A 56,559-nucleotide genomic window follows, 5' to 3' on the forward strand; every position below is an offset into this window, starting at 1 on the left:
GAGCGCGATGAGGTTCCGTTGCATGAGGTGGCTGTCGTCCATAACCGAGTACGGACAAGACTAGCCACGCGACCTGCGCACGCGACATTAAAATTGGGCGGTTTCTGGCCTAGTTTCGGGGCGCAACTGTTCCCAGAGGTCGGCCACCTCTTCCAACGTCTCGATGCTCATAGGTGCGCCGTAGAGGAATGTCTCATCCGCACCGGACTGCGTAGACGAGTCGGCGCTCAGATCGCCAGATCCTCGAATACGCAGGTCTGCCTCGGCAAGAGCGAATCCATCGCTGGTTTCCACGAACACGTTGAGCCGCTCCAGCGCCTTGTCCGACAGCTCGGTTGGTGCCCACAGGTGGCAGAAGCCCTCACCCCCGTTTCGGGCAACGCGCCCACGCAGCTGGTGCAGCGTGGTCAGTCCGTAGCGATCCGGCATCACAATGACGATGTAATAGAGATTGGCCAGCGAAATGCCAACCTCCACCACCGTCGTGGCGAGCAGGATCTCGGCATCCCCGTCGGCAATTGCCTGCAGCGCAGAAGCCTTCCCTTCGTCCTCGTCGTTGCCTGTGATCGCGCGGACGCGCCCGGGAAAGAGCTTTTCCCAGCGTGGGAGTGCCAACTCTACCGAGTGCCGCTCGTCGATTGCTCCACCCGGCGTGGACGGCTTGTTGGACTTGGCCATCGTGCCCTTGCTACCCACCTTGCGATCATCCGCTTCCTTCTTCGGATAGATCACCAGCACGGGGCGCTTGTTGATCACGGCCTCGCGGATCTGCCGGAACATCGGGCCGACCGAATCGTTGCCGACCCAGAGCTTCGTCTTGATGACCTTTTCCGAGTGGGTCTGCCGCAGTTCCGACACTTCGACCTGGCCGAGTCGCATCAGAGCCACCGTGCGCGGAATGCATGTCGCCGACATCTCCATCAGATGCGTCTGGGTCGCGAGATAGTGCTCGCGCTGGCCACGCGACCAGCGCTGTTGTTCGTCGACCACCACCAGGACAAACTCGCCGATCTTTCGCGTCAGCACCGCGCTGGTACCCACCACCACGCGGGACAGCGTCGGGTCGGCACCATCATCTTCGCCGGCGACCAGGCTTGTCGGCACCTCGGGGTAGACGGCAATGAAGCCATCGTAGAGCTGCTTGGCCAGAGGAAACGTAGGCGCCATGATCAAGACACGACCTGTGGGAAGATCAGACACGGCCGCCGCCAGGACGTGGCAGATCGCCGTCTTTCCACTGCCGACTTCACCACTGAGGATCGATCGCGTTTGGTACGGGCGCGCGAGCCGCTCACGCATATCCTCTACAGCTCGACGCTGATCGTCCGTCAGGCGGAACGGAAGGGACCGAATGCGATCGTCGAGCGTGGGAAGAACCAACGGCGTTGTCGGCTTCTGCTCGGCCGACCGCAGAGCACGCAGGCGCATGCCCAGCGCCGCAATGCGAATGTAGGCCGCTCGCGCGTGTTCGGCGTACGCGAGCGAGGCCGGCGCATGGATCTGCCAGAGGAGTTGTTCGAGCGACCACCCACCGCACCCCACTGCCTTCAGCACGGCTGGCATCGGCGCAAGGTCTGCCAACTGCTCGGCCAGGAAGGCGCTCGCCTTGTGCACCATGTGGGGCAGATAGCCGTGCACGATGGCGCGCACTTCCATACGCAGGTTGCCGGCTTTGCGCACGGGATATACCGGGCGCACGCGCCCTACCCATTCCGGCTCGATGACTTCGACGACAGTGATCCAGCGCGTGCCGCCGCGATCCTTGGCTTTGACGACACAGGCGAGCGTGCGTCCTTTGCCGATTCCCTTGACCGCGGCCGGATCGTCACCGAAGACCGCTGCTCTGAACGCACCACCCGTGTCGTCCTCCAGCAAGAAGGCGAATCGCGGCGGCCCCGAACTGCTCCGACTGGGCGTCGATTGGACGGTGGCCACGACGAAGGTAGCCTCCCCTTCCACAAGGAAAGAGAGATCTCGAACAGGGACGGTGAAGTCCTGGTAGGACTCGGGTACCAGAAGTGGCGTTTCCGAGGGTCGCGAAATGCCAAACGATCGCAGCGCCGCGTGAGCAGCACTACGCGGGCGATCCTCCGCGTTGGATGCAGCGGCAGCGTTCACTTGTCTCTCGTGTCCTGGTCGTCCTTGCGCCAGGGCGGCGGGACTTTGCGCGAAGTGATCAGGTGGAGCAGGCCTACTGCGGCACCGATCAGGAAGATGCTCATGACGGGCCCGACAGCCTTCGGCGCGTTGAGGAATAGATAGGCGAGAAGAAGCCCGAGAATGCCAAGAGGAATTGCAATCGACGGGTTGGTCAAAACTACACGCAGGAACGCTTTCATTGCGTCATGACTCCGTTCTTGTTACTGCCCTAAACAGATGTGGCCGATTGGTTTGAAACTCGGCCACAACTTTTTGTTTTAGCCGCGGGATATGCATTCCATTCCCCGAGACAGACATTCTCGAAAGTGTTAACAATCGGTTATCAGAAGGGCACATCGTCTGGAAATGACCCATTATCATGTCCCGTATTATCGGAATACCCGCCATTATTTCGCGATGAGCCATTACCACCACCCCCGGATTGGCCGTTTCCGTTGCGGTTTCCATAGCCGCTGTTGCCATTCCCATTGGAGCGGCCACCGTTACCGCCCTGATTGCTTTGGCGGCCAGCCTCCTGGCCACGATTGTTGCCATTGCCATTGCCATTGCCATTGCCATTGCCATTGCCGTTCCGGTTGGAATTGCCGTTGGCACGCTGCTGGTTGCCCTGGCTCGGTGCCCGGCGCTGGCCGTCGCCACCTTCTTGCTGCCCCGTCCCAAGCATCTGCATTTCGTTGGCAATGATGTCGGTCGCGTAGCGCTCGATACCTTCCTTGTCCGTGTACTTGTCGGTGCGCAGCTGGCCTTCGATGTAAACCTGTCGACCCTTGGTCAGATATTCGCCAGCGATTTCCGCCAACCGGCCGAACATTTTCACACGGTGCCACTCGGTGCGCTCCTGCTTCTCGCCGCTTTGCTTATCGGTCCATGATTCACTGGTGGCGACACTAATGCTCGTGATCGCGGTACCATTACCGGTGTGACGTGTTTCGGGATCATTTCCGAGATGCCCCACAATAATCACGCGATTTACGCCTTTGCTGCTCATGCTCTTTTTACTCCAAGTTAATCACTGAATTGGCAGACCGTGCTATGGCTGCGTTCGGTGTTGCTGCTCATACCCGGAAGGACGGGCGCTTTTGTGTTGCAGTACAAACATACCCGGCACATGGAGCTGCAAAAGTTATCATTGTTTTCAGTTTCCCCAGCCGTTCGAGGCACCCTGAGCGGATGCAGCGAATGGACCGGTGTGGTTCTGGCTTTGCTGCACAAGCTTCTGGTGTAGCGCGGTGGCCGCGGCCAGCACGTCCATGGCCTTCATGCCATTGAGCCTGGATCGCGCGCCATCCAGCAGACGCGCTTCCGTCAGCTCGGAAGGCTGGACGTGCTGTGCAACCAGTTGCTCGACGGGGATGCTGCCCACGATCAGCATCCGGACGGATTTCTGGAACACCCTGGCGTCGTGATCGGGCAGAGCGGCCGTGATGGCGTTGATGGACCCCACGAGCGCATCGGTGCTGCTCCCGTCGATCGCGATCTTGTAACCGGGAAGGTCAGGTGTCACCACGGGGACCACTTCGGGTTCCGGGGCGACCGCCGCTGGAGATACTGCCACCGCACCGTCGTTAGGCGACTGAATCGACGCGGGATCAGGAACGCGACCTTCCAACTGTGACTGGAACGCGCGCCACTCGGCAGCCGTAAACGTCCTGTTGGAGCTACGGTTGGCAGCATCGAGGAACTTCTGCTGGGCTGGCGTGACGAACCCGGCGTTGTCGCTGACTTTGGTGGCGTGGGTCGTTCCCAGTCGCACCGGCGCTGCGGTGTCACCCCACTCGGCCCGCATCCAGCCAAGCGCCGCGACCATGATGACAAGCAGTCCGATGGCACCACGCAGCGCCCACGATTCTGCTCGTACGGTCGCTGCAGTGTCCACAGGCTTGGCGGTCGGCGTTACCCGTGGCAGCGTCGTGGGGGGTGTGGGCGATGAACGTCGCCGGTAGGAGCGCTGGAATCGTTTTGAGGACGGCATGTAGGCTCCTTCGCTCAATCGGCGTTGTTGACGAATGTGGTCGGGTCGAAGTCGGTACCCCAGAGGCCTGCCCGGTGAGCCTTGGCCAGTTCCTGCACCATGTTGTAGTCGTTGGTGATACGCGGCTGCTGAAGCGCCCAACCTTCCTCGACCAGGTGCGACCCCAGATCGATGTAGCCGACAAAGCACCGCCCGATCGCGTGACCATTCAGATCCTGGCCCTTCGGATAGCAACCCACCTTGCGATCGCCAATGAAGTCACGCAGGGACTTGGTGGCCTCATCGCCGCAGAACCACTGGCGCGAGCCAGTGGTGCACTGGTAGTTGGTGGAGGGAATCTGGATCCCCCACAGGGTGAAGGCTTGCCCGCCGACCTCGACGGCATTGCCAGACAGAAGGCGTGGCGCACCGACAATTGCACCACGGCTGGCCATCGCCATGGTGACCCGATCGGCCGTGGGCTGGCGCACGTCGTCGTCCGCGGCAGCAGGCGCGGTGGTCTGGTCGCGAACAGTTGGCGTCGAGAAGATGTGCCCGAGCACGTCCTGAGCCGTCTGCCCGGCATTGGTACCACCGTCGGCCGTCGGAACGCCGCTGATGATTTGGCCCATGTGCTGGCGTAGGGCCGGGCGCGTTCTCAGCGCCAGCAACCCGAAGAAGATGAAGAGGCAGGCAAGTACGAGCGCTGCGACCATTCCCCGCTTTTGCGGTTTTACGTTCTTTGCCATGGACATCCCTGTGAGTGAGTTCCTGAGGGAAAGTCTAGGGCGCGCGAACCGAAGGACTTACCTTGAAACTCGGTCATTACACAGGCAATTGCGCGATACCTACCCGTCGAGCCGTGGATTTACCAGCGGCCCGTTGACCTGCAGTTTGGTACGCTGCTATCACGTTTGGCGGCGCTGTACTGGCATACTTCGCGTCATCTTCAGGGACAGACAGGATTCGCCTTGCCCCCATACCATCCCCCCCCTCGCGAGCGCGATGACCGGTTGGCACCTCCGACCACGGTCGAGGCATGGCACCTGGCCCACGTCCAGGCGCTTCAAGACGTCATCAAGGGCCTTGGTGCCATCGTCTCAGAGCCACATGAGAACCCCAAGGAACTGCTCGTGGGGGAGATCACCGCGCTGTCCGAACGCCTGGTTGCTCACTGGCGTTCCTTCTGCGATGCGGCATTGCTGCGAACGGACCGGGATATGTCGTTCCTCTTCAAGGAGCCGGCCCTCCCGGTCCGGATCGCGCTCTTGGCTGAAAAGCGCGCGATCGACATCACATGGGCGACGCCGGCACCTGACGACGACGCACCCTTCCTGCTTCCCGGCCGTCATGCGCTGGGCACCACGACGTTTGCCGAGCCTTCAAGCCCTTTCCAGGCCGTGCGGATCACGAAGCTCCCCCAGGACACGGTCTTTCTTCCGATTACCGAGCCGATGCACGCGGCCACTGCGGCGGTCGTTGAGGTCCTGCGGGCCATCGTTCGGGATATCGGCGACCACGTAAAGTCGGCACCGGACGAGCATGGCTGGGCACAGATGGCCTTTTTCGTAGCCTTCTACCAGCGGACGGTACGACTACTGGAGCAGGGACTTGGGGACGATGAGTTCCGCCAGTGGGATCGCGTGGTTCTTGAGCCGTCGAGCTTCGTCCAGATACCCAAGGCGATCGTGGCAAGCACCACGTCATCGAACGCGCTGCGCGTGCTTTCTGTTGGCATGGTCGCCCAGCTCTACGAGCGGTTGATGGTTACGGCCGAGCGCGAGCACGGGTCCAATCCCGGCATGCTGGTCGAGGTCGTGAGCCGCCAGCTCGTTCTGGCGCACCAGCAGCTGGCCTCCATCCTCGAGGGACACAATCACATCCTTTTGGCGACCTCGAACGCCATAGACGTCGACGCCGTCCCTGTGGTCATCATGCGGCCACAGCCCGGAGGCATTCCGGTGCTGGCCCTCATTCCAGCGTCGGCTGAAGTGCTGGGCGACCTGCTCGACGGGCCACCAAGCGCGTAGCCGTCAGCGCGCCCTTTTGCGTAGTTGGGAGACCACCCGGATCACGTCGGCACTGGGCACAGCAAACGACAGCGGCATCGAACTGCCGTGGTCCGCTTCGAAGATCTGCGCGTTGAGGCCAATCACCCGGCCATCCAGGTCGAGCAAGGGGCCGCCCGAGTTGCCGGGTGCCTCGGGAACGTCCGACTGGATGTACCGCACCGGATTGGCACCAGGTGCCTGGAGATTCCGGTGCAGCGCGCCGATCACGCCTTGCGTCACGGTACCCTCGAAACCGTACGGCGCACCAATGGCGAGCACCCACTGGCCCAGCTGAAGGTGTGTCGAGTCGCCCCAGCTGACCGCGGGCAGCGGTGCTTTGGCGTCGACATGCAGGAGCGCGACGTCAGTTTCGGCGTCAGCCCCAATCACCTGTGCTGGCACCGGAGTGTCCTGTCCCGACCCAGCGGCAAAGCGCACCAAGACGCGATTTGCACCGGCGACCACGTGCGCGCACGTCACGATGTCCCCGTCGGCCGTGACCACAAATCCGGAGCCACGAGGGGCCATGTCCGCCAACGAGATCCTGGTCTTCCCGCCTGCAGGACCATCGGGCATGTGTTCGGCCACGATGCTCACCACCGATGGCAGGCCCGATACCGAATGCTCGAACGACGGTGGCTGACCGACCAACGCGGCGCGAAGTGATTTGTCACGCGACCATGCCAATCCGTACAGCAGGATCGCCGCCAAGGCAGTCACGCCGGTGATGACGGCCCAGCCAGACGACCCCGAGCGAAGGCTCATGCTCTGGCCGCATTCGCCGAGTCGACGAGTTCATGCGCGCATTCGCTGCACAAGTCCGGCTCGGCCCAGCTGCAGCCTTCCGGGCAGGCGAAGTGTTCGGTACAACCGCAAACCCGGCACGCGCCGGTGGCCGAATGCAGCGGCGGTCGCAAGTCGGGCTTCACTTCGAAGTCCGGTATCGACGGATCTTCGGATGCCGCTGCGGCGTAGCGCGCCGCGAGGACGTTCGTGGGAAAGCGTTCGGCCCTGACGATGTCTACCACGTCGAAGCCACGGCCCCTGACACCCAGGTACTGGCCTACCGCCTGCTTCCGTTTGAGGATGAAACTGGCACGCATGGAAACCTCCTTGTCTCATCTGATGGTCTTGTCTGTAGGTTATCCGCCGGCACCCCACTGGGAGGCCTGAAACCCCGTCGAAATCGGCGGATTTTTGGACCCTTTTCGGTGTGGGTCGCGCCCGGACGCGCTCCGGGTGCAGCACACACAAGGCGGCTGCACCCGGGCTTTGACGCTACGCGGCTTCGGCAAGGCCCTTGTACTTCAGCTGGCTCAGGACGCAGTCGCCTTCGTCCTGATCGGCACGTTCGCGCAGGTAGACCGGCTGGTAGAGTGCGCCACCAACGTTGGCTACAAAAAGATATTCGACCTCGACGATCGCGCCAGACTCAGGAACGGTGTGGTTGGGCGGGATCGTGACGTTGCCCAGGGCGCGCCAGTTGCCCTCGTCATCCTTTGCCTCGACACGCACGCTCCGCTTGCCCACGTTGGGCGCGCGCACCCGTACCGTGGCCGACTGCACGAACTTGTACTTGTGCCAGTCCGCATCGGACGACTTCAGGCCTGCAACGTAGGCCGCACCGTTCCTCTTGAACACGATGCCCTCTCGGCGGGCTGCGCGCACGCGTTCGAGCAGCGCCCGCTTGTCCTGGGTCGTCAGCGCAACCCGCGTGAGCTTGACGTTGTCGCAGGTGGCGATCAGACGCGCGAGGACGGCGCGCCGGTTCACCAAGGGTTCTGGCCGCAGGTTGCGACCCTCATGCTCCATCACGTCCCACAGGTAGACCGTCTCGCCGATGATCTCGCCGTCCAGCACGGTACGTCCCTTGACGTTCCCTCCGATCTGCGCCCGGATGGCGGCATCCACCGTTTCGGGTAGCGGCACTCGCACGCCCTTGCGATTCACGCCGTAGACGGCGGTGCCACCCTCCGACGCCTCTACGACCAGGATGCGACGCTCACCGTCGTGCTTTTCCTCGGCGCTGTATTGAGGATCGAGCAGGTATTGATCCAGCTCGTCGTCGTCGATCGGATGCAACAGCATGGGGCGGATATCGGTGGCATCGAAGGCCTTCAGCGGCACATCGACCAGGCCTGCGACAACTTCGTCGCTGGTGACATACCCCTTCGCCAGCTTGGACTTCACCAGCTTCAGGTATTCGCGCATGGCGCGCTCATAGACCACGGGGGTCGTGATCTTGTCGGCGTCGTTCATCGTGCCGCCGATTGGCCCGTGCTGCGCCCTGAGTACCCAGCCATCACCGCTGGCAACCAGTTGCGCACGGTATTCCTTGTTGGAGGTTCCCTCCCGGCAGGTCAGACGGATGGACTGGGCGGCAGGCGTGGAAGATTGCAGGTTCATGTGATTACCTTTGGAAGTGATGGGAGAGGTGCCACGTGAGGTTTCGTCTCAGGCAGCGGCCTCGTCCTCTTCCTCCTCGACGCACTCCGCCATCCTTGCTTTCAGTTCCTCCGGTTCGCCACCCAAATACTGCTCACCACCGGCGACGGCGTCGGCCAGATCGCTCAGGTTGATCTGCGCGGTTTCGCAGGGGCCGTCCACGTGCTTGGGATATGAGCGGAACCACAGGTAGGGATACTTGCCGGAGCGAAGCACCAGAGTGTCCATCCCCAAACGCAGCTCATCGGCAATGCTTGCGGGCATCCAGCTGACGCCACCCGGCTCCAGCTCCACGGCGCTCAGGTTGTTCTCGATCGCCAGTGCAGCCAAGGCCTGAAGGTGGGCGACCATCGCCGGTGTGACCTGCCATTCGAGCCATGCCGGGCCATCGACCCACTCATTCGTCGCGTGCGCCGGTAAGTAGACGGTGTGCGCCGCATCGGTAGCGCTGGCGGTGGCTGCCGGAAAAATGCTTTGGGTGGTGTCGGACATCGGACGATCCTCGCGGGTGGAAGTGACCCATCTTGGCCGTCACTTCCGCGTCGCAAAGAACGCGAGACTTCTTTTCGCGCATCAGACCTCCCTGCGCGTTTGGACTCGCTCTGATCTCGTCGGCACAAGACAAAAAGCGGCCCTGCGCCCCCGTCAGTCCGCGTTCTCGTAACCGAAACCTGCCCACGCGTCGGTGTCGATCATCAACGGTGACACCTGCAGCGGGTTCAGCCGGATCAGCGCGCCGTGCTCGGACAGCTCGCCGTCGAACAGCAACGTGCTCAGCAGCGTCGCACCGGCGGTCGCCATGTTGAGGTTGATTGCCCACTTCTGGCGGGTCAACGCCTCCTGCAGGCTACACGACGGTAGATCATCGTCGTCTCCGGCCAGCAACTCGGCCCCGTACAAGTCGAAGACGTTCGGCAGGCGCAAGCCCGTTCGTGGTTTGCCGAGGTGACCCACCACAATTTGCCCCAGCGCAGCACCATTTCCAAAGTCCATCCAGAGTGCTTCCGTCTGCTCGTCGTGATAGTGCTCGCCGAGCTTGTAACGGAACTCTCCCTTGTCCACGCAAACGATCACCAGATCCGCCATGAGGCGGTGGCGGGTCGGGTTGAGTGGTTCGGGCACCGCGAGCCAGTCGAGGCCGTAGAAGTTGTTGATGCGCCCGACGGTCATGACCGCCTTGTTGAAGCCTGCGTCGCCGGCCGTGGTCAGCTGGCGACCGAAGTTGGCTGGCGAAAACGTGTCGGGGTCATACACCGTCACTTGCATCCCTGGATGCCGCTGGGCACGCAATGCGGCGTCGAGCCTTCCGAGGTCGCTCAAGAACAACGAGCCGGTGCCGCCGGCACCAATGACGGTCACGCGAATGGCGCGGTCGGCCATGAACGCTTCGGGGATGGGAAAGCGGTGCCGGGTCATGCGAACAGCTCCGAGAAGTGGGTTTCATCGAGCGGAATGAGGTAGTTGCCCACACACGCCCTGATCGCGACTGTCGTCGATGCGCGCTCGCCACAGTGCCCAAAGACCACGCTCAGGTGCGGCCCACCGCGTGAGCGGTCGGACGCGTTGTCTGTATGGGAAAAAATGGAAGGAAAGGGACCGTGGCTATGCGCGTCGATGACGAGCATGGCGTCGTCGTATCCGTGGTCGGCGTAGGTCACCTGACCCACGTGGCCCTGCCCTTCCGGCTCGATCAGTCGGTACCCAGCCGGCTCGCCAGCGTCAGCGACGATCAGCGCGGCCATTTCACAAGGGTGACTGGCCAGCGAGCGCTCCATCAGCGTCCGCGCAAAGGCGCGCGGCATGGGGGCTCCACGCAACGCCACGCCTTCGGTCAGCTCACCGTACGGCGTGTGCAGCGCCACGAGACGCAGCCGAACATAGAGCGCGTCGTTGGCTGCCTCGACGTAAATCCCGTCCCGCGCGACGAGGAGGCGGCGACCCGCCCCAGCCAGCGGCGAGAAGGTTCCTTCCAGCGGCACCGCGTTGATCGGCAGCATCTGCGCGATGGCTGCGTCCAGCGGACCTGTCTGCTCGGTGGCAAACATCACTCATCCTCCCCGGTCAGGGTGGTCAGCCAGGCGGACAGCGTCTTGCGCAGCGGGTGCAAGAATCGCGCGTCCGGCGGCGTGGTGTACCGCTTGCGCTTCTTCCAGAAGGCAATGAGTTGCTCGGTCGAGGTGTCCTTCGCGGCCAGCGTCCGTGGGTGGTTGATGTGCGAAAAGTTGGTGGCCAACAGAACTCGCTCCCATGACCGGATCGACTCCTGATCCTGCTGGCGCGGCAGCGTGGCGTTGCCCGTGCAGACGAGCGTGTCATCGTGCACGTTCCCGATAGGTGCGTGGTAGAGCGGCGTGTTGAGTGCCGGCCGCTCGGCTCCCGCATACGCAGCGACGTGGAGCACGCCGTTCTCGACGTGGAAGACCAGTCCAGGGATCACCGCGTCGATGACTTCCCTTCCTCCCTCCGTGCGCCAGTGCTGATGCGTGCGCTGGGCCGGGCGGAACCACGTCAAGCCCGTGTTGGTTTCCCGCAGAAGAACCTCGGGCACCAGCTGGATACCGGCCCGACGCGCCGTGCCAGGGGTCAGTAGGCGCGAACCCAGTTCCTGGGCGTCAGCGTGCGACAGAATCCGGCCGGCATTGAGCATCGGGCCGTTGGTGCCTCGGACAATGTCGTGCATCGTCAGCACCAGCTGCCGGGCACCGGATGAGTCACCCTGCATGTTTCCGGCGGTGTGTACCAGCAGTGCCATAGTGGGTTGCAGTTCGTCAGTCACGTTGCGCCTCGTTGAATTGGGAAATGAGGTAGGACATGACTGTTATGGCGCATGCCTCGATCACGCAAAGTTCAAATACCTTCCATGGATCAGCGTTCGTCGGCGTGATGCCAATCGTGCCGTCCGAGCCGGTTTCCCACGTCATGCGCTCGTGTTCGTCGAGGATGCGATCCTCGATGCCGCAGAAATTTGCCTTCACAATGTGCAGACCGGACCCGTAGCCTTCCTCGCACATGGCTTCCACTGTCGAGAGCGTCCTTGCTCCGGCAAGCCGTTCCGAGACCTCCTCGTTGAGCCGCAACAACGAAGAGAGAACCGCTTTGGTTGGCTCGCCGGTGTGCTGCTTGAGATGGCGACGGAATCCCTTGCCGACCGCATCGCGCGACTTGAAATCGGTCATTCGCACCTTGCGCTTGGCGAGGAAGCGCACACAGCGTTCGAGCGTGTCACGGTCCTCTTCGGACTCCCGCTCGTAGCCGTATTCCATCTCCATGTGCTCCAGGAAGTCGTCCGTCAGTGCGACGTTTCCCTGTGCGTCCAGAAGCTCGTTGCCATAGGAGCCGACGTCCTCCCAGAACTGGCCGTTACCGAGGTAGCCATCGCCGACGAACTCGTGTGGCGCAAGTACCGTCAACGCGTGACTCGGCCACTTGGAGAGCAACGCGCATAGGAGCGGCGCGTCTGCCTGATCCATGTCGATGTCCAGCGACGACAGGGTGAAAGAGCAGTTGCCGGCCGCCGGGCCAGCTGCCATCACCACTGCCGGTGCATCGTCCCCGGTGATGCCGTAGAGGATTGCAGGCAATACCTGCCAGAACGGCTCCTTGAACGTCTTTGCGCGCGGCTCGCAACCGAAGCGCGCGAACATGTCGGTCAGCACTCGATTGGCGTAGGCCTCACCGGCACCGCGCAGTGCCATCGTCGGGTTCGCTCCGCCGCGAGCCAATGCGCGCGCCAGTCCGCCCCATGAGATCGCGCCGGCGCGCATCAGCGCCGCGCCCCAGTAGACGATGCCGTTGCGCACCTGCGGATCGTCGTACTTCGGATTGAACGGGCAGCGCGTGGAAGCCTTGGTAAGACGCGGCAAGTCGCCCATTCGGGCGCGAGCCCGGTCGACCAGGGTGCTACCGAGGTCGCGAACCTGGCCATCGGTGCCGGCAATGCCGGCGGCGAAGATGCTCCGGACTTCTCTCGCGGCTACGAGTCCTCCTCGGACCTGCCGCCGCAAGGCAGCGGCGATATGCGCGCGCGAGGGGCGGGAATAGAGCGCGAGGCTGCCGGTGGCCATGCCCTGCGCGCCTTGCAACACGTCAGCCGTCAGATGGGCTGAACTCAATGGAAACATGATGCCGACTCCGTCAACTACCTGCCCCGACCCTACGCGTTAGGGCCGGGGCGCAAAGTTCGGAAGGGATCAGGCGAGGCCAACAAGGAACGGATCAACGGGTCTCGCATTGCGCTGCCGGCAGCGAAGGAGGAACTGACCGCAGTCGTGGTGCAGGACATGGTCGTAGCCGGACGTGGAGTCGGCGTTGGCCCACGCCTGCAGCGACTTCACCGCCGCTTCGACGTCGTCTTGCCCCGCGCTGGTCGGGCGCGGCGTGCGCCGCGCTCCCTTGGTCTGCGCGGGCGGACGCACGATGGTGTACACCAACTGATCGCCGACGACTTCCGGCCCTTCGAGCGTGGCGTGGGCCAGATGCGTCAACGCGCCCTGCAGTAGCCGGAACGCATCCTCCGGCGGGAGTGTCGGAGCGGGGTCGGGCACAGTGGTCGGGCCGAACTTGAACACGCGAGTGAGAGTCGTCACTTCAACCATGATCGCTTCCTCACTCTTCGTCGAAAACAGAGGGCTGAACCGGCGCTACCGCCGGGGCGGGAACAGGTGCAGCCGCATTCGGCTCGCCACCCTGCGTTGCGTCGGCGTCGCCCCCGTCTGCATCGTCACCGGAAGCAGCGTCACTGCCCCCCGTGGTGGATGGCTTTTTGGTCACGGCCTTTGTCTTGCCCTTTTCAGCCGTGGCTTGCCGGGCACGCGCCGCCGCATCGTCAACTGCCGCCTGATACGCCGCATGGGCCGACACCAATCCCTGCCGACTCTGGCTGATCTGTTCCAGCGCCTCGGAAAGGGCGTCATTGACGTCCGCACCAGCGGGAACCGTGAAGACAAACGGCAAGGCCAGCGCAGCGATCTGCTGGGCCAGCGCGGGATCGGACTCGACCGTATCCGCGCCCTTGATGCTGGGTTGGAACACGACCTGGGTGCCGGCGTCGACGGCGCGGAACCTCAGGCTGACGCTGTCGCCCTTGCGTACCAGCGAGGTCAGAAGGTTGATCGGGTGTTGCGACATAGTGGGACTCCCGTGAAAGTGGTTGGACGTTGAAGTGGGTGTCAGCGAACCGCGATGCTGATCTTGTGGGCGCTGACCCGGATGCGGAGCGTGCGTGCGTGCGGCGCGGCCTCCATCAGTCGCAGCACTTCGCGGGCATCGACGGATTCGGTGAACTCGTCGCGGCCGAGCAGCGCATCGGCGCGGGAGGCGCAGTCGGCATCCCTTACCGGATCGAACCCTGCCGCGAAGGCGGTTCGCGGCCCGCCGGAGCCGTCCTCAGAGGCCTGTTGCGGATCGCCTGCCGACACAATGCCGATGCCCGCCCCCTTCACCAGCCACACCGACGCCTGCAACTTCGTCTGGTCAATGTCGCCCGGTTCGACCCATCCGCGTGCGGTGGGGTCGACGCCGGGTTTCCAGTAAGCCGGGTTGGAGAGGTGCGCGAAGGTCGGGCGCTGCGACGTGGCGGCGACCGCATGCGCCAGGATCGGGCGTAGCGTGTTGAGATTGAAGGTCAGGGTCGTTGTCATGTCAGTTCCTTTCGTGCTGCGACGACTCCAGCGTGGCCCATGCGGGCCGCGCCAAAAGTTCGACGATTTCCTTTGTCAGACGCCGACGAAGGCGCGGGGCGAAACGCTCGCGACGGCCTTGGGCACGAACCCGTCCCAAGTGAACCCAGCGGCCATGATTTCCTTGGGCATTTCGGCCTTCTTGTTGGCGAGCAAAGCCTTCCAGCGCTTCTCGCCGTCGTCCTGCGCCGTGAGCCACCTCTTGAAGCCGCTCTCTTCCAGAAGCGCGCCGATGCCTTCCTTGGTGTGCGCTGCGAGGTACGGTTCGCAGACGGTGAAGTGCTGGGCCAGATCGACGCCCTGCCCTTGCACCATCGAGGCCGCGATGACGGCGGGAAACACGTCATTGCGCGAGAACTGCGGGCTGGCCTGATGGCCGGTGACCAGCGCACACGCGGTGGCACCGAACAGGCGAGAGAGGTCCGCTTCCTCTTTGCCGAGTAGCTTCGCGATGATGTCTTCCGGCTTCTTGCCGCTGACCGTCACGCCGTCAGGCAGGCTGATGCCGGCCTCGTTCATCACCTTGGCCATCGCGAGGATCGCCACCGCGAGAGGTGCCTTCGTTCCGGTGGTCATCAGTCCGGTCGCTGCCGCCGTGTACGCTGGCTTCATCGCTGCCTTGGCCGCGACGCTCGACGCCGCCGGTGCAGGCGTGTGCTTGGTCTTGGCCTTCGCCTTGGAGGCGGCAGCTGCGCGGGAGGCTGCAGCGGCCGGTTTGGCAGAGGTGGCCTTGGTCGGGGCCTCCGCATCCTCCGACGTGCCATCCTCTACCGCCGGCACGGGAGCCCGTGATTCGGCGTATGCGCGGACCTTGGTACCGTGGCAGGAGAGGTTGAAACAGGTTGGCCGTTCGACCTGGCCGAGGCGCGCGTCGGGCTTGGCGTGGAGCAGCGCGCCGAAGTGTTCGCAGCTGCGACAGGCGTTGTACTGCTCCGGCCCGACGCCGCCCGCGCCGCTCTGGATCAAGGCGGTGTACGACGCTTCGTCCTTCTCGGTCGAGAGCGCGACGGTCGCGTAATCTTCCTGCAAGCGGGCTCTCCGCGCTTCCAGCTCCGTGTTGGTAAGCGCCGTGAAGCAAGCCCGGTTCTTGCAATTCGCGCCGGCCACCGCCTCACCAAACAGCGTCCCCTGCAGGGCCGTGTTGAACGGGCAGGTTTCGCACGCAGAACCCGCGCCGGTGGGGAAGATGGCTTGGGCAAGCGGGATCACCACACCCTTCACCTGTTCGCGGAGCCCGGCCACGGTGACGTTGTTCTCGATGATGCGACCCAGCGCCTTGTTCTGCTGACTTTCCGGCAAACCGGCGAGCAGCTCCGCGTGGCCCACGTGGATGCGTCCGTCCGCCACCGCATCCAGCACGTCGACCGACGCCTGCAGGAGCAACAGACGCGATTCCAATTTGCTTGCAGGCCAGCCGAGCTGCGAGGCTGTCGCTGCCCGATCACCGTCGGCAAGGTCGAGGGCATCGCGCGCCGCAAGGGCTTCTTCGGCGGGAGACAAATCCTGACGATCCAAATTTTCCAGGAGCGACAGACGACGAGCCTCATTGTGGTCGCAGAAGATGATGCGGGCCGGCGCGTCCACGCGTTCAAGCAGACGCATCGCGCGCAGTCGACGTTCACCCGCGATCAGTTCGTACCCTTCACCATCGTCCGAAGGCCGGACCGCGATGGGCTGGATCAAATCGTTCTCGCGGATGGACTCGGCGAGACGCTGCAGGGCTTCGGGGCGGAAGGCGCGGCGGGGGTTGTAGACCACCCGAATGGCGGCGAGCGGAATAACCGCGACTTCGGACGGTGCGGCGGTATCGAGCGACATGGGGACTCCTCTTGGTGTCGAGTGCCCTGAATCTAAGCCGCCAAGTTACCCCCCAAAGTTCGCCTGCGTTTTGCGGCTCTTACTCAATCGGGACGTATACCCTGCCCAGTTCCATTCTTGGCGTCGTCAATGGACAGAGTTCCGCTCAGGCTTCCGCCTCGAGCGTGAGAATCGTCGTGCCGCTATCGGAGCTCACCCGTTGCAAGGTGTCGCCTTAGGCATGGGGCAGTACGTCGTGACCAGACCGGCCGGATCGGTGATGCCTGGCGGTCGAGCGCGTCGCGAGTGAACTCGATCTGGCGGTACCGCCTCCATAAACGTCTTCAGGCGTCCCAGGCCGTCGCAGGCCTGCCGGCGTTCGGTGCCGAGACCGTCGAGTGCAGTTAGCATGACTACATCATTTTTTTCTGGCCCTGTTAACTCGCAGATATAAGCCGAACGCGAGCGACAACATCGAGCCCACTGCGCTAGCTACAAACAGTGTCCACATCAGCCTGCCAATTTGGACTGCTCGATTGGCACAATCAACGTCGCAATCATTTGCTGAGGAAAGCCAAGCGCATTGAACTGCAAATGAGAGCAATATGACCGAAAGCATTGCAAACAGAACAGAGATCACCATGATCCAACCTGCGTCCATCTTTTTCACGGAATGCCCCCCGGTAGCAGCGAATACTGGCGGCCGATCGTTCCACGCAACCGGCGCAGTTGCACGTCCCCCCCGTCCTGGAACAACGTCGACTTGCTGAGACGATCACCGGTACTCTCGAACGCCCGTCTGACCGTCTGGCCACTGCCGAGCGTGTAGCTCGCTATCGGGCCGAACCGCTCGTAAGAGGTGCCGCCGCCGGCGGGGTACAGCGTCGCGGCGTTGAAACGTCCGTCGCAGTCGCGCCCCTAGGTGACTTGGGCTCCGCTGGGGTACGTCATCCCGCTGAGCCGTCCGGCCAGCGTGTAGCTGTAACCGGTCGAGGTCATCGCGCCGTCGACCGTCAGCTGGTTACTGGTGGTGCCTGGGGACAGTAAGCGTCGCTTGACTTGTACTTTGTCCAGACCAACCCGAAATAATAGTCAGTACCCTCTCTTCTTTCTGCTGCGTCAATGTTCAAACTAATACCTTGATTGCAATACATTAGATGTCTGCCGTCGACCAGCATTTCATCCTTCACCTTAGTCCAGCCAAGAGTCGGTAACAGTGTTTTGTAGTAGGGCAATACGACTTCAGGTGGCTGCGACGATAGAACGTGGCCGGTGACGCCAGTAATAACTCCTTTGTCGTACACGATCGGAGGCTCCCTCCAGTGGTCGCCTTGGAAAAGTGGTATTTTCTGAAGCTCGCTGCGCAACTCTTGAACGCCGACTTTGTCCGGTTGGGCACCCGTGATCGAGGTAGTTATCTCGTCACGGCCCAAGCTAAGAATTACTAGGGTCAGGACTGCTGAGAACGCATAAAGCGCCCACTGCTTTTTAGTTAGTGTCCCCATGACAATAGTCCTAATGTTAGCGTCGCGGTGACGGTGCCCGGACTCACCATGAGCACGTCACCAGTTCTTTACCAGCACGTACAGGACGAACAGAAAACAAATCGAAAAGGCAACCCACCATACAACTTTTTGAACTCTCGTCTTTGGTGACGTCCCACCTACTCCAGACATACTTTTCTCACCACTTAATGCCAGTTTGACCAGTTGGGTAGGTATATCCCAACCCCGTGCGGGGTGCCGTCAGCCGCAATCTTCAGCCGCTGCTCTGCATAGAGCCCGAGACTGGCCTTGGTGGTATTCAAACGCAAGTAACCCTGGCCCGCGCCTATCGTCCGATTCAACCGGATTCGCGCCGACTGCCAACGCTTATAGAGTTTCGTTAAGGTGACAATGTCGGTCCAAATATTCAGAAACAGACTTTCCATACAAATTCGAGGCTAGCACCACGGAAAAAAAAGACGATATTCCGAGAAAGACAACCACTGCGAGCTTGATCTTGTCGCCTGTCAAATAGCCGAATACCAGCGGTAGTATGAATCCACAGATGAACGCTCCCAAGACAGACCAGCGAATGAACATATAGAACCTCAGACTGATCGTTTTTGATTTAGAGTTTCTCCTTAGCCACGGTAGCAACAACCAAAGTACCAACGTCACAACGGCACAGAATGCGCAGACCACCAACGCAGCGTTTCGCGGCAATGTGGTGACGTACCCCGTGATTATTTGGATAAAAGCCCAAACCATGGCGACCATTGCAAGACGCTTGGCGTTGTTGTTGGCTATTGATTGCATGGACATGAGTTGTACGCCTTTTTGTATTCGTATACGTTGAGAACGAAGCTTATAGTTGACAGTGAATGAACACCGATCTTTAGAACGCTCCCAACTTGCCGGTCTGCATTTGCAAAGGCTGTAAGTTCCCTCTGCCGACGGTTATACATTCCCGCCGACCGCAATAGGGCCGCCTTGTTGCTGCTAGACGTGGCACTTTTCTCGGCAGCAGATGCGCCAACTTCAGCTGTAGTGCCAATGCCGTCAATTACCTCTGAGGGACCGCCGTCTCCGTTGAACAGCTTGTAGAGGTCATACCCTGTACCAACAAAAGGAATTAGGTTAATGGCAAATTCCTTCTCCGCTTTGGTCTGACATGGCGTCGAGTAACCGAAGTCCGCCGCCTTTACATGACGATGCGTGATGAATGCCACAGCCTCCAGACCAAGCGGGTCGGCCTGCGTCAATGGTTTGTTTTCTACGTAGCCGAAAGTCGTGAATCCGCCATAGGGCCAGATTGGATCTGGCTGAAGGTACCCACCGCGCGCGGCGTCGAACGCACGCTGGATATTGTCACTGAGACCGGATTCGGCGTCGTAGTACTGGCCGGGGAAGCGGAGGTTCAATCCCAATCCACCGATGTCGACCGGTGGTTGTTCCCCGAAAGCGTTGTTCGACAGCGGCCAGGACCAGATTGAAGTTCCGGTGCTGGTGGTGGCCACCCGCGGCGTACCGAGCGCGTCGACGTGGAGGTAGCTGACCGTGGTGGTCGGATTGACGCCGGAACCAGTGTCGATCACGGCCACCGGCAGCTGGTCGAGGTAGACGTATTCCCGGTACGTGCCATTCGACTCCTCCGCGATCAGCTGACCCGTCTCGTTGTAGCCGAATCGCTTGGTGATTGCCGCTGGCAACGTGGCGATCTTCTCCACCCGCTGGCCGAAGGCGTCAAAGGTGTAGGTACCCACCACGTTGCCGCTGCGCGTGACCTGGTCGAGGCGGTTGCGGTTGTTGTACCGGAAGCTGAAGGGCTCCGCGGCCATCGTTGCGGTTAGGGTGTTGCCAGTGGCGTCGTACGTGCGCCCGTAGACACCGATCGCGCTCGCGTGGTGCGTGCCGGTGCCGTAGGCGTACGTCCCGCCATCCTGGAAAAACGTCGTCTTGCTGAGTCGATCGCCGGTGGTGTTGTACGTGTACGACTCCAAGGCCGTAGCGGTACCGTCGGTCACCACCGTCAACCGCTGCAGCGCATCGAGACCGAACCCGTTGGTTGTAGTCGACGAGCCGGACAGGCCCGTGACGTTGCCCTCGACATCGCGGTTGTACACCAAATCCAGGGCCGCGCTACTCACGCTCGCAATCTGTCCGGTGCTGTCGAAGGTCCGGGTCACCGTCTGACCGCTGCCGAGAGTGTAGCTCGCGATCGGGCCGAAGGGCTCGTAAGTGGTTCCGGTGACCAGGTTCACTGCTGAGCCGCCGCCGGCGGGATACAACGTCGCTGCGTTGATGCGGCCGTCGCCGTCCCGCCCGTAGGTCACCTGTGCTCCGCTGGGGTACGTCATCCCGCTGAGCCGTCCGGCCAGCGTGTAGCTGTATGCCGTCGAGGTCATCGCGCCGTCGACCGTCAGCTGTTTGAGCGTGACCTCGCCGAGCCGGTTGTAGCAGTAGACCGTGGCGGTACCGGTTGCTTCGATCACCCGAGTCAGTCGGCCGATCGGGTACGAACCCGTGCACCCGGTGACTGCGTCCGCTTCGTCGTAGTGGTACGTCACCTTGAGGGTGCTGTCGGGATACGACGAGGCGGCGATGCGGTCGATCGCATCGTATGTCGAGGTCACCGTCACGCCGCGCGCGTCGGTGCGTGTCAGCGGGTTGCCGTCGGGGTCGACCGTGAGCGTCGTGGTCCCGGTGTCGGGACTCACCCGCTGCAGGGTGTCGCCGTAAGCGTTCGGGCTGTACGTCGTGATCAGGCCCGCCGGGTCCGTTATCCCGGTCAGATGGTCGAGCGCATCTCGGGCGAAGGCGGTCTGCGCGTTGGCGGTACCGGGATCGATGCCGGCGGTGTCCTCCTTGGACGTCTTCAGGCGTCCCAATCCGTCGTAGGCCTGCCGGCGTTCCGTGCCGAGGCCGTCGATCGTGTGCACCGGCCGCCCGGCTGCGTCGTACCCGTCAATGGAGGGATAGGTCAGCGAAGTCCGACCGAGACCATCGACGACCGTCTGCAGTTGGCCCAGGGTGTTGAAAGTCCGGGTCAGCGAGCGCTGCACGGTTCCAGCCGAATCCTTCACGGTCTCACTCGTGCGATCGCCGGCGGTGTCGAGGCCATAGATCAGGCGGTTGCCAAGCGCGTCCGTGATGCCGCTGAGCCGGCCGGAACTGTCGACCGTCACGGTCGTGGTCACGCCGTCCGGATCGGTGGTGCTGGTGACGTTACCTTCGTCATCTGTTCCGAGCGTGGTCGTGGCGTCTTGTGGCGACGCGCTGCCGTCGGCGTTGGCGCGTACGGTCAACGTGGCGGGAAAGCCCCGCGGCGTGTACGTGGCATCTGTGATCACGCCGTTGGCATCCGCTGTTCGGGTCGGGCGACCATCGGCGTCGTAGCTCAGCCACGTCCGGGTATGACCGAGAGCATCGGTAACCTGGTACAGATCACCGGTGAAGTACGTCCCGGCCGGGTCAGTGCTGGTGCGATAGGCGTATGTGGTCACCCCGCCGTTCGGGCGAGTCACCGTCTTGAGCTGACCCAGCAGCGCGCAACCGCCTGCCCCGAGATCCGCGGCCTCGCAGTACGTCAGGGTTGTCGTGCGGCTTGTGCTGAGCACCGGGTCGGTGACGGTGATCGTGCTGACCTGATGTCGCGTGTTGTACGTCGTGGTCGTCTGGGCGACGGTGGCGCCTGACGCGTTCTGGACCGTGACACCCGTGGCCTGCGGCACATCGCCCGTGCTCCAGGTGGTGGTGATCGTGCGCTGCTCGGGGAGACCTTGGGCCTCAATCCGTGTGCTTTCCAGGCCCGCCGAGTTGTACGTCGTCTTGGTGATGGCGCCTGTAGGACCGGTATACGCCATGTAACTGTTGCCAGCCCCGTAGACCCACGTCTCGGTGCTCACCAGGCGTGCGCCGTCGTGGACGATGCGCGTCAGCGGACGGCGGCTTGGGTCGGTAGTGAAAGTCCAGGCGACGGTGCCCTGCCCCGATTGCGTGACCGTCGTATTGGACGCCGCCGGATACGACAACGTGGTGCTGCTCGATCCTGTCGGCTGGGTGCTGCTCAGCACCAGACCCGATTCGTCATACGTGGCATCGAGGACGCGACGATTCGATTCGTCCGTCACACCGGTGAGCGCGTTGGTGAAGTAACTGGCCTGGCAGGAACCCGTGGCGTTGATGCACAGGTGATCGGCCTCGCCGTAGCTGTACGTGCGCGCCTTCCCGCCAGGATAGGTGGCCGTGGCCAGCCTTCCCGCTGAGTCATAGCCGTAAGTGGCCAACGCCGTGTCTGCATCGTCGGTAACCGACGACAGCAATCCATTGGTGTACCCGAAGGTTAGTTGCCGACCGGTACCATCCGTGACCGTGCCGATCTGGCCGTTGCTGTAGGCAAACGACAGCTGGCCGGTCGGATCATTCACGTCGCCAAGGCTGATCAGCTGGCCAGCCGCATTGAAGTGCCGCACCGTCGTGGACGTATCGCTCAGGAGCCAGGTGCCGTCGGCTTCCTTCTGCAGCGTCCTACCCGGTGTCGATTTCGAGAGCATCGTCGTGCTGCTGCCGGAGGCGTAAGCAAAGGTCTCCAGGTCGTTGCGGCCGTTGCGCCAGCTTGCTGTCGGCGTTGGCGATGGCACTGGTGGAATGAGCGAGTCGGCCCAGCCGTGGGACCACGCCGTTCCCATGCCGGCAGTGGGTGGTGTCTCATGTCCGGACGCATACATCCGCGTGAACGTGTGCCCGCGCCAGGTGAAGTCGGTTTCGGTCAGCAGCTTCTCGCCGGTGGCCGGTGCGCACGGGTGTGCGGTGTGCGGGCACGAGGTGACGTTCTCGGCAGCATGCTTGACGATGGTGACCGACCCGCCCTTGCAGACAAAAGGGAACTGCCCGAGCGGCGTGCCGATGTCCGGCGTGAATCCGGCCGGACACTGGAAAGCCTCATCCAGGCGGAGTTCGTAGTACTTCGGACTGGTGGGCGCACCACTCGACGCCGAGCAGGCGCGAGTCTCGAAGGTCACCCAGCGCGACGTGCTATATCCGCTGTAGAAGCTCGCGTCAGCGAAGTAGACGTTCGTCCCGCCCACCGTGTAATACGACGTGGTCCAGCTGTTCGGCGACGACGCGTAGTACCCGGACTCGCTCTGCCCGACCAGACAGGTCGTGGTGCCATCGGCAGCACGCGACGACAGCGCGGACACCAGCATGCCTTCGGAATTGCAGTAGTTGACGAACGGTCCGGTCGTAGCGCTGCAGCCGGGACTTCCGATGCCGGGCGATGAGTAGTCGCTGATCCAGTACTGCGCCGCCTGTGGCGACGTGCAATACGTGATCGAGGCAAGGTTGGTGCCGTTGGCAACACTGCACACGTGCAGGCTGCTTGCCCAGTTCGGGTTGGCAGCGCGCATGGCCGCCTCGGCGGCACCCAGGCTCGGGTAGTTGGTGCCGCTGAACGTGTACTGGACATCCGCTGCCATGACCGATGTGGCCAGGCAGCAGGCAAGGAAAGCAATGAGATTGCGCCGCACATCCATGTGGGGTTACCGCTCCAAATTGTGGGTCGTACCGTCAGCCCAGCCGGGCCGCATTCCAGAGGCGTCTCTGGCGAGCACCAGTGTACGACTGGTTGGACGGCCCGTCGAATTCCGACTTTCAGGCCGGCTTCGGCTCGACCTGGTTGGCACCCGGTACCGGCTGGGTCTGCGACAGAACGGTCACCACCGCGCCCTCGCCGTGCCATCCGTCGGTAAATGCCTCGGACCGGCCGTGGTGGACCACGCGATCAAGCCAGATGAGGGTGCCTTCCTTGGTCTCTTCGCGACCTAGAATCACGGCGGTGGTGGTGCCGGTACGCCCCGACCGCTTGATCGTCACGTGGGTATCGCCGATCTGCACGTTCGTGGGGAGATTGGACTCATGCACAGCGGACGCTCCTGCGGAAATCGGAAGTGGTCATGCCGTGGCGCTGGGCCAGGCTTGCGACAAAGTCGTCGATGATGCTGTCCATATGCTGAAATTCAGCTTCCTCCAACTGGGGCTCCAGGAAGTCGACCGCCGCGTTGGTGGCATCGTTCTTGAAGCGCAGCATCATGGCCTGATAGGTGTCGAGACTTCCCGGCAGCTCCACCGTCTCGATCACCACGTTTCTTGTCTGCTGCGGACGCAGGAGTCGGTGACGAGCCTGGTTCTCTTCCTTCGTCGTCCACGACCGGGCCCCGAGCAGGGCGCGGTCGGCCTCCGGGATATTGAGCCCCGTGCCCCCCACACCGTACGTCGCGGCCAGCACAGGCACGTCGCTCGACCGGAAGCGCTTCAGCAGCGCCCGGCGCTCCGTCACGCTCGTTTCCCCGGTGAAGCTGATCGCCTCGATACCACGCCGCTGAAGCTGCGCGGCCACAAGGTTCGCCATGCCTGGATTCTTCACGAACACGACGGTCTTGTGACCTTCGTTGGTGAGCGTTTCGGCGCGGTCGATGAGAAATCGTTGCTTGCTGGTCAGGCCACCGCGGTACGGGAAGCCCGGTACTCCGTGCTGCGGATAGTTGCCCGCCATCAGGACTGCGCCGATGCGTGCCAGCAGCGCGACGAGGTTGATCTGAATTCCCCTCGCGCCGTTCTTGCTGCGCATGTCCCGGTACCAGGCGCTGAAGTCGTCGGCCACCGTCAGCCAGTAGGCCAGGTGCTCGTCGTCCCACGGCACCTCGTGATGCACCACGGAGTGCGGTGGCGTGTGCACGTATCTGGCCACTTCCGGCTCACCGGCCACGCGGCGAAGAACGAAGGGCGCGGCCCACGATCGCAGTTCGCCAAGATTGCGTACCTTCGGCACTTCGCGCTTTGCGCCGCGCGTCAGGTTGTCCTCAAACGTATGGGTTACCCACTCAGTCACCACGTGCCGTTCGCGGAATACGTCCGTCCCGCGCGCCGCCATGGTCATGTCGCGCAGCAGCTCCTGGGTCAGGTGCGGACGATGCAATCCGAATGGCTGAATGGCGGTGCCGTCGCCGCCGACGTAGCGGACCAGCCCCAACAGATCGCGCACATAGTTGGCCACCGGCGTACCCGTCATCAGGAACCGGCATTTCGGGCTGATCATGTGCACCGCACGCGATTGCTCCGTGTCCGGTGCGCGAAGCAGGTGCGCTTCGTCGGCTACGAGGGTGTGGATGCGCCGGCGCAGCAACCGTGCATAGGTTCGACGCCCTGCCCCTGTTGCAACCGGCATGCGTGCGCGGCTGTAGCTGATGATGTTGATCTTGTGCAGGTCGTCGCACTGTTCCGGGGAGACGATGACCTGCCACAGGTCGGCGGGGAGTCCGACCTCCTCGATCTGCTCGACGAGCTCGCCGACCAAGCCGGCCTCGACCATGATCAGGTTGTGGTCGCCGCCGGACAGGCAAAGCCCCAGCGCGCCGCGCGTCTTCCCCAGGCCCATCGTCCATCCGAGAATGCCGTGGCGCGCCAGTCGCAGGTCGACCAGATCGTCGATCTGAAAGTCCCATCCGGTGACGCGGTCGATACCCTGCCGCGTGAACGACAGACGCAAGTCGCGACCCAGCTTCGGGAACGCCGCCTCGCGGCCGGCGTAGATCGGCGTCCAGCGCTCCTCCGACGTCACCTCGCCGATCACATCGAACGCCGCCTGGAATGCCTTGCCCTCCAGTCGCAGTACCTCACCCGTGCCGGGGTGCTTGGCCTCGTAGGTACCAGCAACGAAACTGAAAGCGACTTCCGCCCCCTGTCGGAACACGCCCGATCCCCACTTCGTGCGGTCGCACTGGACCGACCGACGCGCTGTGGCGACCAGGGTGCCCGTACCGTTCTCACCGGCAGCGACGAGCGCGGTGCGCCGGAAGGGTGTGGCCTGCCGGCGCTGGGCACGGTGCCGGCGGCGCAGGTAACCGAGCAGACCGGGATCGACCTCCGGCTGACCGCCAGCATGCCGGATGACGTCCAGGGTTTCCGACAAGGCACGGATCGGATCGGGCTGGGCGAGATAGAGCTCCAGGTCGAGCACGCCCTGACCGGCGAAGCGCACGCCCGCCGGATAGCGGCCGTCGTCCGGGCGCTTCGGATTGAGGCGATGGCGCATCAGGGCATTGCGGCACTTGGCCTCGACCAACCCACAGTGGAAGCCCAAGAACAGCTTGCGGCCGTCGTGCACGATCCGCACGCGCGCGTTCCCAGTGACCGCCAGCGAAACGGCCGGGTCGTCGTCTTCCATCCCCACGACGTGCATGTCGGCGCGCGTTTCGTGGGCGCAGAAGCAGTCGAGATCCAGCTTGGGCAGTGGATCGACCAGCGAGACCAGCTTCAAGGCTACCGGCGCGGACTCCTGCTCATCACTTCCGTACACGACGACCGAAACATCCACGTCGGTGCCCTCAGCAAGGAAGCTGCCTGAGGGCAAGCGGATCACGGCACGCAACCGCCGGCTATCGTCCGTCTGCCTCACCTGTGCGGCGAAACTCGTCGGCACGACCGCAACCACGATCTGACACGCGTACAGCGCTTGCTCCAGCGCGTAGGCATGGCTGACTGAGGAAGAATGAGGGCCGTAGGCACCGCGCGTGGTGCACAGGAACGGCTCCAACAGCGGGGAGTCCAGATGCAGGGAGAACGGCGGATTGATGAGGCCCACGTTGTATCCGTGAGCGCGGACGCATTCCATGCTGGCAGCGTGAATGTCCACGTGGAAGCCTGCCGCCTCCGCGACTTGCGCGAGCGCCAGCACCGACGGCTTGTGCGGATCACACCCGGACAGCTGGTGACGATCCGGGTCGGCGAACTGAAACATGCGACCGCTGCCGACGCTGTTGTCGAACAATGCGATGCGACCCCGCGGTTCAGCGGCGAGCGCCCGGTCCATCGCCGGCAAGGCGATGCGCCACAGCAGCGCGACGATATCGTTTGGGGTGAAGAACTGGCCAGCGTGTGCCTGGCGCGCCGCGTGCAGGCCGGCAAGTGAACCTGGCCGGGCGGCAGTGGAGCCGAGCGACTGGATGCTGCGGAGGGTGTCGTACCAGGAAGGCTGTGCGTTCATGCCTCCATGACATCACTAAACGCAATGCGCCAAAGTTCCGTCAGATCGAGAATGTTTTGCCGGCACCGGGTGGGGCAAAAATGAGGGTATGGGTATGGAATTCATCGACGCAGAAAGGCAGAACCATGGTCATCTCTTTCTTCGCTCCGTGAAACATTCGCCTCCACAAACGCGGAAGATGACGGTGTTCCCAACCGTAGGGATATTTGCGCAGGATCCCTTCGGCCGGACTCGTTACCATCAGTTGAGGCGGCGGACCTGCCATGACGCGATCACACTCAGCATCGAGGGCGACGCCGCGATACCCGTGGCACTTTAGAAACGATCGGATTTGCTTGCGGGGAAAGCGAGGATCATCGTGGCGTGGCGCATTGAAATCCTCAATGCGTTGTGTCACCTGCACGTGGACTTTCTGATGGGGTTCGTAGCTCATGTAGGTCATCCTTGATCTCGGTGAGGTCGGGCCTGACTGGCTGAGGTCAGCGACGTGCTTTCCCTAGTTGGCGGTGCCGTGAATCATAAATGATTCAAAGCGTGCCTGGCGTTCACCCTGGGATGGCTGTTAGCGTCAGGCGGCCAGAGTCGCGCTGCGAGTCTTGAGCATGATGTAGCGACGGCGCATGGCCTGCACGGCTGGGTCGAGGAGCGCACGGGTGCGGCCGACCAAGGACGACGCCAGCTCGAATGCACGCAAGAACAGGTTGGCCGCAATGCGCAGGCTATCCATCGCCGGCTCCGCTGAGCCCGTCAGATCGACGTGGATGGCGAACTGCCGGCAACCGTGCTCGGCACAGGCGCGTGCCACCTTGCGCACCTGCGAAACGAGGTCGCCTACCCAACCGACGCCGTGGTGGTGAACGGTTGCCGCGGACTCCGCGGGCATGCGAAATGGGAGGGCGAGACTACCGGTAGATGAGTTCATGCGCGACTCCATGTCGTGGGGTGTCTGATGCGTGCACGGTAGCGCAGTGCAGAGCGAGGCAAAGTGGCTCGTTTGCAGGACCGTCAGGCTGCGTCGCGCCACGTGGTTCCGTGCTCCGCGACAAACGCGTTGATGCCCTGGGCCATTTCAGCCGGGACGCGGAACTCGGCCTTTCCGAGGAAGGTGCTGACCGTGATGTTTCCGCCGTCGGTCGCAAAGGCGAAAGCCGGACGACCGCCCGGATAGAAGGTTCGCGGCATACGGTCCAACTCGCGCGACAGCCGGTCCGTCTGCGAGGGGTCCATCATGGAGAGCACACCTGCGAGTGCGACGACACCCTCGCGGATCGGCTGATCACTGGAGTACTGCTTCTGACCCACGCTCTTGAAGATCGTGCACTCGTAGACCCGGACCTCCAGGACGATCGAGCCACCCACGCGCTTGACGTCCTTGCCTGGTCGTAGGCAAAAGGCCCGGATGAACGCGTTGGCCACTTGCCGGCTGGCGTCTTCCGTGGCCGATGGTGCCGTCGCACGCCAGAGATCGTCGAATACGGCGCGGGGGCTGAAACCGTCGGCCACGCGTCGTTCCGGCAACCACTTTTCGCGGAGCAGTCCTTCGTCGTCGACCACCAATGGCGTGCTGCCGATCGCACAAGCCTCTCCGACCAGCTCCTTCACGTCCCGGAAGATGTTCTTGGCCAGCTGTCGGCGCTGCTCCGCGACCTTGTCGGAAGCCCTCAAGTAGCGGAAAGGGTTCGTATGGCGCGGGGCATGTTGAAATCCCGCTCCAACCTCGCTGATGGCTTCCATTTTCACGGCGACGACTTCTGCCGAGCGCAGAGCCGCGTCGAGCTCCTGATACATCTCCTGCATGCGATCGACGATCGCATCAGCATCGGTACGATTCACGGGTCAGCCTCGGTGGACGTGGTGCCAGCACCGTAGGCGCTAGAAGCATCTGTCAAAGATCGGCCCGAAAGCGTCCGTGGGAACGGAAGTCTCCGGCGCTCGGTCGGTAGCCGACCGATTCTTGTGGGGTGCGATCTGTGGATAACATTTGGTATCACAATACATTTCAAGGACGTACAAGGCCCGCCTTGTCGGTGTCCGACCTCACTCCGATGTGGACAACTCGAGTCAATAGACCATCTTGCGCTGCGAGCCCGATCATGGATTTGGTGCCTGGCGAGCGGCCATCCCAGAACGCGACAAGGTGCGAGGCTCCCCAGGCCATCTGCTGGTTGCGAATGAACCCGGCGGCCTTCCCGTAACGATCCCACTCCGCCGGATAGCGCATGAACGGCACATCCCGATCCGGCCACCGGGCAAGCGCGTAGTGCTCTCCCAGCGTGTCCGGTCCCTCTGCAGCACCGCTGACGATCACCGCGTCGGGCATCCGCGAAAGGATGCGATCCAGGGAAGCGTTGAGATTCTCCAGATCGTCGAAGCCCCTGGACCCGGCGACGATGACCCTTGGCGGCAATGCCGGGTCCCGCATCCGCTGCCAGCGGTAGGGCAGATCCACGTTCGCCGGTGCGTCCATAAATAGCGGGGTGACATCGGAGTCTTGCCAGCCGGCGAGTCCGCAGCCGACTCGGGTGACTTCGAACACTGTGTCCGCATGGTCCGCAGCATCGTCGAGAAACCTGGCAATCCCGGAACTGACGGTCGCCAGTGGGAGCGGCTTGAGAGCGTGATCCTTCGTCGGGATGGCGTAGGCCTGGCCAGTGAAGCCCGTGCCAACCCCGACCTGTGCGCTGCGCCAACGCTTCGCGAACAGCGCGGCACCAGCACCGTGCACACCCGCAAAGTTGGAACCGAAGACAAAGCAGGATTCCCGAGGGCCAGTGCTTTGCGCCACCGCGGCCAACACGTCGCCGTGGCAGGCTTGTGGCGCACACCAGCAGCCCAGCGTCTTCTCGCGCAATTCGCGGCGCGCGAGGCGCTGCAGGTGCGGCTGGGCCGCCAACCAGGCGCGGTAGCGCTCGACAACGGCTGCCCTGTCGCCGTGGATTCCGATTTCAAACGGGTTGCCCCACGGGCCGGGCCGACCGATGTACACATCGGCACCCTCGCGCTTCCAGTGGCGCACCACACCTGATCCCGTTGTCACGTCCGTCCCCATTCCGCACGCACAGTTCTCAGAGCCGCATCGGCATGATGACGTGGTCGTTGCCATCGCCATTGGACAGCACCACGGATTCGCTCGGACTGTTGACCCGCAGGTAGATCGTGTCCTCGACAAGCGCGGCAAGGGCGTCGGTCACGTATCGGGCATTGAGACCGAGGCGCATCGTCATGCGCAGGTCAGGAACAAACAGTTCCTCACTGCCGTCACCCTTGTCCTTGGCCGACGCAGAAAGCCTGAGGATGTCACCGCTGAAGTCGAAGACAACGGCGTCCTTGACGTCGGACCCCATGATGGTCGCGCGCTTGACGGCGTCTAGGAGAACCCGCCGATCGAGCTTCACCTCGTGTCTCATGCCTGTGGGCAGGACCCGGGCGAAGTCCGGATATTTGCCGTCGATCAGGCCTGACACCATGCACTGTTCCCCCTTGGTCATGCTCAGGTGGCGTGACCCAATGGCCAGGTCGACGGGCGAATCCTTGCCGTCGAGCATGGTCAGCATCGCGTTCATGCCGCGCCGCGCAAGGATGACTTGCTTGGCTGGGCCAACGTCCCGAGGCAGCGCCGCGCGGGCGACCGCCATGCGCAGCCCATCGGTGCCCACGCAGGTGACCGTTGAGCCTTCCACGTGGATGAGCATGCCGTTGAGGTAGGTGCGCTGATCCGCCGACGCCACGGCGTAGCCGACCGCATGGACCAGGCTTGAAAGCAGGCCATCACTGAGCTTCAGCAAGGTTGCGACGCCCACCACGGGGCGCTGTGGGTATTCGGTCGCCGGCAGCGTGGCAAGGGTGTAGCGGCCGGTACCAGCCCGGATCTGCAGGCAGTCGCGATCGACAAGCCGTGCTTCGAGTGCGTCCACGGTGCTCGGCAATGCGCGCACGATATCGAGGAGCTTCTTTGCCGGGATCGTGATCGAGGAGTCGGTGGACGATTCCCTCAGCCCACAGGCACCCTGCATGGTGACTTCCGTGTCCGATCCCGTCAGATGCAACTGGCCGGCACGTACCTCCGCGAGCAGGTTGGAAAGGACGGGCATGGGTGGTGTGCCGCGCGGTACCGCGCTGGCGACATGTTGCAGCTGGCGCTGAAGGTCGGTGCGCGCGATCTGGAATTGCATGGCAGTACTCCATCTGCAGGTGACAACCCACCCTACCCAGCCGTTCTCGCTCCTGAAGTTCGGCACCATTTCGTTGCTGCCATGCGTGTCGTCGAAGCCTGGGGCGACGACGACGCTTGCCGGACCGAAAGATTCTCGACGACGGCACTTCCACCGGCCTTGACCCGGTGATAGAACGGCATCGCCAATGGAAGGGGGGAACCTGCATGAAAGCGAACGCAGTCATGTTGTGGCTGGTGGTCGGCGTGAGCGCCTTGGGGCAGTTGGCGTGGGCGGGCGATGGTCCCGCCGCCGCCGCGTCGTCAGGTTCGCCAGCTCCGGCCGACGGAAGTGTCGGAGCTAAGTCCACGCCCAAGGCCGCCGCCAAGCCCGATACTCCGGCAGCCGGCGGCGGTGATACCGCTGGAAAGGCCACCCTCGCCTCTTGGCTCGACCTCTTGGCGGCTCAGAAGGCCAGCGAACTCATCGGTACCAAAGCGACTGGCACGATCCCCAGTGGTCCCGTGCTGCTGAGCAGCTGGGGCGACTTCGTGCGCGCTGTCGATACTGGTCGGATCGTCGAGGGGCAGATCGCCTATTCGAAGACAATCATCACTGCCTATCAAGGATTACTGGAAGCAGCGCGGAAGTCATCTGGGACAAAAGCATGCGGCGGCGAACCGACTCCGCCGAAAGGCGCTGTGAGCAGACTGGCCCTCGCCAACGTCGTCGTTCCGGCGGCCACCGTTGGTGGATGGTTGCCCAGCACCTTCAACCCGTGGCTCGCCGCTGTGCAGACGATGCTGGGGACCATGAAGGGCATCTCTGACACGCTTCGGCCCACGGTGGGTGAACCGTCGCCCTTCCGAGTTGGACTGGCTAACGACGACCTGTTTCCTGCCATCAGCGGCACGAGCCGCGAGGTCTACTTGCCACCTGTCATTACGCAAGGCCATGACGCCGACATTGCGTCGACAGTTCGCGATGCCCAAAGCCTGGCCGGGCAGATGACGCAACTGGCGACGGAAGTTAGTGACCGCACCGAGTGCAAAGCGCTGACCGCGAAACTTACCCAGTCCGCTACAGCCCTTGGGAATCTTGCAAAGACCCTGCAGCCTGACGCCGCCGGCGGGACGTCGGCTGCGGATGAAGCGTTGGCACTGCTCACGTTGTCCAAGAAGGACGGGCTCACGGTGTTGGACATCCAGCTCACCAGCGAGAATGCGACCGACCGAGGCTACTCGACGCTGATCCCGACGTCGAAGCGACTGATGCAAAGCTCGGTGCTTGCGCGGTACCGACTTCACAATGGTGCCGATGGAAGGATCCTTCGCAGTGGCACGGTGGCTGTGTTCTGTCAGGTCGTTGCGCGAGAAGGCGTACGAGGCTCGAATGCCTTCGGCAGAAACTACTCCAGCGCGGAGCTTTGCAGCTGGACACCCAAAGAAGCGGTAGCTCCGGCACAGTTCGGACAGAAATAGCCGACAGGTCACCGATTCCCACCACGTTAGGTCGAAAGCCGCGCCGCGGACGTATTGGAGGTGAGTCCAAGGTCAGGTGCCGCATGAAACGAGAGCTGTTGGGGCCACCAGTCCCCGCGAACACCGATCTCGCGGGTGTGTGCCCCACCGCCCCTCCAGGGAGTGGTTAGTCAACAGTGACTAACCACCTTCCAATATCCTCTTCTTCGCAAGCTCGGCGTATTTTTTTGCTTCGCTCCGGGAAATCCCCATCTGACCCATCAGCGCCTGCAGCGCAAGTTCTTCCTGTTCCGGGGAAAGCTCGACGCTTCCGCCTTTTTTAAGAGCCACCGTGACCGACTCAACTAGCGGTCGGGCAACGGCCGACCAGTGGACCCCGTGCCTGATTCCGTTGATCACGCCCAAGATGATCAACATCGTCGTAGCACCATAGGGTGAGAGTCCGGCTTCCACGGATGCCTCGAAGGCTGCAGACACCTGCGGCTCGAGCACATCACGAATCACAGCCTGATGTTTCTCGTCGTTGTCGATAGAAGGTTTACAGTGCGACAGCGGGCTGTAGTCGATGGCGATCTCCGCCATCTGGGTGGCCAGGGCCAAAACCCATGCAAGCCCCTCTTTGGACATGGACCGCTCAGCGATCAGCGCGTCTGACGCATCTGGGAAATTGTCCTTAATTTTCTTTTTGTCCCCAGCCTTTAATTTGGCCGGAAATCTGCGCGCCAGCAACGCTAGCTGGAAAGTTACGAGATCAGCGACTACTTGTTCCGTGTCTTTGCCCGTCATCCAGGGCTGGAGGCTTTGTTCAAGCTCCATGATCCTATTGCGACGATCACCGTCGTTGTTGTCGGCACTGTTCTTGGACATAAACCGCTCTCCTTTCTCGGATTCGTGAGATTACATTGTCGTACTGAAGCTCGAAAGAATCGGGCCATCGATCAGTCTCGGGCTATATTCAACTTAACCACCTCTCAACACGGTAAGTGAACTGCTTGCCTGTGAGATAGCACGTCAGTCCAGAATCACATGCGGTACGAACCGCGACGTGTCTCGCGTGATCAGTCCAGCGTCCTCACGGATGCCGATCCCCGCCGGCGAGTCGCCGATCACCCAGCTTCCGATGAGTGGGTAACCGCCCGAGAATTTCGTCAGCGGGTGGTACGCCTGTCGAATATGCGGCGCTCCAGCATAGGGTCCGTCTGACTCCACCGTCCTGCCCTCGGCGGTGCGCATCCGAATGTTCGCACCCTCTCGCGAGAAGAGTGGCTTCCGCACCCAGCCCGCAGCTAGCGCGGTTGGCTCCGATGCCTCGAAATACGCCGGCAGTAGGTTCGGATGCCCCTCGAAGCGCTCCCAAAGGAGGGGCAAGATGCCCTTGTTGCTCAGCACCGACTTCCAGGGTGGTTCAATGAGCTGCAGGCCGGACGTCGTCAATGCGGGTCCGTAGCGGTCGGCGAACAGATCCTCCAGCGGGTACAGCTTGAACAGCGTACCGATGACGGTATCGTTGAGGTCGGTGAAGGTTCCGGTCGTGGAAAGGCCAATGTCCTCGATCGCAATGTTCCCCGCGGCGATGCCAGCCTGCTGGGCGCAGTCACGAAGGTAGTCGACGGTGCCCCGGTCTTCGATACTGTCGCGAACCGAGCTGAAGTAGGACGGTCGCGGCAAATCCTTGGCAAGCTCGGCGAAGGCGAGCACGAGCTTGTCCTGGATCGAATTGAACTGGTCCGTGCCCTTCGGCAGCGCACCACGCTCAATCTGCTGTTCGAGCCAGAGCCACTGAAAGAACGCGGCCTCGTAGCACGAGGTCGGGGTGTCGTAGTTCAGCTCGTAGAGCTTGGCGGGACCCGTGCCGTCATAGGCAAGATCCATCCGGCCGTAGAGGTGCGGCTGACCTCGATGCCAGCTATCGGCGATCCAGTCCCAGTGCGAGGATGGAATCGCGAGTCTGGTAAGCAGCGACTCACTGCGCATGACCTCGCCCACGAGTGCCATGGCCATCTGGTGGATCTCGGCCGTCGGATCCTCAATGTCGCGTTCGATCTGCTGCAACGAGAAGGCGTAGTACGCCGACTCGTCCCAGTACGCCTCACCTTCGATGGTGTGAAAGTGGAAGCCATAGGCCTCCGCCGTCTGCTGCCAGTCGGTGCGTGGAGCGATGTTGATCCGTCGCATGCTCAGCCGCCCCAGCTGCCGGCCATGGCATGCGACGAGCCGAAGCCACCGCGTCCCGCCGTGATCGCTCGGGAACCGGCACTGCTCCCGTGGCCACTTTCGCTTGCGCTCGAACTCCAACCGCTGGAGCTCGACCGGTAGCTGCCACCATAGACGCCGCTCGACGGGGAGGTATATGCGCCAGACGACTGCCGGTACACCGGGCCAGCCGGCATGTAGACGGCCTGGTTGCGGTTGTTGTCCATCATTCGACCGATCAGGAAGCCCGACAGCGCGGGCATCCAGAAGGAGCCGTCCGATCCCTGACGACACATGTCCGCGCCGTACTGGGCGACGCACTGCTCGCGGGTGCCGAAATGCGGTGACTCCTTCGAGGCGTTGGCCAGCGCCTGGGTCTGCGCGGTCTGGCAGGTGTCTTTGGGGACCCCCGCCTGCACGCACTGGTCGACGGTCGCAAACGTCTGGCGCGAAGTGGCCGGCGAACTATCGTCGCATGCGGTCAGCAGCAGGGGTGCAAGGCCCATCAGCACCAGCGATGCACAGGTTGAACGTTTCATGCTTCTCTCCTTCCGTGGCTCAGGTAATCGACAAATCGGCGTCAGTGACGTCGATGCCCAACGAAAAGACGACATCGAAGCTGTTCGGGCCGTAATCCTCTGCGGACACGAATAGGTATTCGAACCGTCCTGGCAATCCCTCGACCTCCCGCTGGTAGAGCATCGAGTAATGCGTCATGGTGAAGTCGGCCGTGTCACCCGGTGGGTGGGTGACGCTTTCGTCGTAGGCGACGGGCGGTGCCCACGCGTCGGTGGGGCCATCACCCCAGACGCGCTGATAGGCCTTTCCGTTGAACGTCAGCTGCGGTTTGCCGAGATCGGAAGTCGGCTCGACCCACTGACGGAACGCGTCGGCAGTGGGCGGATTGATGGTGTCGGCATACACGAACAACTTGATCTCGTCGACCTGACCTGCGGTCGCCTTCACCTGGTACCAGGCATCGTCCTCGACGTACCAGCGATACAGCATGGTGCCTCCGCCCAGATCGACCGTACCCAGTGCTTCAATGGGCTGGTCGCCCGCCGGCGGTTCAAAACCAAAAGCGCCCGCGTTCGCCTTGAAGAGAAGCGCGTCGACGACAACGGCACCGCCGAGCCGGAATCCACCGACGCCGCGGGGCGTGGCAGACGCAGACTCCACTTCGGCCTTCGTGCCGAATAGATTTTCGAACATGGTGTGATCCTTCGTCCCTGTGGATGAAGCCGGCCGCGCCGGTGCGGCGCCGCCGGCAAGGTGGCGCGTCAGGCTCCCGGCTTACTGAAGCGAGCGAGCACGTCCGCCGCGGCCGTGTCGGATGGCACGACGCCCGCCGCCTGCAACCGCGCCTGGAGATCACCGTCGCCGCTGGTGTCTTCCAGCTGCTTGGCGGCGTCGAACTGAGCATCCTTCAGCTGCTGCTGTTCCTGGATGCGGCTCAGCGAGTCCATGGCGGTGCGCAATTTGGTGTTGGAGCCCGACGTGCGCGCTGCGATCGCGTCCTGCGCGCGCTGGACCGACGCCGTCGCTTTGACGGTGTCGATTTGACGCGAGAGGTGCTCGACTGTCGACTCCGCCTGACGAATCGAGCCGCGCAGTCGCTCGATGTTGTCGTCCATGCTTTTGACGGTCGCTTCGTCGGCTTTGATCTCGTTTTCGAGCCCGGCGACCTTGCCAGCAACCTCCAACGCCAGGGACTGCTCGCTGCCCTTGTCCACCAGCTTCTGGATGGATGCGCTGAGTTCGGTGACCTTCGCCTTCTTCGCGTCGAGCTTGTCGCTGGCGAGCTTCCGTTCGGCCATGAGCCGGGTCAGGTCGACCTTCGACTGATCGAGTGCGGACCTGGAATCTCTGATTTCCTGTTCCAGGATCGTGATCGCATTGCGGTCGACGATCGCCTGACCGGCGTCGGTGGCGGTGCCGCGCACCAGCGTGATGAGCTTTTCGATGATGGCCATGATTGCCTCAGTTCAAGTGGGAGTGGAGTTCGTTGGCGGCCTGGGTCGCACAGTGCCCGAGGGTGTGGATTTCCTCGATCACGTTCCCCAGCGGCGACATCGCCGACAGCTGCCCGAACACGATGTAGGCGTCCTCGCCACCTACGGTGCTCAGACCGAAATTCGATAACGGGTAGATGGGATTCAGGCGGAGGCAGGCCTCGTTGAAGGTGCCCCGATCCTTCACGCTGGAGGCCAGGCAGAGAATCGTGGACACCTGGATCTCGGTGCCGGAAGCCAGCATCTGCATGGGCAGATCGCCGTGATCGTGCGCTTCGATGTAGATCACAGCCTCCGAGCCGCGCTCGAGCGTGATCCGTGCGCGGCCTTCCTTCACGTAGTCGGAGGCAAGAAGAGCGTCAAACAGAGAGTGGGTCGTCCAGTGGTGTGCCATTGATTGGTTGTCCATGAGGTAAACGTAAGAAGGAAGAGTTGGTAATCGAAGGGTCTGCTCGACGCGACTGAGGGCCTCCTTGTGCTCCTCGCGGATGTAGACCTGATAGGGAGCCAGTCCCATCTCTTTCATGCGATCCCGGAAGCGCCGCTGAGCGATCGCTCCAGGCGAAGGGCTGGTAGTGGGTTTCTTTCGTGGCATCGCACCGCTCCAACAATGGCGTTACTTGTAATCATTACAAGTAATCATTGCAAACGATGACCCCGTTACACTATTTCGTTGACACACCTAGTTTCGTGGCGCGACTTGCCACCGGATCCGGAGCGCTCGATGGCCGGCCAAAGAGGTGGGCAAGCCGGCCGAAATCGACCATCGGCTGCTGGCCCGGGTGGTACACGGCGTAGCTGTCGTGGCACCGCGCCGGCAAGCGGAAAAGAAGACGTGAGGACCAGACCACGCTCAGGGCACCCTTGCGCAAGGCATCGGCGGGGATCTTCAGGCACTGATCCTGCACTTCGCCGCCGGCACCGATGACCACCCATCCATCGTCTGACGGGAACGGATAGGCGGCAAAGCGGCACGGAAGCGGCCCACTGGTAATCCCGTACGGCCCGATCGGCTTGGTCGTACATTGCCCCGAGGCCAGGCTCACTTCGACCGGCATGTGGCTCACCGCGACGGTGGCCGCAAAGCCGATGGCGACAATCAGGGTCATCGCCACGAGGGCTTTCAAGATGCGAGGTTTCATCACACGTTCCTTATGTGTTGTCGTCCGCGTAGGACGACGGGGTTAGTCCGTTACGGCCTGCAACACCTGCAGGTCGACCGATTCCTTGCCACGAAAACAATTGAGCGCGACCGAATAGGCCAGTCGCACTTCTTCACCTGCACCGACGGGCGGAACCTCGCCGGCGGCCATGGCACGAAACCAGATGCCGCCGCAGCGCCGACCTCGAGCGTCCTGCAGGTCGAGCTTCAGATGCGTGCCGTCACCGACGATGCGCATGTTGGTCACCGTGAAGCGGTCAACGAACACCGGCGCCTCGAACTCACGCCCGTAGGGTTCGAGTGCACTGATTCGCGACAGGGTATCCAGCGACGGAGCTTCACCGAGCTCGCCGTCAACCCAGAGCACCGGCTCCAACTTCGTCGTGTCTACCTGCTCCATGACCGCATCGCACAGGGCGTCGTGGAATCGCTCAACGTCTTCTTCCGAGATGCCGATGCCGGCAGCACCGGCATGACCGCCCCAGTGCTTGAGCACGCCCGGATACTTCGAGTCCACGACGGCCAGCGCCCCACGAATGTTGACGCCAGCAACCGCGCGCAACGATCCCGTCAGCATGCCTGGCACATCTGGTTTGGGTGACAGGCAGCAGGAAGGACGTCCAAATGCCTCGACCAGCCGGGACGCGACGATGCCGTGGACACCGGCATGGCCGTCGGGGAAGTGCACGCAGATCAGAGAGCGCCCGGCCTCGGCCTGAAGCGCCCCGATTTCCAGCGCAACCTCGGACATCTTCTGCTGGATCGACTTGCGGAGCTGGTTGTCTGCGTCCAGTTGTGAGACCAGCACCATCGCTTCCATGGGATCGCGCGTTCGCAGGAGCCGCAGCACGGCCATCGCATCGTCGATGCGACTCGCCGCGTTGAAGCGAGGGGCAGCCCCGTGAGACAGGTCCTTGGTGGTGAAGAGGCCTTCCTTCTTCATCAACTGACGCAGGGCGGTCCACACCGGTCGAGGATTCGGCCCGTTGATGAGACGCAACCCGTAGTTGATGACCGCGCGGTTGTTCTTCGACGTGCGCAGCGACATCAGGTCGGCGACACTGCCCACACAGACCACGTCGAGCAGGCACGCCAGCGACGGTGCATCTGGTGCGAGCCAGCCGCGCTTGATGAGGCGCTGGCGCACGGCACACATGGTCAGCCAGGCGACATAGCAACCGGCAATGCACCGATCTGGAAATGCACTGTCTGTGCGCACAGGATTTACGCAGGCGATGGCGGCCGCCGGCGGACCCGCCTCCGGCACCCCGTGGTGATCCGTCACAACGGTGTCGCAACCGCGCTCAGCACGGAGGCGTTCGAATCGGGCGTTGTCGCACGTTCCTTGGTCGGCAGTGATGAGGAGGGTGTTGGGCTTGCAGTCCTCAAGCAATCGATCGACGAAGCGATCGCTGACGCCGTAGCCTTCGCGCATGCGATGGGTGATCAGTAGCGTCACCTGCTGGGTCGGCACGTGGAAATGCTCCACCAGCGATTCCATCAACACAAATGCGCTGGAACTGCCGTCGCAGTCGAAGTCCGTCAAGCAGGCCAAGGGTCGACCGCTCATGATTGCGTCGGCGATCGCATCGGCTGCCACATCGATATCAGGGAGTTGATCAGGGGGATCCAGATCGCGAACACTCGGCGTGACGACGCTTAGATCGGTGTTGGTGAGGCGGGCCGACAAGATGGCTGACTGCAGCGCGTCGTAACCGTGCGCCTGCGCAGCCGCCATGACTTCCGGGTTGCGTTCCCTCTGGCGTACAACGACGGTCACTGGGACGCACCTCGCCGCTTGGCGAGCTGCCACAAGTCCTTCAGGCGCTCGGGATCTTCCTCAAAGCAGCGCTCACCGGAAGCAACGTTGGCAGCGAAACGCTCCACGTCGTGCCATGAGGTCGAGACCTTGTTGAACTCGGGCTCGGCGAAGCCGTACAGGCGAAACATTCCCTCGGCAGAGACCTCTACGGATGGACTCATGACGGCCGGTGTGGCGGTGGGGCTCCACAGTGACCCGGTCGCCTCGTAGACCACGCGGTCCTCGCGACGATCCACGCACTGCATGAAGGCATGGCGAAGGCGCGACACCAACGTATCTGTCACCGGCCACGCGACCCAGCCGAACGTTGGCTCCGGCGAGTCAACGCGGGTGCCAAGGTACAGGTACGGACGGCTGGCGTGGTTTGTCACTTGATCGCTCCAAGATGTGTCACGACCCAGCGTACTGCCATCGCCGCGAGACAAAGAACGAGCCACATTCCCAGCGACTGGTCAGTCGACGGCAACGCCAGGTAGACAACGATCGCCGCGAGGATCGCGACAAGGTCCCACACGCCCCAGATCGAAGGAGGCATCTCCTCGGCCTGAACGAGCTCCCATGATCTGGAGTCGGTATCGAATACCGTATGGGTCACCGCTCCGTCGATGACCTGGAGGCGATAGCGCCGGCGCGCGGGAAAGCCGCACCACGTGCAGGCAAACTCCACTTCCGTCACGAGACACGCTGGGTCGCATAGGTCCAACGCAGTGACGCGTACGTCTCTCGGCAGCTGGTGCGTGTCGCAGACGGCGCATAGGACGCGCGGCCCACGAACTCGCCGCAGGCCCATGCGTTTCGGGAAGATGTCGGACAGGCGCTTCACGGGCTCGGCAGAAACTCTGCTGGGCACCTTGCGTCATCGTCGACAGATGCGAGGAGGTCGACATCGCGCTTGAGCACGATGATGCGCCCGCGATGGCCCCAGTATTTTCGCGCCCGGCCGTCCCACAGCGCTTCGTCCTTCTGCAGCGCGATGTCCTCCACTGCCTTCGATAAGTTCGTCGCGTCAGGACGGCGCAGGTTTGGCAGGCCGTTGGCGGCGTCCTTTTCCGCAACCGACCAACTTGCTGGCATGGCCATGATGAAGATGAGGCTGTAGCGGTGCGGCATCCTCAGCCCACGCAAGCGCAATTCGTCACCCAGTGCTCGGTAGCGCAGGACACAGGGCCGCTTGATCCACTTGTCGCGTTGCGTCATACGCGGCTTCGGCACCGGGTCGACATTGAAAACCTGGACATTCGGGATGGCGGCATCAGCAACTCGAGTTTCCGCCAGCGCAGAGGCGATGGCCGACCGGGGCAAGGCGCGCCGGCGGGGCTTGCTGACCACTGCGCTCATACTTGGATTCGCGCACCGTCGGGCAGCCGGCTGCATGACGGCCGGCTCGCCCACGTAGCGAGTCCATGCATCGCGCGAAACACGGCGATTCATGACCGGCCCCTGCCCCGACCCTTGCCCCAACCTGACTTCACGCGATGCTTCAGCGGCTTGCTCGGCCGGAAGGTAGGCACGATGGAGTCGGTGTTCCAGCGCAGCTGGCCCGTGCCAATATCCTTGGTCGTGCGGCCGCTGACCTCGCGTACGGTGAACTGGCCGAAGCTGCGGATATTCACCCCTTCGCCAGCCGCGAGCGCGCTGCCGATACACTCAAACAGCGTATTGACGATCGACTTGACGTCGTCGTGGTGTTGGCCCGTCGCCTTCTGCACCGCTTTGATGAGTTCCTGCTTATCCATGTCCCTCTTGGACCCCTGCTGTCACCCTCCCTCCGGGAGGGCTCCGGTGATTATTGAGCCGAGCGGTGAAGCCACAGCTCGTCGGCGGCGAAGGTGACCATGGCAACGGCAAGCAGGCTCATGACCTCCCCGGCGGCCTCGACCTGAGCGTCCTCATTGGCTCCTGGCACGTCGACCGGCTCGATCTGCAACTGCCTGGACCACAGCGCCAGCCGATGAAGGTTCACGTCCAGGTGCTCGTGCTCGAGGCGAAGCAGCGCGTCCCGGGCGTGCGCCTGCAGGACACTGGTGTCGATCGCTGCCAGTTCTTGGCCCCGGAGGTCTTCGAAGCGGATCCAGGTCCGCTTGCGGACGCGTCCACCACCGACAGTGCTGACCTCACTCGATTCGCCAATGACCTTGGCCACGGTCGGAAGCATCTCTGCCAGGCGATCCACGACAGATAGCGCGTAGCTTGACCGCTCGTTGGCGTCCGGATGCTCATAGGCCGCCAGGATGAGGGGCGAATTCACCCGCACGGCTTCCACGCACCATGCTCCGCGTGGATTGATCCTGTACAGCAGCCGCCCGGCTTCGGCGATCGCGGCCGCGGCCTTGTCGTTGACACCGCAGTTCTTGATCAGCTGCTCGACGGCGCGACCTTCGACCCGCTCGGTGATGTCGATGCGCGTGGAGGTGCCGTTGCGCCGAAACACGGTCAAACCATCGTGCGTGGTGTTGGTGCGTGGATTCAAGATGATGTCTGTGCTCACACCGATCAGGCGAGGCAAGTTGCTCGCGATCGTCTCCAGATGCTTCTGCACGTAGGCGTTGGCGTATCCCATGGGGGACGAATTTCCTTCTACTTCTTGTTGTTGATGGCAACCGCTGGTGCCAGGCGGCGGTTGATCGCGCTATCGATCATGCCCAGGTACCGATATTGGTGCTTCGGCGTTGGAGAATGGTACAGAGCGATGGCTTTGGCCATGTTGCCGGTCTGCCGTAAGGCCTGCGCGTAGATCCAACCGCTCGCCAGGACGTTGGTGCACAGGTCGTCTCGCAGCGCGTCCTCGGAAATGCCGGCCTTGGCCAGCGTCGGTAACCACCAGGAGTTGATCTGGGCCGGCCCGATGTCATAGGTGCCATTGGTGTTGGCCGAGACCTTGCCAAGCGTACCGCCCTCGACATCGAGGATCAGATACAAGGGCAGCTGGTGGATACCAAACACCTGCGCGGCATGCTGGACGCACTGCCGGACATTGGGATCGCTCTCCGGCAAGGGGCGGTGCGAATGTCGTGGTGCCGCGTCAACGAGAGCCGGCGGGCGGGCTGGTGATATCTCGGCCAACGGTGCCGTCGTGCACGACCTCACGGCCACGCCGGAGATCACCTGGTCAAAATCCTGACCCACCTGACGGATCTGGCCTTGTTGAGTGGCCGCGACGTGCGTCCCCTCAGGACAAACGGTATGGGCGACTGGCGTCACGGAAGCAATGGTGCGAACTGCTGCGTCCACGGGCGGCGTGCTGGCCGACGCGGCTGTCGCGGGTTCCTGCACTTTGCGGGTCTTGTCGGCGTCGCTCGGTGCAACCGGTGCCTGAGAGACGGCCGAAGCCGGCGCGCCCATGCTGGTGGCGGGTGCTGGAGCCGCCTCTGTTTCCGTGATCGTTCGCACCGTGCGCGACCCTTGCGCGGCGGTGGTGATCACGGGCACACATAGCGCCAGTGCCAGCAGAATTCTTTGCGGTCGATCCATGACGAGACCTTTCCTTCGGAGTCACGCCATGCACTCTACCTGCGCCGGTGACTGTTCAGCGCTCGAAAACTCAATGGTTTTTCGACTATTTGCCGAAACCGCGGCCAGCTTCCGCCGGGACCGGCGGTGGCGGTGGGACGCCACTTCGGTCGACTGTTGTTTGACGGCGACAAGCATGGCGTTGGCGACCGCCTCGAGCCCGCTGCCGTACATGTCCTTCAGCTCGTCTGCTACCGACGGCGAGTACGGCTTGTCTGCGACACGCCAGGTATCCGCGACATCACCTGTCAGGCGGAAGCACGTGTGATGCTCGCACATCTTGGTCAGCGTGGTGTGGAGGTGCCAGGCGTCGACCAGCCCGATGAAGAACAGACCCATGAAGGACTCTTCGTCGGCAGGCATCTCGTCCAGAAAGGTCGGGGACAGCCGGCTGAGATGGCTGCGAAACTCGAAGTCCGCGCGGACCGTGTCGAATTCGTACAACACAACGGTACGCCCGTTCTCAGCCTCCAGCCGGACGTTGCCGATCTTTTCGCCATCCTTCAGCAGCTCGGTGGCTGCCCAGGGCAGGTCTTCACGGAAGTGGATCCGGAGGATGTTGACGGCATACGGGGCAAAGCGGTCGACGAACACGAGACTCTCCTGAGTGGTTGGGACACTCAACATCTATCTCACCTCGCGAGACGCACAAGATCCACCAACTTTCCTCAGTCCACGACGGATCGCAACATCTCCGCAAATACCCCGACAATCGGCCAGATTCTGATCCGATACCGTGGCATCGCTCCCTAAGATGCTTGGCATAGGAGGCCCGCCGGGCCATTGCCAACAAGGAGCTGTGCCGATGAACCGTCTTGCCGTACTGCCCGCCCTTTTGCTCTCCCTTGCCTGCAGCGTCGCTTTCGCCGCAACACCGGCAGCGGCCAACAGCCCGGCTGAACAACCGGTGGTGGCCAAGGATGTGACTCCGCAGACCGTCGAAGCCATTCGGCATCTGGTCCACGACATCAACCCGCAGGCGAAGCTGAAGCAGATCTCCGACTCGCCCTTCCCGGGCATCAAGACCGTGGTGGCGGACGCGTCCGTAATGTACGCCTCCGAGGATGGTCGCTACCTGTTCTACGGCGTCCTGCTGGACACCAAGACTAAGCAGAACCTCACGGACGCCGTTCTGGGCAACGTACGGGTCGAAGCGCTGGCCAGCATTCCTGCCCAGGACGTCATCAGCTTCAAGCCGAAGCACCCGAAGTATGTGGTGACCGCCTTTACCGATACGAGCTGCGGGTATTGCCAGCTGCTCTTCAAGAACACCCAGGGCTACCTGGCCGAAGGCATCCAGATCAACTACGTTCCGTGGCCGCGCGCCGGCATGCAGGCACCCAACCTGGTGCAGATGCAATCGGTCTGGTGCGCCAAGGACCCTGTGTCGGCCTACAGCGCCGCCATGAATGGGCAGCCGGTACCGACCGCCACGTGCAAGAACTCTGCGGACTTCCCCACCCTCTTGTCACTCGGTGAGAAACTCGGCATCAATGGTACGCCGGCTGTCTTCGACCGGACCGGCCGCAAGATCGGCGGTTTCATGACGCCGGCGCAGATGCTGGCGAAGCTGCAGGAGCTCGATCACCAACCCACGTCCGGCGAAAAGGTCGCCGAGGCAAAGTAGCGTCGTGCCGTGAACACCCCGCCCGGCCGCCACAGCGGTGCCGTGGAAAGTCCCAGCGAATGGCGCTGGGCGGGGCGTTACATTGCTGGATTGGCGATGTGCATCGCTACTCCGATCGTTGCTCTCAACGTCGGCCGCGCCGCAGCGATCGAGCTCCCGCTCGACATGTCCGGCCCTTCATGGTCGACCGCCGAATGGCAAATGATCGGAACTGGGTTCCTGGTCGGGTACGTCCTCTGGCTCGCCTACGTGATGTTCCGGCCCTCCCTGCTCATCCGACTACTCAAGGAAGCCCGTGATGCCAACCGAAAGACAGCGGGTCCAACGACTCGCCAAGGATCTCGCCCTTCGGCTCCTCGTGTCCTTCGGCACCAGCATCATTTACGGCTTGGTCATGCTGAAGGTCTTCCACCAGGGCACCCCGGCCAACATGGGTGACACGTGCGGTGCCATCGCGGCAGCAGTGGCATTGGCCACCCTGATCTTGTGGCCACCGGCCTACCTCACCGATTTCATGAAAGACTGGAGATCTCCGGATGGCGAATAAGTCCGCCGCGTCGCAGCCCACGCTCGTGGCCCCGATCCTGTTTCAGGGGTCCCCATCCCAGGCGGTGAACGCCCCTACCCTATTTATTGCTTTCATCATGTTCGTGGGTGTGACCTGGTGCCGGACCACGCTGAAGGCACCCCATGTCCTCATCCTTGCACCGGTGATTCTCGTGGTCGCACTGGTGTTTCTGCGCTTCATGATGACCTCCACCATCTCCTACACTGTGGATGCCGAGCGTATCCACGTCCGTCGTGGCATCTTCATGCGGAAGTTCACGAGCCTTGAGCTGTTCCGCGTGCAGGACGTGACGCTGTATCAGACGTGGTGGCAGGACATCCTTGGAATCGGCACGATCGTCGTCGACAGCAGCGACCTCGTTACGCCACGCCTGGTCATGCTCGGCATGCCCAACCCTGTCGTCTTTCGCGACGATCTCAATCGGGCTGCCATTGCCCTGCGCGATCGCAAAGGCATCCGCGAGGTCAATTACGGCCGCGTGTGATTTGTGCCCCGCACATTGATGCGGTCGGTGCCCACGTGTCGCACCTTCGACGAAAGTAGCAAGCGTAGTGCCTCAGATTGAAATCGGCGGGCGATGATGCGATGCGCGGTCGAATCACCACTGCGGCTTTGCGACGTTGCCAGCGGCCACTCTTTCGAGTTGCTGGGCGTAGCCGCCCCGTTTCTCTGCATGCCGAAGGCGTGGGGCCTGGATTGTCTTTGTACCTGGCTGCCGCCGATTTCAATCTGAGGCACTTCTGGGTGAAGCTTCTCGACCAGCTCGATGCTTCTGACATCCGAGCTACGTTCGAGGCTTCAAGAGCGCCGTAGCCAAACCCCCGAGACAGAACACGACGATCCCTGCCGTCGCACCAGGCCACCCGAGCACTAGGGCGCCCATAAGAAAGAACGCGCTGCCGGCCGCACTCGTGCTAGCCAGCATCAGGCAGACCAATTGCCAGGTGGGCAATCGAGCCAAGGGGTCATCATTCTCAGGCATCGTTTCGATTCCTTGCTCTCACCTGCTCGTCAAACCGGATCTCGCTTTCGGCACCCGCAATTAGATCCGAAGACCCGATACCTCACGCGCGGGAAAGACGCGGCGCGCGAGCGGATCGGCACCGAATGCTACGACGAGCGCCAGTGCACCAACCATCAGCGTGACCGTCGTCGCCGGCGGAGCCGGAATAGCTGCGGCACCGGCCGTGAACAGGCGCGCCGCCGGCGCAACAATCGCGACGACACAGATGGCCTGCAGCACCCAGCGCCTGAACCGATGCAACGTCGTCTCGCTCTCGACCGGATTGGCACCGCGCTTCACGACCACCAGAAACGGGTAGACCTGGTACGCGAAGGGGTGATCCAGAGCCACAGCCAACGCCGCCAGCAGCGTGGCCATGATCGCCCACCGCAAGAGAACCGCGTCGCTGGATCGAACCGGCCCACGCCGACGCCTCGATGTCGTGGCAGGCGCTTGGGTCGGTTGCCTACGCTTGCCGCGGACAAACATCCACCAGGCAAACAGCCCAGCCCCAACCACGAACCCGGCGGCCGTGCGAACTGCCCACGGCAAGCCCGACGGTGCGAGCCAGACAACCGAGGCCGCCAGCGTGATGGGAATGAGGTAGTGCTCAGTCTTCACCGTGCCCCTCGCGACATGCCGGAATGGCAGATTCCGGTGTCCATGTCTTCATGCGCGACTTGATGTCAGCGATGCAGCGGTCATCGGACACGAGCGCTGTGTTCTCGGCCATTGTGTACGTGGTGTGGTCGAGTTCGTCGTGCTCGGTGTAGTCCTGGATCGCCGTCATGCTGTATTCGAACTTCGCGTTCTTTGGCAAGTTCTCCATCAGCTTGTTGGCCACCGGTCGTTTGAGTTGCTGGCAGCAGACGTAACGCAGCAAGGTCGGGCTGTTGGGCGCGATGGGGTCCGGGTGATTCCAACCGATGCCCGGCTTCATGGTGTTCGTGCTGACTTTCTTCGTCTCTTCCGGAAGGTAATCCAGATCCTCATCGAACACCGGAACGCCTTTGTCCTGGTCGACGATCGACAGATGCAACGTCGGCGGGTAGACGTTGAATTCAGTCCTGTTCGTGAAGTTGAGCATGAACGTCGCCTGCGAGGTCAGCACCGAATCGGTGGGAGCCGGCGGCGTGAAGAAAGGCTGCGCCCAGTCGAACTGATCCACCGTGTAGTGACCGTCCGAATGCGCCTGATCCTTGCGTTCCACAAGCAGGTCGTGCTCGAGCTGCAGCGTCTCCAGGAACCTGCGCGTCACTTCCGGGTCGGGCGCGTCCGGGGGAAGACTCTTCGCCGGAGCCGTGGCAGATCGCATAATCGAGACGAAGTGGAGGAACTCCGCGCGATCCATGTCCTGCACGGCGTGCCAATCCGGGAGCCGTTCGTCAGGCGTTCCCTTGAAGTAGGCAGCATTGAAGTACGCCACCGCGTCGGCGAGTTCCTTCCGGTCGACGGTCGGTGCAGCCTTCGCGAGCGTCTGCAGGGAGGTGTCCAGAGCGTTGTGGTTGGCCGCGTCGATGGTGACCGGCCGCTGGCATCCTGACAGCGTGATCAGAACTCCCAGCGTGCACACGCAACGGGTCAAGACCGATGAAATGAGGGGGCGCGTCATGGTGATGGTTCTCCTTGCGGCCAGGTCACGCGGCCTTGCGTGTCTCGATTCCCGCGTCCGCGACGTCGGCGTCAGCCGGTCGAGGAATGGAAAAGACGTCGGCGAGACGGGCAAGGAGTGCGCCAACCTCGCCAGCGAGCAGGGTATTCATGGCGTCGAATTCTCCGACGGCGTCGTTGTTGTCGGTATCGAGCGTGTCCATGCAAACATCAAGGAGCTTGAGTTTGCGGATCACCAGGTCTTCCCCGAGCACGAACGACAGCCGATCGGCGAAGACCAGGCCCAGCTGAAAGACCTGCTTTCCGTTGCGCAGATGTTCCCGGACCTCTTCACTGCTGAGGTCTTCAGCGCGACCCTTCCAGCGCGCGCCGGTCGCGGTCGCGGGGTCGCGCAGTTCACATTCATCGCCCAGCGCGAAGCCGCTGGGCAGGTTCCCTCCGGCGAGCCAATCCGTCATCAGGACGCGAGGGCCTTCTTCGGGTGCGAGCGGCACGGCCGGGAAGCTCCCCAGCGCCTCTCGCACTTGCGACAGAAGTTCTTCTGCGGCTTTGCGACTGGCGGTATCGATCACCAGCCATCCCTGCGCGGTGTCGACGTAGGCACCCATGCGCGACTGCTGCACGAATGCACGAGGCAGGAGCTCATTGAGGACGTCTTCCTTCAGTCGCTTGCGCTCGCGACCGCCGACAGGGCGACCCTCCTCGTCGGAGATCTTCTGCACCTTGCGCGCCAGCTCGTCGTTGATGACTCCCGCGGGCAGGAGCTTCGTTTCGGTACCGACGACCAGAAATTGCCGATCCTGCAGGCGACGATGCAACGCATCCTCTGCCGTCCGACCCACCGGCGGCACGAACCCGCGCGTACCCATCTCACCCGGGCCGCATGGACGCAGGCGGTGATCGGCCAGCGCTTCCGGCAGGCGTTCGAGGTCTCGGGAGACTGCGGCGGAAAAGCGAAACAACGAGAGGTTCCTGAACATCGGTGATTCTCCTTAACGTGACAAGACGAGGTACATCGCATTGGGCAGCGCGCGATGCCGCCACGGCTCCGTCGGTGTGATGAAGGGAGTTGGGCCGCGACGGCGACGTTGAGCAGGGAGCGATGCAACGGTTGGCGGCACGTTCGGCGGCGGCGAAATGGGATCGCCATTGGCTACCTGCCTGATGAGATTCAGGCGCTTGACCTTGTCCATGGGTACTGACTCCTTGATATCGACACCAGTGTAGGTCGGACGCTGTCCGTGACTGGTCGGAAACGACGTGGTTTGGCGGCGAGTTTCGCGTGGACTAGCGGACGGCCATCCACGTGCGCGACGGCGCACCATCGTGACTTGCCCAGGAGAAAAGCACCCGGTCGGCGCGGCCGACGATGGCGTTGCGCGTCACGCAGCCCCACCATCGACCATCGATGCTGTTGTGTCGGTCGTCGCCCAGGACCAGATAGCAGTCCTCAGGAAGCACCGAAGGCACGACCTTGCCTGGAATGGGATCGGCCATGTTGTAGCCCGACATGATGGCGACCTGGTGCGTCATTCCGGGGAGATGTTCGTTCCAGACCTGCCCATCGTGCGCCATGAGCGTTCGGTCATCGGGCTGACCAAGGTCGCCGCGATACTTTCCGACGTGGGACATGGTGACCTTCGTTCCGTTGATCACGAGATCATCGCCACGCATGCTCACGCGATCCCCTGGTAAGCCAATCACCCGCTTCACCCAGTTTTCCGAAGCGACTGGCTTGCTTGGATCGATGCAGCTTTGATCGGCACTACGAACCACGTGCGCGCCGTCAGGGCACTGGAAGCCCGGGAACCGGAACACCACGACATCGCCACGGGTCGGTCCGTGTCCTGTGGTGAGCCGTTGCCCCCACGGTGTACGCACGCCGTAAGCCAGGCGATTGACGAGGATCACGTCGCCGACGGCGAGTGTCGGAATCATGGAGCCTGAAGGAATGACGTAGGGCATCGCCACACTGCCGAGCCCGGCCAGCAGTGCTCCAGTGACAACGAGAAGGCCCGTGGCAAAGCGCGCCAGCGCGCGCGCCTGCGATGGTATCCAGCGGCTCAGCACTGCGCGCGTTGGGCCAATGGCAAGCACGAAGCAAGTAATAGAGAGAACTGTGAGTACAGCGACGGCTTTGTCGTCCATGGCAATCCGGTCGTTATTCGTGTGAGAGGTTCGTGCTCGGTAGCGCGTGCCCTTCCGTGAAGGCCACGGCAAGGGCCGCCACATGGGGCCAATGGACCAATCCTCGGTGGGTGCAGTCAATCGCCACATGCTGGTCGAGACCAGGCCATCGGGTTTCGGCGAGCTCTACGGTTCCATCGCTTTGGTCACTGACCGCACCGAGCCAGCGCGCGGCACCGACGGGTCGCGTGCCGGCAAGCATGGCAATTCGAGGCACAGGGCCACCGCCATTGGGTCGCCCATCGGGAAGCGGATGCACCAGCAGCTCGCCTGTGCGCCCGAGCACTCGTTTACCTGCAGGGTGTGCAAGCAGGCGGCGCGCCGCCTGACTGCCGTTGAGAGGCGAACCGAGACACAGAATCGAATCCACGGCCAGGTGGCCCTGGCTCTGCAGCCACGACGACACAGCGAGCACCCCGCCGCAGCTATGGCCGACCAGATGCGCGCGGCTGCCAAGGGCATTGGCGCGGGCGACATGCGTTGCGATCGTGCGGTAGATAGCCGAGGGATCGGTGTCGCAGAGGTAGTCCATAAACACGACGCGATGATTTGCCCGCGCGTACAAACGGCCAAGCACACGCATGCAGGAGCTGCCCATCCAGAGGCCGTGAATCAAGATGACCGTGTCCTGTCCATCGTCCTTGCCCGGGTACAAGGCGCGGCGGATTCGCGATTGCGCGCGAACGGCGCGTCCAGCTACCGCCGATGCCATCGCCCACGTCCGATACCTGGCCTCCAGCATGATCGGGTTGGAACTGCGCATGCCCTACTCCGCCTTACCGCTGAGTTCGAGGTTCAAGAGCGCCGCCAGATCCAAGCCGCCAGTCAGGAGCTGCTGCTCCACCACGGGCGTCCACCGCTGGACGTAGGCCTCTCCCACGCTGCGCGAAGGCAGCAGCCCCGGGGAGTTGGCCACCGCACATGCGGCTTCGGCCCAATCCTGCGGATCGGTCGATGAAGCCGGCGGCATCGACATCGACTTCTTCACCAGGCGCTCGGTCAACGCGCGGTAGTCGGGCTTTCCCGGCGGACCCATCCCGAACCAGCTTCGCGTTCGGGCCATCTCCCGAATCAGTCCGGAATCCCACACGGAATGCAGGTTGGTACCGCGCCCGTCAAAACGGACCTGATAGGCATTGGCACCCTTGCCTGGCCCATAGTTGTGTAGCGGCTGGGAACTGTCGCCGCCGGCGAGGTGGATGACGTACTTCAGTGCGCGCTCACGGACTTCGTCGGATTGACTTCGATCGCCAAGGATCTCCGCTTCATTGTCGACCGCATTGACCAAGCACTCGCCGGATGCGCAGTCGCGCTCCGGTCGATAGTGGCATTCGCCCTCGGGAAAGTTCGTGAAGTGCCAACGCGCGGTGTCACGGTTTCGGTGCTGGTCCGCCCACGCGGCGATGCTTTCCATCGTAGCTCCCGGCTCGATCGCTAGCAGGCGCTGGACCTCCGCTCGTGCGACCGGATTGAGGTGAGCCTCCGCGATCGCGGCGACAATGGCGTGCCCTTCTCGCCCCCACGCGTGGGCCGGACTCGAGCAGAACCCGCCGGCGAGCGCGACGACAGCAATCGCCGATCCCATCGTGAGGATTCGTCGCTTCGTAGTGGATACCCAATCCTTCATGGCGCGGGTACCGAGGGAGCAAGGCTACTGGCCTGGGCACTCCAGACACTTAGCAGCTGCTGTTCCTGGGACGTGGTCAACGTGCGCGTCGTATCGAGCACATGGACGTCCTTTTTCTTGTCGTGCTCCATGGAGGATGCGGGGAACACAAGCTCAAGCACCTTGTCCTTGCCGATACCGTTGAGCCAGCCGCTGCGATCTTTCGCCAGCCTCGCGCGCATGCCGTTCATCAGGTTCAGAACTTCCTCTGGCGCACCTCCCCGATCGGACTCCAGCACCAGGACGTGCGGGAGACCCGCCATCTGCTTGAGCGTTTCGCTTGCGGACATGATTGATTTCCCGGTTCAGTAGTTGACGACGATCTTCGAGGGGTCAGCCGCCTGATGCCGCTGATCTGGTGTCAGTGCGTCCCATGCGCGCAGCGCGTGCGCCTTGATGTACGCACCACGGAGGAATGAAGCGACAGCGTGTGCGAAGTGCTGGGCTTCCTCGTGGCATTCGCACGCATGTGCGTAGAGGGTGAGTGCGCGATCAGCATCGAGAATGACCATGGGATCGGGCGAGTCTCCCCTGCCCACCTGGTCGTTGATATCGGCGACGACAGCCTCGATGCGCTCACGCGCGAAGCCCGGGTTGGAGCGGATGGCGTCCATGATGCCGGCCTGCGCGTCCTGGTTGAGGGCTTGCCGTTGGAAACCGGAGTCACGGTCGAACAGGAGCTTGGACAAGGTGATCTGAATCATGTGGAACCTTCCGTGGCGAGGGAATGGGATGAGGCCGCCCGCCGTTCCTCGATAGGTGGCAGGCCAAGAAAGACGTGTCGGTAGGCGGCGTACATGTAGCCGGCTAGCAAGGGCTGCAGCGCCAGAGCAACGACAAGAAGAATGGGAGGCCAAGTTGCCATGGCGACCAGCCGCACGATGGCCGAGAAGACGAGACTCCCGACCATGGGGATCGCCAAGGGCTTGAGGTTGACCAAGGTGCCCTTGCGCGCCAATTGGCTTGCTGAGTCCGCGCTTGGAAGGCCCGTCACGAGCAGGGGTACGAACAGCAAAATGGGTGGAGCCAACAGCCAGCCGCAGGCTTGGTCAATCACCATGAGCGACGCGCGGATCCACAGACCGTGGATTTCCGGGTAGCTCGATGCGCTCCAGCCGACCGCCCGCAATCCCCATACGCCAAGAAAACAGCAGGCGGCGAGAGTGATCAGCGAGAGCCAGCCTGACCGCGCCTGCAGAATTGTTGCGAGGTACCCGCGGCGATGCTCAGTGGCGTGAATGAAGGCGACCTGCAGTGCTTGGCAGAGGAGACCGATGCAGGAAGCGAGATCGCTGACCGGAGAACCCACCGTCATCAGCACCAACAAACCAAAGGTCATCGCAACCAGGATGCACGGTGCCAAGCACCGGCCGGACAGTAGCGCCGCTTCACGACACCAGCGCCAACTGCTGTTCCATGGGACGCGCTGTGGCTCCATGATGCGCATGGCGATCAGTTCGGTCCGAGCCGGAGGCCTGCGACGTAGCAGACCACCATGACGGCAACGATGCAGGCGGCGATCACCACCAGACTGATCAGGAATGCCCGAGCTACCGCTCGAATCCCTGCCCATGCGCCCTGCCTTGTTTGCGCGGTGTGGCGATCGGCGTCCAGTGTGGACGGCACGGTAACCGAGGGTCGATCCATTGAAGGTTGCTCCTGAGGCGATGCGCAATCGTGCTGCTGGCGTGACAGTCCAAAAGATCGGAGCTGTTCCGCCGTCGAGACATGATTTTCCCCGGGAGCTGACTGGCCTGCGCACGGAAACTGCGCCGTTACGGACCTATTTTCGGTACGCGGACTCGGCGTAAATCGGCGAATATCTGCCCAGTTTCCTTTCGCTACGCTGCCGGCGGCTGGGTACGCTGTCGCCCTGTTGCTGGATTTCAGGAAGCAGGTATGGCTCAAGGGGAGCGTCCCGCTGTGCGGAAGCGGGAATTTGGTCGTGACTGGACATTCTTTCGGGCCGCACCAGTTGCGCGACCGTTCCCGATGGTGGATGATTCCCGCGTACCTATTTTTGGCACGGACGTTCATTTGGGGTACGAAGGTACCCATAGCGCCGGATTTTCCGCTCAGGAATGCCAGGCGACGCCGAGCCACGATGGCGATCACGCACACGGGACTCAGTCAATGGACAAGCAACGCCACTATCGCATCGGACGCGCGGACATCGAGGCACGGGCTGCCCAGATGGAACTCGTCCTCAACAAAGTCAAAGAAGCCGCGCTCCGGCCGGATTCACGCAAGGTCGCACCGCGCCTGAACCTCAACCTGACCGCTGAGACGCTGGGCCTCACCAAGAGCCAGTTTATCCATCGTGTCTCCGACGGAAAGTTTGTCGGTGGCGATCGCACCGGCTCCCGCACGTACTACACGCTGGAAGAAGTGCGCACGATGGCGAACCAGGTGGGCCTGAAGCACCCGTATGCGGAAGGCCACGGGATCGTCATGACGGTGGCCAACTTCAAAGGCGGCGTTGCCAAGACGTCGACCACGGTGACCACCGCCCAATACATGGCGGCACGCGGATACAACTGCCTTGTCATCGATCTCGATCCCCAGGCGTCGGCCACCACGCTTTTTGGCGTGTCGCCGTATCTCGATGTTTCTATTGAAGAATCTGCCGCAGGCATCTTTGGCAACGAGCCCGTCGACATCGAGCGGGTCTGTCGACCGACGTACTGGCCTGGCATCGACCTCATCCCGGCCAACCAGCACCTGTACAGCCGCGAGTTCGCACTGGCCGCGGCGGCAAAAGACTGGGGTGGCGAGATCTTCGAGTATTTGGCGCAGCAGCTCCCCGCCCTGCGCAAGCGCTACGACCTGATCCTGATCGACACGCAGCCGGCGCTCGGTTTCCTGACGTCGACGGGTATCTTTGCCTCAGATCACCTGCTCATGACGGTACCACCATCGAGCCTGGACTTCGCGAGCTCGGTGATCTTCTGGTCCCTCCTTCGCGACGTGCTCACGCAGGCCCGCCAGGCTGGTGGCCATCCCAAGTTCTGGGAAGCCGTGCACGTGCTTCAGACCCGCGTCGATGAGCAGGACAAGTCGACGCAGTTCATCCGCAAGCTGCTGGCCATGGGTTGCGAGGACTGGCTCCTCCCTGACGTGATCCCGGCTACTCGCGTTGCAACCAACGCCAGCTCGGACTTCCAGACCGTTTACGACGTCGAGAAGTACGAGGGCAGCAGCCGGAGCATCAAGCGTGCGCGCGAGGCGTTCGACAAGGCGTACGCGCAGCTGCACGATGCCCTTCGCCACACCTGGGACGTCTGGGAGAAGCCGGAGGAATGGGACGTGGTCTACCACCCCGAGGCCGACTTTTTCGATGAGGAGCTTCCTGCTGCCGATGACGCCGTAGATGTGGCCGTACCTGAAAGGCAGGAGCGTGTCGCATGAGCCTCTCCTCCAAGAATGACAAATTGTTTGACTCGATCTCGGAAGGCATGAAGCCGGCCGCGGCAGTCCCTGGTACCAAGCGCTCACTGTCGGCTCCAGGAACTGCCGTCGGGATGATGGTGGGCAACGCCAATGAATCGCTGCGCACACGCCTGGCCGACGCAGAAGCGAAGGTGGATGAGCTGGCGCGCGACAAGGCCGAAGCCGAAGCCCGCGCTAATGCTAAGACCAAGGAAATTGAGGGTGCTGACCTCGCGCTGAAGCTTGACCCGGCCCGGGTCAGGCGCAGCCGTTTTGCCGACCGCCACCCCAACGCGTTTGTCGACGCTGCCTTCAAGGATCTGTGTGACCTGATCAGGGGCACCGGTGGCAACACGGAGGCTGCCAAAGTTCGCCCCATCGAGGGCGATCCCAATTTCGACTACGAACTGGCCTCCGGTCATCGCCGGCATGCCGCCTGTCTCGAGCTCGGCCTCCCGTTCAAGGCGGAAGTGCATGCCTACAGCGACCAGGAGTTGCTGAAGCAGATGCGGTCGGAGAACTCCGGCCGTAAGGAACTATCCGGGTTTGAGCTGGGCAGGCACTACAGCGGATTAATCGCCGAGAAGACATTCGTGTCTGGCCGCGATTTGGCCGGCAAACTTGGTGTTTCCCAGTCAATTGTGCAGCGCCTGCTGAAGTTTGCAGACCTTCCTGACGCGATCATCGCGGCGTTTCCGGATCCTCGCGAGATTCGCGTGGAGTGGGTCGATCGTCTGGTCGAGGCGTGGCAAGCTGACCGCCCACGTGTTGAGGCGGAGATCAGTGGCATCGTTGGCCAGGCAGGGCTTCGTCCGGCCACCATCTATCGCCGCCTTGCGGGCGTCCTGTCTCGCAACAAGGTGATCACGCGCGAGGGCTCTGTGCTGGGGCGGATTCGCCTGGTTCATGGTTGCCCGGCTGTCGTGTTGTACAAAGACGCCCCCGACGCCCTGCTCCAGCGCATCCAGGATCTTGTCGTGAACTGGCGCGAAGAGGAAGGATCAGGTACGTGACGCTACCCTGCCCTCCACGTCGCCTCATGGCGACACCAAACAAAGGCCCGGGACTTCCCGGGCCTTTGTCATTCTGGGGAGGGAAATCGGGGCCAAGTGTTCCCCTGCGGGCAACGTGGGACCGATTCTCAAATCGCACTCATCGGAGCCAGGGATGCGCTTACCCGGGCCGGGTCGCCCCACTCACCTTCGACGGGTCCGTCTGGGCCTTACCGATTCCTACCTCTCGTTCGCCGTTTGGCGATCGTGGCGTGACCCGGGCCGGGTCAGCGGTTCGGTGTTTGTCCCGGTCTCTGGCGGGTTTCCTTAGGGAGCACCTCGGAGCGATCGCGGACGCGGCCGGACGACACTCACCCGGAGGATCGCCACCGGTGTCGGCCGCAGTCCGACCAGCTTCCAGCCGCTCTCGTTTCGCCATGCGCGCGAGCCCGCGGGTCGTGATGCGTGACCCGGCCCGGGTCAGGGCCAACCACGGCTCGCTCGATCACGCCGAGCCACCTTCATCTGTTACCGAT

The 56,559-nt window shown here is 62.7% G+C and carries 59 protein-coding genes; 7 read left to right on the plus strand and 52 right to left on the minus strand.

Features of this window, described 5'->3' with window-relative positions:
- Positions 1-87: 87 nt before the first annotated feature.
- The 5 genes from IMW82_RS17865 to IMW82_RS13005 form a co-directional block, all read right to left on the minus strand.
- Positions 88-2,118: a DEAD/DEAH box helicase gene (locus IMW82_RS17865; protein ID WP_211004768.1), complete on the minus strand. Its 2,031-nt coding sequence runs from the start codon at positions 2,116-2,118 to the stop codon at positions 88-90.
- Complete coding sequence (locus IMW82_RS12990; protein ID WP_211004769.1) at positions 2,115-2,339, minus strand: hypothetical protein; 225 nt, start codon at positions 2,337-2,339, stop codon at positions 2,115-2,117. The genes IMW82_RS17865 and IMW82_RS12990 overlap by 4 nt, the downstream gene beginning before the upstream one ends.
- 143 nt (positions 2,340-2,482) lie before the next feature.
- The gene (ssb, locus tag IMW82_RS12995) at positions 2,483-3,148 is read right to left on the minus strand and encodes a single-stranded DNA-binding protein (RefSeq protein WP_211004770.1); all 666 of its coding nucleotides are present in this window, start codon (positions 3,146-3,148) and stop codon (positions 2,483-2,485) included.
- Positions 3,149-3,295: 147 nt separating this feature from the next.
- Entirely contained in the window at positions 3,296-4,132 is an 837-nt protein-coding gene (locus IMW82_RS13000) for a hypothetical protein (RefSeq protein ID WP_211004771.1), read from the minus strand.
- A gap of 14 nt (positions 4,133-4,146) precedes the next feature.
- Complete coding sequence (locus IMW82_RS13005) at positions 4,147-4,860, minus strand: thermonuclease family protein (RefSeq protein WP_211004772.1); 714 nt, start codon at positions 4,858-4,860, stop codon at positions 4,147-4,149.
- Positions 4,861-5,124: 264 nt separating this feature from the next.
- Here IMW82_RS13005 and IMW82_RS13010 point away from each other — a divergent pair, with 264 nt between their 5' ends.
- Positions 5,125-6,141, plus strand: a complete 1,017-nt coding sequence (locus IMW82_RS13010; protein WP_211004773.1) for a hypothetical protein — start codon at positions 5,125-5,127, stop codon at positions 6,139-6,141.
- Positions 6,142-6,144: 3 nt separating this feature from the next.
- Here IMW82_RS13010 and IMW82_RS13015 read toward each other — a convergent pair whose 3' ends face one another.
- The 21 genes from IMW82_RS13015 to dnaN all read right to left on the minus strand — a co-directional run bounded on the left by IMW82_RS13015 (position 6,145) and on the right by dnaN (position 30,781).
- Positions 6,145-6,927 (minus strand): trypsin-like peptidase domain-containing protein, encoded by a 783-nt coding sequence (locus IMW82_RS13015; RefSeq protein WP_211004774.1) that lies wholly within the window; start codon positions 6,925-6,927, stop codon positions 6,145-6,147.
- Positions 6,924-7,265, minus strand: coding sequence for a hypothetical protein (locus tag IMW82_RS13020; RefSeq protein WP_211004775.1), 342 nt, complete (start codon positions 7,263-7,265; stop codon positions 6,924-6,926). Before IMW82_RS13020 ends, IMW82_RS13015 begins: the two co-directional genes overlap by 4 nt.
- A gap of 175 nt (positions 7,266-7,440) precedes the next feature.
- Complete coding sequence (locus IMW82_RS13025) at positions 7,441-8,568, minus strand: hypothetical protein (protein WP_211004776.1); 1,128 nt, start codon at positions 8,566-8,568, stop codon at positions 7,441-7,443.
- Between the two features lie 48 nt (positions 8,569-8,616).
- On the minus strand, positions 8,617-9,099 hold the full coding sequence (locus IMW82_RS13030; protein WP_211004777.1) for a hypothetical protein: 483 nt from the start codon (positions 9,097-9,099) through the stop codon (positions 8,617-8,619).
- Positions 9,100-9,252: 153 nt separating this feature from the next.
- Complete coding sequence (locus tag IMW82_RS13035) at positions 9,253-10,023, minus strand: PRTRC system ThiF family protein (RefSeq protein WP_211004778.1); 771 nt, start codon at positions 10,021-10,023, stop codon at positions 9,253-9,255.
- A complete protein-coding gene (locus tag IMW82_RS13040) occupies positions 10,020-10,652 on the minus strand; it encodes a PRTRC system protein A (RefSeq protein WP_211004779.1) in 633 nt (210 codons plus the stop codon). Before IMW82_RS13040 ends, IMW82_RS13035 begins: the two co-directional genes overlap by 4 nt.
- A complete protein-coding gene (locus IMW82_RS13045) occupies positions 10,652-11,383 on the minus strand; it encodes a PRTRC system protein B (RefSeq protein WP_211004780.1) in 732 nt (243 codons plus the stop codon). Before IMW82_RS13045 ends, IMW82_RS13040 begins: the two co-directional genes overlap by 1 nt.
- Positions 11,376-12,728, minus strand: coding sequence for a hypothetical protein (locus tag IMW82_RS13050; protein WP_211004781.1), 1,353 nt, complete (start codon positions 12,726-12,728; stop codon positions 11,376-11,378). Before IMW82_RS13050 ends, IMW82_RS13045 begins: the two co-directional genes overlap by 8 nt.
- A 69-nt stretch (positions 12,729-12,797) precedes the next feature.
- Positions 12,798-13,202, minus strand: a complete 405-nt coding sequence (locus IMW82_RS13055) for a PRTRC system protein C (protein WP_211004782.1) — start codon at positions 13,200-13,202, stop codon at positions 12,798-12,800.
- 10 nt (positions 13,203-13,212) lie between these two features.
- Positions 13,213-13,734 (minus strand): hypothetical protein, encoded by a 522-nt coding sequence (locus tag IMW82_RS13060; protein WP_211004783.1) that lies wholly within the window; start codon positions 13,732-13,734, stop codon positions 13,213-13,215.
- Between the two features lie 41 nt (positions 13,735-13,775).
- Entirely contained in the window at positions 13,776-14,246 is a 471-nt protein-coding gene (locus IMW82_RS13065) for a DUF3085 domain-containing protein (RefSeq protein ID WP_211004784.1), read from the minus strand.
- A gap of 75 nt (positions 14,247-14,321) precedes the next feature.
- Positions 14,322-16,103: a PRTRC system ParB family protein gene (locus IMW82_RS13070; protein WP_211004785.1), complete on the minus strand. Its 1,782-nt coding sequence runs from the start codon at positions 16,101-16,103 to the stop codon at positions 14,322-14,324.
- Positions 16,104-17,095: 992 nt separating this feature from the next.
- The gene (locus IMW82_RS13075) at positions 17,096-17,587 is read right to left on the minus strand and encodes a hypothetical protein (protein ID WP_211004786.1); all 492 of its coding nucleotides are present in this window, start codon (positions 17,585-17,587) and stop codon (positions 17,096-17,098) included.
- A gap of 782 nt (positions 17,588-18,369) precedes the next feature.
- Positions 18,370-23,100, minus strand: a complete 4,731-nt coding sequence (locus IMW82_RS13080; protein ID WP_211004787.1) for an RHS repeat-associated core domain-containing protein — start codon at positions 23,098-23,100, stop codon at positions 18,370-18,372.
- A 118-nt stretch (positions 23,101-23,218) separates the two neighbouring features.
- Entirely contained in the window at positions 23,219-23,488 is a 270-nt protein-coding gene (locus IMW82_RS13085) for a hypothetical protein (RefSeq protein WP_211004788.1), read from the minus strand.
- A complete protein-coding gene (locus IMW82_RS13090) occupies positions 23,481-26,609 on the minus strand; it encodes a DEAD/DEAH box helicase (protein ID WP_211004789.1) in 3,129 nt (1,042 codons plus the stop codon). Before IMW82_RS13090 ends, IMW82_RS13085 begins: the two co-directional genes overlap by 8 nt.
- A 40-nt stretch (positions 26,610-26,649) precedes the next feature.
- Positions 26,650-27,042, minus strand: a complete 393-nt coding sequence (locus IMW82_RS13095) for a hypothetical protein (protein WP_211004790.1) — start codon at positions 27,040-27,042, stop codon at positions 26,650-26,652.
- Positions 27,043-27,177: 135 nt separating this feature from the next.
- Positions 27,178-27,531 (minus strand): hypothetical protein, encoded by a 354-nt coding sequence (locus IMW82_RS13100; RefSeq protein WP_211004791.1) that lies wholly within the window; start codon positions 27,529-27,531, stop codon positions 27,178-27,180.
- Positions 27,532-27,614: 83 nt separating this feature from the next.
- Complete coding sequence (locus IMW82_RS13105; protein WP_211004792.1) at positions 27,615-28,442, minus strand: hypothetical protein; 828 nt, start codon at positions 28,440-28,442, stop codon at positions 27,615-27,617.
- Positions 28,443-28,608: 166 nt separating this feature from the next.
- Positions 28,609-29,646, minus strand: a complete 1,038-nt coding sequence (locus tag IMW82_RS13110) for a DUF4326 domain-containing protein (RefSeq protein ID WP_211004793.1) — start codon at positions 29,644-29,646, stop codon at positions 28,609-28,611.
- Positions 29,647-29,674: 28 nt separating this feature from the next.
- Positions 29,675-30,781, minus strand: coding sequence for a DNA polymerase III subunit beta (dnaN, locus tag IMW82_RS13115; RefSeq protein ID WP_211004794.1), 1,107 nt, complete (start codon positions 30,779-30,781; stop codon positions 29,675-29,677).
- Positions 30,782-30,987: 206 nt separating this feature from the next.
- Here dnaN and IMW82_RS13120 point away from each other — a divergent pair, with 206 nt between their 5' ends.
- Positions 30,988-32,241, plus strand: a complete 1,254-nt coding sequence (locus tag IMW82_RS13120; RefSeq protein WP_211004795.1) for a hypothetical protein — start codon at positions 30,988-30,990, stop codon at positions 32,239-32,241.
- Between the two features lie 180 nt (positions 32,242-32,421).
- Here the strand turns inward: IMW82_RS13120 and IMW82_RS13125 are convergent, their stop codons facing one another.
- The 15 genes from IMW82_RS13125 to IMW82_RS13195 form a co-directional block, all read right to left on the minus strand.
- The gene (locus IMW82_RS13125) at positions 32,422-33,108 is read right to left on the minus strand and encodes a hypothetical protein (RefSeq protein WP_211004796.1); all 687 of its coding nucleotides are present in this window, start codon (positions 33,106-33,108) and stop codon (positions 32,422-32,424) included.
- A gap of 144 nt (positions 33,109-33,252) precedes the next feature.
- Positions 33,253-34,416 (minus strand): glutathionylspermidine synthase family protein, encoded by a 1,164-nt coding sequence (locus IMW82_RS13130; RefSeq protein WP_211004797.1) that lies wholly within the window; start codon positions 34,414-34,416, stop codon positions 33,253-33,255.
- Positions 34,417-34,418: 2 nt separating this feature from the next.
- Positions 34,419-34,973 (minus strand): DUF1190 domain-containing protein, encoded by a 555-nt coding sequence (locus IMW82_RS13135; RefSeq protein WP_211004798.1) that lies wholly within the window; start codon positions 34,971-34,973, stop codon positions 34,419-34,421.
- A gap of 19 nt (positions 34,974-34,992) precedes the next feature.
- Positions 34,993-35,646 (minus strand): DUF2491 family protein, encoded by a 654-nt coding sequence (locus tag IMW82_RS13140; protein ID WP_211004799.1) that lies wholly within the window; start codon positions 35,644-35,646, stop codon positions 34,993-34,995.
- Between the two features lie 68 nt (positions 35,647-35,714).
- Positions 35,715-36,407 carry a PspA/IM30 family protein gene (locus tag IMW82_RS13145; RefSeq protein WP_211004800.1) on the minus strand — a complete coding sequence of 231 codons (693 nt, stop codon included), beginning with the start codon at positions 36,405-36,407 and terminating at the stop codon, positions 35,715-35,717.
- Positions 36,408-36,414: 7 nt separating this feature from the next.
- Positions 36,415-37,041 (minus strand): YjfI family protein, encoded by a 627-nt coding sequence (locus IMW82_RS13150; RefSeq protein WP_211004801.1) that lies wholly within the window; start codon positions 37,039-37,041, stop codon positions 36,415-36,417.
- 70 nt (positions 37,042-37,111) lie between these two features.
- Positions 37,112-37,588 carry a hypothetical protein gene (locus IMW82_RS13155; RefSeq protein WP_211004802.1) on the minus strand — a complete coding sequence of 159 codons (477 nt, stop codon included), beginning with the start codon at positions 37,586-37,588 and terminating at the stop codon, positions 37,112-37,114.
- Between the two features lie 42 nt (positions 37,589-37,630).
- Positions 37,631-39,388, minus strand: coding sequence for a DHHA1 domain-containing protein (locus IMW82_RS13160; RefSeq protein ID WP_211004803.1), 1,758 nt, complete (start codon positions 39,386-39,388; stop codon positions 37,631-37,633).
- Positions 39,385-39,801, minus strand: coding sequence for a hypothetical protein (locus IMW82_RS13165; RefSeq protein ID WP_211004804.1), 417 nt, complete (start codon positions 39,799-39,801; stop codon positions 39,385-39,387). The genes IMW82_RS13160 and IMW82_RS13165 overlap by 4 nt, the downstream gene beginning before the upstream one ends.
- Positions 39,798-40,106 carry a hypothetical protein gene (locus tag IMW82_RS13170; protein ID WP_211004805.1) on the minus strand — a complete coding sequence of 103 codons (309 nt, stop codon included), beginning with the start codon at positions 40,104-40,106 and terminating at the stop codon, positions 39,798-39,800. The genes IMW82_RS13165 and IMW82_RS13170 overlap by 4 nt, the downstream gene beginning before the upstream one ends.
- 143 nt (positions 40,107-40,249) lie before the next feature.
- The gene (locus IMW82_RS13175; protein ID WP_211004806.1) at positions 40,250-40,768 is read right to left on the minus strand and encodes a RusA family crossover junction endodeoxyribonuclease; all 519 of its coding nucleotides are present in this window, start codon (positions 40,766-40,768) and stop codon (positions 40,250-40,252) included.
- Positions 40,769-40,857: 89 nt separating this feature from the next.
- Positions 40,858-41,166, minus strand: a complete 309-nt coding sequence (locus IMW82_RS13180; protein ID WP_211004807.1) for an HU family DNA-binding protein — start codon at positions 41,164-41,166, stop codon at positions 40,858-40,860.
- A gap of 50 nt (positions 41,167-41,216) precedes the next feature.
- Positions 41,217-41,990, minus strand: coding sequence for a hypothetical protein (locus tag IMW82_RS13185; protein ID WP_211004808.1), 774 nt, complete (start codon positions 41,988-41,990; stop codon positions 41,217-41,219).
- 17 nt (positions 41,991-42,007) lie between these two features.
- Positions 42,008-42,901 (minus strand): hypothetical protein, encoded by an 894-nt coding sequence (locus IMW82_RS13190; protein ID WP_211004809.1) that lies wholly within the window; start codon positions 42,899-42,901, stop codon positions 42,008-42,010.
- Between the two features lie 21 nt (positions 42,902-42,922).
- The gene (locus tag IMW82_RS13195) at positions 42,923-43,534 is read right to left on the minus strand and encodes a hypothetical protein (RefSeq protein ID WP_211004810.1); all 612 of its coding nucleotides are present in this window, start codon (positions 43,532-43,534) and stop codon (positions 42,923-42,925) included.
- Between the two features lie 211 nt (positions 43,535-43,745).
- On the opposite strand from IMW82_RS13195, the gene IMW82_RS13200 reads away from it, so the two are divergent.
- The 3 genes from IMW82_RS13200 to IMW82_RS13210 all read left to right on the plus strand — a co-directional run bounded on the left by IMW82_RS13200 (position 43,746) and on the right by IMW82_RS13210 (position 45,619).
- Positions 43,746-44,567, plus strand: coding sequence for a DsbC family protein (locus IMW82_RS13200; protein ID WP_211004811.1), 822 nt, complete (start codon positions 43,746-43,748; stop codon positions 44,565-44,567).
- Positions 44,568-44,865: 298 nt separating this feature from the next.
- Positions 44,866-45,114 (plus strand): hypothetical protein, encoded by a 249-nt coding sequence (locus IMW82_RS13205; protein WP_211004812.1) that lies wholly within the window; start codon positions 44,866-44,868, stop codon positions 45,112-45,114.
- The gene (locus IMW82_RS13210; protein ID WP_211004813.1) at positions 45,104-45,619 is read left to right on the plus strand and encodes a PH domain-containing protein; all 516 of its coding nucleotides are present in this window, start codon (positions 45,104-45,106) and stop codon (positions 45,617-45,619) included. The genes IMW82_RS13205 and IMW82_RS13210 overlap by 11 nt, the downstream gene beginning before the upstream one ends.
- Positions 45,620-46,177: 558 nt before the next feature.
- Here the strand turns inward: IMW82_RS13210 and IMW82_RS13215 are convergent.
- The 11 genes from IMW82_RS13215 to IMW82_RS13265 form a co-directional block, all read right to left on the minus strand.
- Positions 46,178-46,516, minus strand: a complete 339-nt coding sequence (locus tag IMW82_RS13215) for a hypothetical protein (protein WP_211004814.1) — start codon at positions 46,514-46,516, stop codon at positions 46,178-46,180.
- Positions 46,517-46,748: 232 nt separating this feature from the next.
- Positions 46,749-47,750 (minus strand): DUF6694 family lipoprotein, encoded by a 1,002-nt coding sequence (locus tag IMW82_RS13220; RefSeq protein WP_211004815.1) that lies wholly within the window; start codon positions 47,748-47,750, stop codon positions 46,749-46,751.
- Between the two features lie 25 nt (positions 47,751-47,775).
- Positions 47,776-48,729 carry a recombination-associated protein RdgC gene (locus IMW82_RS13225; protein WP_211004816.1) on the minus strand — a complete coding sequence of 318 codons (954 nt, stop codon included), beginning with the start codon at positions 48,727-48,729 and terminating at the stop codon, positions 47,776-47,778.
- A 12-nt stretch (positions 48,730-48,741) separates the two neighbouring features.
- Positions 48,742-48,942, minus strand: coding sequence for a hypothetical protein (locus tag IMW82_RS13230; protein WP_211004817.1), 201 nt, complete (start codon positions 48,940-48,942; stop codon positions 48,742-48,744).
- 94 nt (positions 48,943-49,036) lie between these two features.
- Positions 49,037-49,897, minus strand: coding sequence for a signal peptidase I (lepB, locus tag IMW82_RS13235; protein ID WP_211004818.1), 861 nt, complete (start codon positions 49,895-49,897; stop codon positions 49,037-49,039).
- Positions 49,898-49,910: 13 nt separating this feature from the next.
- A complete protein-coding gene (locus IMW82_RS13240) occupies positions 49,911-50,699 on the minus strand; it encodes an alpha/beta hydrolase (RefSeq protein WP_211004819.1) in 789 nt (262 codons plus the stop codon).
- 3 nt (positions 50,700-50,702) lie between these two features.
- Positions 50,703-51,563, minus strand: coding sequence for a S1/P1 nuclease (locus IMW82_RS13245; protein ID WP_345777134.1), 861 nt, complete (start codon positions 51,561-51,563; stop codon positions 50,703-50,705).
- On the minus strand, positions 51,560-51,892 hold the full coding sequence (locus tag IMW82_RS13250; protein WP_211004821.1) for a hypothetical protein: 333 nt from the start codon (positions 51,890-51,892) through the stop codon (positions 51,560-51,562). The genes IMW82_RS13245 and IMW82_RS13250 overlap by 4 nt, the downstream gene beginning before the upstream one ends.
- A gap of 15 nt (positions 51,893-51,907) precedes the next feature.
- Positions 51,908-52,306, minus strand: coding sequence for a hypothetical protein (locus tag IMW82_RS13255; protein ID WP_211004822.1), 399 nt, complete (start codon positions 52,304-52,306; stop codon positions 51,908-51,910).
- Complete coding sequence (locus IMW82_RS13260; protein ID WP_211004823.1) at positions 52,303-53,049, minus strand: hypothetical protein; 747 nt, start codon at positions 53,047-53,049, stop codon at positions 52,303-52,305. The genes IMW82_RS13255 and IMW82_RS13260 overlap by 4 nt, the downstream gene beginning before the upstream one ends.
- A 5-nt stretch (positions 53,050-53,054) precedes the next feature.
- A complete protein-coding gene (locus IMW82_RS13265; protein WP_211004824.1) occupies positions 53,055-53,249 on the minus strand; it encodes a hypothetical protein in 195 nt (64 codons plus the stop codon).
- A gap of 486 nt (positions 53,250-53,735) precedes the next feature.
- Between IMW82_RS13265 and IMW82_RS13270 the strand changes: the two genes are divergently transcribed.
- Entirely contained in the window at positions 53,736-55,010 is a 1,275-nt protein-coding gene (locus tag IMW82_RS13270; RefSeq protein ID WP_211004825.1) for an AAA family ATPase, read from the plus strand.
- Positions 55,007-56,044 carry a ParB/RepB/Spo0J family partition protein gene (locus tag IMW82_RS13275; protein ID WP_211004826.1) on the plus strand — a complete coding sequence of 346 codons (1,038 nt, stop codon included), beginning with the start codon at positions 55,007-55,009 and terminating at the stop codon, positions 56,042-56,044. Before IMW82_RS13270 ends, IMW82_RS13275 begins: the two co-directional genes overlap by 4 nt.
- The last annotated feature ends 515 nt before the right edge of the window (positions 56,045-56,559 follow it).

The organism is Rhodanobacter sp. B2A1Ga4 (assembly GCF_018101315.1).
In the GTDB taxonomy this organism is placed as follows: Bacteria; Pseudomonadota; Gammaproteobacteria; order Xanthomonadales; family Rhodanobacteraceae; genus Rhodanobacter; species Rhodanobacter thiooxydans_A.

Bases quoted from the DNA above. Each gene is read 5' to 3' on its own strand.
- IMW82_RS13225 (WP_211004816.1), bottom strand. From the start codon at position 48,729: ATGTTCAGGAACCTCTCGTTGTTTCGCTTTTCCGCCGCAGTCTCCCGA.
- IMW82_RS13120 (WP_211004795.1), top strand. From the start codon at position 30,988: ATGAAAGCGAACGCAGTCATGTTGTGGCTGGTGGTCGGCGTGAGCGCC.
- IMW82_RS13210 (WP_211004813.1), top strand. From the start codon at position 45,104: ATGGCGAATAAGTCCGCCGCGTCGCAGCCCACGCTCGTGGCCCCGATC.
- IMW82_RS13265 (WP_211004824.1), bottom strand. From the start codon at position 53,249: ATGGATCGACCCTCGGTTACCGTGCCGTCCACACTGGACGCCGATCGC.
- IMW82_RS13260 (WP_211004823.1), bottom strand. From the start codon at position 53,049: ATGCGCATCATGGAGCCACAGCGCGTCCCATGGAACAGCAGTTGGCGC.
- lepB (WP_211004818.1), bottom strand. From the start codon at position 49,897: ATGGACGACAAAGCCGTCGCTGTACTCACAGTTCTCTCTATTACTTGC.
- IMW82_RS13055 (WP_211004782.1), bottom strand. From the start codon at position 13,202: ATGGTTGAAGTGACGACTCTCACTCGCGTGTTCAAGTTCGGCCCGACC.
- IMW82_RS13255 (WP_211004822.1), bottom strand. From the start codon at position 52,306: ATGATTCAGATCACCTTGTCCAAGCTCCTGTTCGACCGTGACTCCGGT.
- IMW82_RS13100 (WP_211004791.1), bottom strand. From the start codon at position 27,531: ATGAACTCATCTACCGGTAGTCTCGCCCTCCCATTTCGCATGCCCGCG.
- IMW82_RS13270 (WP_211004825.1), top strand. From the start codon at position 53,736: ATGGACAAGCAACGCCACTATCGCATCGGACGCGCGGACATCGAGGCA.
- IMW82_RS13200 (WP_211004811.1), top strand. From the start codon at position 43,746: ATGAACCGTCTTGCCGTACTGCCCGCCCTTTTGCTCTCCCTTGCCTGC.
- IMW82_RS12990 (WP_211004769.1), bottom strand. From the start codon at position 2,339: ATGAAAGCGTTCCTGCGTGTAGTTTTGACCAACCCGTCGATTGCAATT.
- IMW82_RS13020 (WP_211004775.1), bottom strand. From the start codon at position 7,265: ATGCGTGCCAGTTTCATCCTCAAACGGAAGCAGGCGGTAGGCCAGTAC.
- IMW82_RS13230 (WP_211004817.1), bottom strand. From the start codon at position 48,942: ATGGACAAGGTCAAGCGCCTGAATCTCATCAGGCAGGTAGCCAATGGC.
- IMW82_RS13075 (WP_211004786.1), bottom strand. From the start codon at position 17,587: ATGGGGACACTAACTAAAAAGCAGTGGGCGCTTTATGCGTTCTCAGCA.
- IMW82_RS13180 (WP_211004807.1), bottom strand. From the start codon at position 41,166: ATGGATAAGCAGGAACTCATCAAAGCGGTGCAGAAGGCGACGGGCCAA.
- IMW82_RS13005 (WP_211004772.1), bottom strand. From the start codon at position 4,860: ATGGCAAAGAACGTAAAACCGCAAAAGCGGGGAATGGTCGCAGCGCTC.
- IMW82_RS13125 (WP_211004796.1), bottom strand. From the start codon at position 33,108: ATGTCCAAGAACAGTGCCGACAACAACGACGGTGATCGTCGCAATAGG.
- IMW82_RS13090 (WP_211004789.1), bottom strand. From the start codon at position 26,609: ATGAACGCACAGCCTTCCTGGTACGACACCCTCCGCAGCATCCAGTCG.
- IMW82_RS13140 (WP_211004799.1), bottom strand. From the start codon at position 35,646: ATGTTCGAAAATCTATTCGGCACGAAGGCCGAAGTGGAGTCTGCGTCT.
- IMW82_RS13250 (WP_211004821.1), bottom strand. From the start codon at position 51,892: ATGTCCGCAAGCGAAACGCTCAAGCAGATGGCGGGTCTCCCGCACGTC.
- IMW82_RS13015 (WP_211004774.1), bottom strand. From the start codon at position 6,927: ATGAGCCTTCGCTCGGGGTCGTCTGGCTGGGCCGTCATCACCGGCGTG.
- IMW82_RS13050 (WP_211004781.1), bottom strand. From the start codon at position 12,728: ATGTTTCCATTGAGTTCAGCCCATCTGACGGCTGACGTGTTGCAAGGC.
- IMW82_RS13040 (WP_211004779.1), bottom strand. From the start codon at position 10,652: ATGTTTGCCACCGAGCAGACAGGTCCGCTGGACGCAGCCATCGCGCAG.
- dnaN (WP_211004794.1), bottom strand. From the start codon at position 30,781: ATGCAATTCCAGATCGCGCGCACCGACCTTCAGCGCCAGCTGCAACAT.
- IMW82_RS13025 (WP_211004776.1), bottom strand. From the start codon at position 8,568: ATGAACCTGCAATCTTCCACGCCTGCCGCCCAGTCCATCCGTCTGACC.
- IMW82_RS13065 (WP_211004784.1), bottom strand. From the start codon at position 14,246: ATGACAACGACCCTGACCTTCAATCTCAACACGCTACGCCCGATCCTG.
- IMW82_RS13190 (WP_211004809.1), bottom strand. From the start codon at position 42,901: ATGGATCGACCGCAAAGAATTCTGCTGGCACTGGCGCTATGTGTGCCC.
- IMW82_RS13275 (WP_211004826.1), top strand. From the start codon at position 55,007: ATGAGCCTCTCCTCCAAGAATGACAAATTGTTTGACTCGATCTCGGAA.
- IMW82_RS13035 (WP_211004778.1), bottom strand. From the start codon at position 10,023: ATGACCCGGCACCGCTTTCCCATCCCCGAAGCGTTCATGGCCGACCGC.
- IMW82_RS13145 (WP_211004800.1), bottom strand. From the start codon at position 36,407: ATGGCCATCATCGAAAAGCTCATCACGCTGGTGCGCGGCACCGCCACC.
- IMW82_RS13070 (WP_211004785.1), bottom strand. From the start codon at position 16,103: ATGTCGCTCGATACCGCCGCACCGTCCGAAGTCGCGGTTATTCCGCTC.
- IMW82_RS13205 (WP_211004812.1), top strand. From the start codon at position 44,866: ATGCCAACCGAAAGACAGCGGGTCCAACGACTCGCCAAGGATCTCGCC.
- IMW82_RS13240 (WP_211004819.1), bottom strand. From the start codon at position 50,699: ATGCGCAGTTCCAACCCGATCATGCTGGAGGCCAGGTATCGGACGTGG.
- IMW82_RS13185 (WP_211004808.1), bottom strand. From the start codon at position 41,990: ATGGGATACGCCAACGCCTACGTGCAGAAGCATCTGGAGACGATCGCG.
- IMW82_RS13130 (WP_211004797.1), bottom strand. From the start codon at position 34,416: ATGCGACGGATCAACATCGCTCCACGCACCGACTGGCAGCAGACGGCG.
- IMW82_RS13000 (WP_211004771.1), bottom strand. From the start codon at position 4,132: ATGCCGTCCTCAAAACGATTCCAGCGCTCCTACCGGCGACGTTCATCG.
- IMW82_RS13080 (WP_211004787.1), bottom strand. From the start codon at position 23,100: ATGGATGTGCGGCGCAATCTCATTGCTTTCCTTGCCTGCTGCCTGGCC.
- IMW82_RS13095 (WP_211004790.1), bottom strand. From the start codon at position 27,042: ATGAGCTACGAACCCCATCAGAAAGTCCACGTGCAGGTGACACAACGC.
- IMW82_RS13175 (WP_211004806.1), bottom strand. From the start codon at position 40,768: ATGAGCGCAGTGGTCAGCAAGCCCCGCCGGCGCGCCTTGCCCCGGTCG.
- IMW82_RS13030 (WP_211004777.1), bottom strand. From the start codon at position 9,099: ATGTCCGACACCACCCAAAGCATTTTTCCGGCAGCCACCGCCAGCGCT.
- IMW82_RS13135 (WP_211004798.1), bottom strand. From the start codon at position 34,973: ATGAAACGTTCAACCTGTGCATCGCTGGTGCTGATGGGCCTTGCACCC.
- IMW82_RS13245 (WP_345777134.1), bottom strand. From the start codon at position 51,563: ATGAAGGATTGGGTATCCACTACGAAGCGACGAATCCTCACGATGGGA.
- IMW82_RS13155 (WP_211004802.1), bottom strand. From the start codon at position 37,588: ATGAAACCTCGCATCTTGAAAGCCCTCGTGGCGATGACCCTGATTGTC.
- ssb (WP_211004770.1), bottom strand. From the start codon at position 3,148: ATGAGCAGCAAAGGCGTAAATCGCGTGATTATTGTGGGGCATCTCGGA.
- IMW82_RS13150 (WP_211004801.1), bottom strand. From the start codon at position 37,041: ATGCCACGAAAGAAACCCACTACCAGCCCTTCGCCTGGAGCGATCGCT.
- IMW82_RS13220 (WP_211004815.1), bottom strand. From the start codon at position 47,750: ATGACGCGCCCCCTCATTTCATCGGTCTTGACCCGTTGCGTGTGCACG.
- IMW82_RS13060 (WP_211004783.1), bottom strand. From the start codon at position 13,734: ATGTCGCAACACCCGATCAACCTTCTGACCTCGCTGGTACGCAAGGGC.
- IMW82_RS13215 (WP_211004814.1), bottom strand. From the start codon at position 46,516: ATGGCCACGCTGCTGGCGGCGTTGGCTGTGGCTCTGGATCACCCCTTC.